The following is a 44617-nucleotide window of genomic DNA, read 5'->3' as shown; positions in this document are numbered from 1 at the left end:
TATCGCGGACTCGCTACCGCTGCGCTAACGTAATTAAGTTTTGTAATGGGGATTTAGCGCAAAGTCAGAGCGGAGGTTTCCTCCGCTCTGACGGCAGTTGTTCATGAGGGAAACCCCCAAGATCACACTGCCTTAACTTTGTAAGACAGACCCCAACACAAAACTTGCCGATTAGAGAACAGGGGACTTAAACCCACGGAACTTGTTAATATCGGTAGACTTAAATCAGAAAAGGGCTTTGTCAGAGAGCAAAGTCTATTTTATTGGCAATTCTACGCTTTTTTCCTAAAATCTCCAATTAAAATAAATGCCCAAAAAATATTGAGTCATTATACAGCTATCAAGCCATTTTATTTATAGTATAAGTTTAATAAATCTTTCTTAATTACTTGATTTTAAAATCTTTTTTCTTTCAAAAACTAATTTTTCCAATATCACATTTTGACCAAAATATTTATCTAAATTTTTGATGCAATTCATCATTAAAATCTTTGCTTCTCTTTGCAAATATTTATCAGAGTAAGCTATGAACCAGCTAGAAAAGGCTGATGTTCAAAATTCTTAAATAAACTCATCCCCAACTGGACAGATTGTACTGCCAAAAATCTGCTAAAGCACTGCTGGCAAGGTTTTTACATCTAAAATACCGAGTCTATGATCTCGACTTGGCATCAGATCTAGAATGCGCTGACCATAGCACAGTCGAGCAATATCCTTACCATTGGAAATAAATTTTAAACATATTCAAAAAAACTGAATTTTTAATCCCATATTTCTGTATCATTAAGTGATGAAAGTTAACATACTTTCATAAAAATATTTGAATTATAACTTCTTGTAAATCTGACAGAGTAGGTTTATGCCATTTACCATTGATTCGGCTCGCGGTATTTTCCCCAACACATTAGCTGCTGATGTTGTACCAGCTACAATTGCCAGATTTAATCAACTCAATGCTGAAGACCAATTAGCATTGATATGGTTTGCTTATTTGGAAATGGGGAAACAAATCACAGTAGCTGCTCCAGGGGCGGCTAGTATGCAATTTGCCGAAGGAACCTTGAATCAAATTCGGCAGATGAATTTCCAAGAGCAATCGCAAGTTATGTGTGACTTGGCAAACCGGGCTGATACACCGATTTGCCGAACCTATGCTACCTGGTCTGTAAACATCAAACTAGGTTTTTGGTTTCAGCTTGGACAATGGATGGAAGAGGGGCTTGTAGCTCCAATTCCAGAGGGCTATCAACTGTCTGCTAATGCTTCATCTGTACTACAGGCAATTAGAAATATTGATGCAGGTCAGCAAATCACCGTATTACGCAACGCTGTGGTAGCGATGGGGTATGATCCCAGTAAATTGGGTGAATACACTCCAATATCTGAACCTGTTGTTCCCCCACAAGATATAGCAAAGCGGACTCAAGTCAAAATTGAAGGCGTTGACAATCCTACAGTGTTGAGCTATATCAACAACCTAAATGCCAATGACTTTGATGCGCTAATTAATTTATTCGCTCCAGACGGTGCATTGCAACCTCCTTTTCAAAAACCGATTGTTGGTAAAGACGCCATTTTGCGGTTTTTCAAAGAAGAATGTCAAAACCTCAAGTTAATACCAGAACGCGGTGTTTCTGAATCTGTAGAGGATGGATATACTCAAATAAAAGTTACTGGTAAAGTGCAAACTCCTTGGTTTGGTGCTGCTGTGGGGATGAACATTGCTTGGAGATTTTTACTTAATGCCGAAAATAAAATTTTCTTTGTGGCAATTGATTTACTAGCTTCTCCTAAAGAATTATTAAACCTAGTTCGTTAGAGAGACGCTGGTGTTAATCCAATGTAAGTAATTAGCTATAGATAAAAGCGCTCCATATACACAGAGCGCTTTTTCTTGGCAAAATTAAAGCAAAATCCGGTAAAATATAAAACTACGTCGATTTTAGGTTTGATAATGCAAGTCAGTGATACTGAGTGGTCAAGCAAAGAAAAAAAGATAGCTCAGGAAGCTTTTAATAAAGCTTATAAGCGAGAAGTTGATGCTTTGATCAAGGTTATTCGTCACCAAGCAAGCGAAATTGTAGAACTTGAAGATATGTGGCGTCTCCATGATTTTTTGAGCGCCAGAAGGCATGAGCTAGATGGCAAGTACGATTATAGATATTCCGCTCTCATCTTTGTCTTTTCCAAGTTAGTTAAAGATGGATGGTTGCATCTGGATGAGCTGGAAGGTCTAGATAAAGATAAGCTTGCTAAAATATCAGTTCTTTTACGCATGTAAATCTTTTCATCACTTGCCAGTTAATAGTTGTGGGGGTCTGTTACTCCAGAACAAGAACACAGAATAGGGAGAATCAGAATAGATTTTTCTATTCTGTGTTATCTGATTCGATGATGAGAAACTATTAGCAAAACAACCGACGCTCTAAGTAATAAGATACTTGTGTATTACGAATGTAATCGGTAGCTTTGGTGTGGGCAAATTTAGAACTTTTCTTATTTGTGTCTTCAACTTCAGATGCTTCGGAAGTTAAAGAAACAAATTTTCTTTTGGATTTATCCCAGCGTTTCTGTACTAAGTGTATGTAGAACATAGCTTTTAGTCCTTTAGGAGGCTTTGTCTTTCACTTCACTACATAACATACTACAAAAATACTACAAAAAAAGTCAAAAAGTTGAGGGCAATTTTTGAAATTATCCAAAACTGCTACTCTACACAACTCTTATGAGCATTTTTCTCTAACTTTTTACAAGAATTCCCAAAACTCTTTCTCTGTGCGACAGACACTTTGCTCAACGGGGGAAATCCCTGCACGCAAGTGTCCTCCTCTGCGCCTCTGCGTGTTAGCGAAGCCCGGTAAAAAATGTTATTTCAAAAAAGCGATCGCACCTTTAAACACCAAAGTAGAGACATCGCACAGCAACATCTCTACACAGGTAACTTTTACGAGTTATGATTATTCACTCATCACAGAAGCACAAGCTTGTGCTTCCTGCCAAAGTTTGTGCAAAAAGAACTCAGTGCGATCGCTCATAGTCGTGACAAAAACACCCAGAGCATCCTCAGAACTATCAGATAGCCAAGAACCCCGCAGAGTCACCTCTACATACTCGCTATCGCAAGCACACAAAGCGATGATTTCACTTCGATCTTTTTTCACCTCAGTCCTCAGTGCCTCTATTCCTGGCAAATCAACAGGAAGCAAAAAGGAAGCGGTGCTGGGTTCCACACACAAACCTTGCCCAACTCGCAGTGCTAAAATCACTCGTGCTTGCACCCATTCCTCTAGGGATTGGGTGAGACACTCTAGATAAAAACTCCTTTCGGTGTAAGTTAGTTTCAGCATTCCTTATGCTCTCCTGTTATTCCAGGTTTGCTTGCAAATCTATCCAGAACTGTTCGGCGATCGCCTGCTTGATATTTGCCCAACACAGCGGCCAGTAATTTTGCGAAAACACCATCACAGATTGCTCTAACACTTGCATAGCGATCGCCACAATCACACCCTTCTTTTGTGCTTTTAACACAAAGCAATCAAACTCTGCTTGCTTGGGATGTAAGGCGCACTTAGCGATCGCGCAGTGTATCGAAGATATCGTCACAACTTCACTCCTTATAAAAAACCCCCGCCTCTTGTTTAGTAGAAGCGGGGGTTGGAAATTGACCATTATGTCTTCTGGTCTTATGTCGGTACAGTCTGCCTTAGCCTGTACCTCCCGCTTTCTGTGTTTATTTGTGGTTTTGCAATTAGCACACCAATATTGAGATATCTAAGATCATTATTACCCTCTGTGATTTGCCCATAATGTTGGCTACCATCGCCCATAAATAAATACTCCACTCCCATAGCGGCTGATTCCCAACTGAATCGGCAGTTGGCAGCACGCAAAGAAGTAGAGATGGGGTAAATGGATTTCACAGAAAATTTTTCACCTATTGAACATTCCTTTAAACATACTACACTTGTATTACTATCCTGTCTATACCTTTAAGGAGAAAAAGATGCATACAATCGCTCGCACCCCAACCACCGATATGGAAGTTACCAGCATCCGTTTAGAAAGAGAACTCAAAGATAAACTCAAAGAAATTGCTGGCAATCAGGGATATCAAGCTTTGATCCGAGATATTCTCTGGAATTATGTCCAGCAAAAATCCGGTGAGTGGAAGCCGCGATTTTCGCGAGCCGATATTCGAGCTAGTATAGCTGCTACAGCTCAGCAAGAAGAACGCTGTGTACTCACAGGCCAACTAATTCCAGCCCAACAACCAATGTTACTAGGACTAACGAGGAATGGGGATATGGTTCCTTTGAGTGTCGAAAGTTTGGCTGGATAACCTTATCTACAAGTGAATGCAGCTCAGTTATGCTCACAAGTAATTGAGTTGCATTCCCAATTTAGGGAGTAGGGAAGAAGCTTTTTGGAGAAATACTGATTTTTTTCAAAAAATAAAAGGAAAAAATTTTATAAAAACTTTATTAAACGTGCGTAAAACCCCGTCCCCTCGTCGGTGGGGCAGTTGACAGTTACTGCCATTAGCTCTAAGCAAAAATACTCTTGTTAATTCTTGGTTATGATAGGTTTCGTCAGATAGTTGAGGACATCAACCGAGCGTAAACCCAGATAATAAAAGACTTTTCAGCCTGTTAACCCCTATACTTGACACTTATGTGAGTGTTAAGTGTGAAGTACCTACACTTCCCTTCGGGTAAGTGTAGGCTTCCTCGATCCACTCCCTTATCAACCTTTAGGTTGATATTGGTCGGAGGTTAACTCGTCATCGCTCAACAATTCATCTCAACACCTCCCTACCGGCTAGGTGTGAGCCTTCTTGTTGAAAAAGGTAAAACTTTGTCTTAATCATATTTAACTCAAAGTAGAGGATTCAGAGAAAATCTAAAAAAATATTACAATTTTTCTGAAAAAATACAGTATTAACACGGTAAAAATCTATGGTGATTATGCTTCAAATCCAGAGAAATTACGGTTTATGTATACTTTATAGACAGGATACTCTAGGTCAAAGTTAGTAAATAACCTCAATATCAACAAGCTATAAACAAACTAGCTTAACAGTTTTACGATATTTTAGGTAGTTTATTACCTATGTAGAAATTTGTTTAATATACTAAAAACTTAGTCATCTGGCATGGAAAGGGGCTATAACAGGTGAGAGAAAGTATTCATATAAGATTTGCAAACCATCAAGGTGCCTTGATAGAACTGAAGATGAGTAAAATGCCACAAGGTTGGGTACGAAAACAATGTGGTCAACAGCCAAGGGCGTACTAGGAATGAAAAAGCCTTTATCGTCGTCGCTGCCGCAGTACCCAGATGATTTAGACCGAATACAACCTTACCAATTCAAGCTGATGCAGCATCAGGAAGAATCTGCCCAACAGTTGGTACACAAGATTAATCAAATCATTGCCAATAGCTCAGCAACGGCATTGATGCTGCAAGAGATTGCTCAATTGCTAGGCATTGCTTTCCAAGTAGATTGTTGTTGCTTAGTTCCAGCAGTGCCTGAGACTGGAGAAGAAGCAACTAGTGCTAGTTGGTGTGCCCAAGAGTATCTGGGGTTGCCACACCCAGATGAAATCTCGCTATCCATGCATTCGCCAGTTGTGCAATGTGCTGCTGAACCATTAACTATTGAGGATATTTCAACTATCCAGAATAGTTTGGTAGTTGGTTGTCAATATTTGCCATTAACAATCAAAGCAGTTTTGGCAATTCCTACCCGATTTGCAGGCAAAAATAATGGTGTGATTAATTTGATCAAATTCCAACCTTATGATTGGAGTGAGTCAGAAAAGCAACGCCTCCAAGCAATAGAGTCGGCTTGCGCGATCGCTTTTTCTCAAATCACACAAGCGCAGTTGATCACTGAACAACAGCAGCATTTGCAAAAGAGCGATCAGCATCAAAACTTGATCAGGCAATTAACTATACTGAGTCTTTCTAACTTGGAGTTAAATCAAATGCTCCAGTTAGTCATCGCTTCCACTGCCGAATCTCTACAGGCAGATCGCGGTTTACTCATACTCCTAAAATATACAGATCCACTGTTCAGGACTCGACCTAGAAAACAAATCCCGAAAGCCAAAGCTACTTTGACTGGTGAATGGAATAAAGCCACACTCACCCCCCGTGCCAATAGATTAGATACTTCAGAGGCTCAGTCTTTTCTAATTTCCGATTGTGGTTTATGCCAGCGTGCGTTTACAGAATCAGGAAGTCCTGTAATTATTGATGATTATACAGAACAAAATGATACCTGGATAGCAGCTCCACTTTTTATGTTAGAGGAACTGCCTGCTGTGCTTTTGATGCCACTAGAAAGCCAAGGCGTCATCTTAGGATTTTTGGTGTTGCAACAAGCGATCGCTCGCACTTGGCAACCAGCAGAATTAAATCTTGTAGAAATGGTTTGTGCCCAAGTGAGCAATGCCATCATTCAATCACAAACATTACGACAAGTACAGACCTTAGTAGACGAGCGAACAGCGAAGCTACAAAGCAGCTTAGAACTCCAAGCTAAACTGCACGAGCGAACACGGCAATATGTTGAGCAATTGCGAGAACTCAACCAACTCAAAGATGAATTCATGAGTAATATGAGCGATCGCCTACGCTATCCGCTCACCAACATGCTGCTGTCAATTCGTAATCTCCGCTTTCCGGAAATAACACCAGAGCGTCATGCTAGATATCTAGATATTTTAGAGCAAGAATGTACAAAGGAAATCAATTTAATTAACGACTTATTAACGCTGCAAAAATTAGAGTCACATCAACAAGCCCCACAATTTAAGACAATTGATTTAAATACCAAAATCCTAGATTTATCAGTAACTTTTGAGAAACAACTTGCCGAGAAAGGATTAAAAATTTCTGTAGATTTACCAAAAGAGCCATTACAACTACAAACCGAAGTAGAAAGCTTTGACCGGATATTACAAGAATTATTAACTAATGCTTGTAAATACTCAGAACATGATACTGTTGTTCACCTGCAAGCCGCTCATCAAGTTGCTAAACAAATTGATCAAGTTATCATTAAAGTGACGAACACAGGACGTGCCATCTCTGAAGAAGAAGCAACCTATATCTTTGACAAATTCCGTCGTGGTAAGGGACGCTGGACTCCAGGGACTGGCTTGGGACTTGCTTTGGTCAAGTCTCTGGTGCAGCATTTGAATGGGGCGATCGCTATTGAGAGTCTACAAATCTCCGATTCTAACGAGAGCGAAATTTGCTTCACCTTGACTCTGCCACAATTTTCTGACGAGAGCAAACCATATCCTGAAAGTGACTAAAAAACATCACACCACAGAGGATTTTGATTTCCAATCCCCTGATGATGAAACCAATCCAGGGGATTCCCCCACTGATTTAGTTTCTGCAACTACTCAAGTAGAAATCAAAATCGAGAAAATTGCAGACCGACAAAGACAAATCAGTGCCAAAATCCACATCCCCCAACCAGTAGAACGTATTTGGCAGGTTTTGACAGATTATGAATCCCTAGTTGACTTCATTCCTAACCTCGCTAAAAGTCGTTTACTGGCTCATCCCAACGGTGGTATTCGACTTGAGCAAATAGGCTCTCAGCGCTTGCTAAATATCAACTTTTGTGCGCGAGTAGTTCTAGATCTAGAAGAATGCTTTCCCAAAGCAATTAATTTCTGCATGGTCGAAGGAGATTTTAAAGGCTTTTCTGGCAGTTGGAACTTAGAGCCTTATTATCTGGGTGAGTGTATGGGAACTAACCTCTGCTACACAATTAAGGTTTGGCCTAAACTCACCATGCCAGTGGCAATCATCGAAAATCGCTTGAGTAAAGATTTGCAATCAAATTTGCTAGCTATTCATCAACGTGTAGAAGAGTTAGCTGGCAGAAGACTCTAATTTTAATCGCCCGATCACTCAATATTAAACTTATGTGATAGGGTTACTCTCAACAAACAAATGAAAAAAGATACTCACTTTTTCAGTACCCCCAGGGGAATTCGAATCCCCGTTACCTCCGTGAAAGGGAGGTGTCCTAGGCCTCTAGACGATGGGGGCGTCAGACTCAGACCTTTTATAAGGTAACGAATTTCATTGCTGATGTCAACAGTTGCCGCTAAAAAAAATTGGTAGTGGCTAAAAACCAAGCAAGGGCAGAGTCAGCATAATTCTTGATAAATGACAAAATAAGGAGTGCGATGTTGTACCCTGTAGATTTGATATGTGCAATTTTTTGCAAGAGATTTTGAAATCTATTGCTCAAAATCTAAAACATGGAAGCATCTTTTGAAATTACCCTACAGATGGCGATCGCTGTTTTAGCCGGCATTAGTGCCCAAGTGCTAGCAGCGTACCTCCGTTTACCCAGCATTGTCATATTATTACTTTTGGGCATTTTGCTTGGCTCGGATGGTGTAGGGCTATTGCACCCCCATTTGCTTGGCATTGGACTGGAAGTTATTGTTGCCTTAGCAACGGCAATCATTTTGTTTGAAGGCGGACTCAACTTAGATTTACGAGAATTAGGCAGGGTCTCAGTGAGCCTGCAATTGCTCGTCACTCTGGGAACATTAATCACACTGCTGGGTGGTAGCATGGCAGCTCACTGGCTAGGTGAATTTCCCTGGAATATAGCTTTTCTCTATGCCTCTATAGTTGTGGTGACAGGCCCTACTGTCGTTGGCCCTCTCTTGAAGCAAATCAACGTTGATAGGCAAGTGGCAACGCTTTTAGAAGGGGAAGGAGTGTTAATTGACCCAGTAGGAGCGATTCTCGCCTTCGTTGTTCTCGATACGATTTTGAACGGTGATGCTGATCCTATCAATGCGATTATCGGTTTACTCATGCGCTTGGGTATTGGAGGGGCTATTGGTGCTGCTGGCGGTTACTTAATGAGCTTGATTTTTAAACGCGCTAATTTTCTCTCATTCGAGTTGAAAAACTTATTGGTGTTAGCAATACTGTGGAGTCTGTTTACTCTCGCGCAAATGATCCGCAGCGAATCGGGAGTGATGACAACAGTAATTGCAGGAGCGGTATTTGCCAATTCGTCAGTTCCAGAGGAGCGCTTATTGCGGAGTTTTAAGGGTCAGTTGACAATCCTTAGTGTGTCGGTATTATTTATTCTCTTGGCAGCTGACTTGTCTATTGCTAGTGTGTTGGCTTTGGGATGGGGTAGTTTATTCACCGTTTTGGTACTCATGTTTGTTGTTCGCCCCATAAACATTTTGTGTTGTACCTGGAACAGTGACCTCAATTGGCGACAAAAACTATTTTTAAGCTGGGTAGCTCCCAGAGGAATTGTTTCTGCTTCGGTTGCTTCTTTATTTGCGATTTTACTGACACAACGCGGGATCAACGGTGGTGATGCGATTAAAGCTTTAGTCTTTCTGACAATTATCATGACGGTTGTTTGCCAAGGATTAACAGCTGGCTGGGTAGCAAAGTGTTTGCAAATTACCTCTAAAGAAGCTACAGGGGTGGTAATTGCTGGTTGTAATCCCTTGAGTCTTTTGATTGCCCGATTCTTTCAAGAACGGGGGGAAAATGTCGTCATGATCGATACTGACCCAGATTGTCTTGCTCAAGCTGAGGCCCAAAATCTCCGAGTTATCGCCAGCAGTGCGTTAGATGCTGAGGTTTTAGAAGAGGCTGGACTGGCTTCTATGGGCACTTTTTTGGCTATGACTAACAATGGTGAGGTAAATTTTGTTTTAGCTCAACGCGCGGCTGAAGAGTTTAATCCTCCGCGCGTACTGGCAGTTTTTCCTCGTGATCCGCAAGCGAATACCTCAGTCAGTAAGAAAGTTAATCAAGCTTTTATCCCAGACTTAGCCATTAAGACATGGAATGAATATTTGAATGATGGACGAGTTAAGTTAGGGACAACCACGCTCAATGAGTCGGAATTTTCTACTCAATACGATCGCATTCAAGAAAAGATTCGCACTGGAATATTAATACCACTGCTAGTAGAACGGGAAGACCGTCTACAAGTAATACCAGTAAATCAAGAGTGGGAAGTTGGCGATCGCATTATCTATCTTTTACACGATCCCAGACCAAATCTTTTAAAACGTTTGTCTGGTGCTACCCAATCAACTCCCCTTGCTTTAGAGAAGTTACCAGAAGTTGAAGAAATTCCCCTAGCTAAATTACCTGAGCTTTCTACTAGTGAAATTCCTGGAGGGTGAGGGGGATGTGGTTCGACTTCGCTCACCAACCGGGGGATGAGGGAGACGCGGGGACGCGGAGAATAATGAATGACAATTTCCCATTCCCAACAGAGATGACGCGGAGAGAGGGAGACGCGGTGACGCGGAGAAACTTTCATGTACATTCCCCGCCTCCCTCCGTCCCCGTGTCCCCGTGTCCTCTTAATTCCCCATTCCCTATTCCCTACTCCCTACTCCCCATTTCAATGACTAATCACCTCTTGATACATCTCTTTTTCTTGCCACAGTAAAGCTAATAGATGCACTACAGCAAGAATGATGGCGGCAACGGCAATAATATAGTTGTGTATGGAGTAAAGATGTTGGATGGTGACGCTGCTAATTGCTCCACCGCCGATGAGAATATCACGTAGTTGACCACCAATCAAAGGAATGGCTTCGATGTTTCCTAGCTCAATGCTAAAACGCCAGTATCCTTCTTGATCCCACCCTAAGATCATCGCTGTCCAATTTAGAGCGATCGCACTCAAGGTAAACAAAATTCCACTAATCCAGGCAGTTAGCCAACTTTTACGATATTGCCGACCTAAGAACATGACAACAATTTGTACTAAGGCGATCGCAATCACTGCATTACCAGCAACATCATGCGCTCTCAGAAATAACCAACCATAAGGCACTTGTGTACTAATCATTTTTAATGACTCATAAGCACCGCCAGCTGTTGGTTCGTAATAAAAAGACAACAAAACTCCCGTAGATACATAAATCAAACACAGAGTCAGAATCACGACTGATAATGTCGTCGCCAATCGTCGTAAAATCCTATCAAAACGGGTATTTTCCATGACTTACCCCTCTTGTTATTAAACGAGTGTGTATTTTTATTACGATCTTAACTAATAAAAATTAAGATATTTTGTATTTATTTGTATTTATCTAAAATATTTCAAACTTTTAAATCAGAGAAGTACAGAGGCAGGGGAGCAGAGGGAAGGTTGTATATAGATCCTCCCAGTCCCCATTCCCCATTCCCCATTCCCCATTCCCCATTCCCCATTCCCCATTCCCCAGCCCCCAGTCCCCAATCCCCAGTCCCCATTCCCCAATCCCCAATCCCCAGTCCCCATTCCCCAGTCCCCAGTCCCCAATCCCCAATCCCCAGTCCCCAGTCCCCAATCCCCAATCCCCAGTCCCCAATCCCCAGTCCCCAATCCCCATTCTCAAACCAAATATTTGACCCAAATTTCCAATGATTCCGGTGAACCGTACCAAATCCCAGGGTTTCTGGGAGAATGCCTAACACCTTCAATGACAAGATTTTCTGCACCTTCTAGATGGGCGGCTTCAATAGGTGTGATGCCATCTCCCCATGTATTACCTTTGCCGCAGGTCAATTGGTAGCTACTATATGCTAACCAGCTACCACGCTGCCTTGCTCCAAAGATAGTTTTGCCAGCTACACAGACATAGCGAACTTTTGGATAAAAAGCTCCAGGATAATTATTGGTGACAAAATCTAAATTCCACCGCGTCCAACGCTCTTGGCTAATGTGGGGTGTACCTAAAGTGATGAGAGTCGCAACTTGAGGATGAGCCTGCCACAACAGAGATGACTTGACCTCATTACGGGACGAATAAGGCTTTTCTCCTATGTAGATACGGGATATCCAACCACCAGCAGAATGACCAATTAAGTTAATTTGAGTAGCATCATATTGCTGCAATATCTGCTTTACCGTGCGGTCAAGTTGCCAAAGAATCGGTGTAACTGGTCTGCCTCCAAGGGTAGGTAGCCAATCACGGCGTCGCAGCGGCACTGTGACTGTGGGAAAACCTAAGTTTTGTAAAGATTGTTCTAGCTGACGATAAGCGATCGCACTTTCTAAATATCCCGGTAAAATAACTGTTGGTAATGGCATTTGAGATTTTGAATCCGGATCAAAAAATTCCGAGGTAACTTTTGGAATACTTTGCTTATGTCCTCACAGGTTAACAATGAAAAAATGTAAAAAAAACAAATACCTGTACTGGCGTTTCTGACTCAAATTTAGGTTAAATTGGAAAAATTAGAAACAGTTTTCAAGGGTGCTGATGTGGTAATATCATCAGAAGTAGTTTAAATCAAGATCGAGTGTTAGATCTATTACACCAGCCTAGCTAACAGGAAAGTTGTGGAGTAATAGGCGACTTAAGTACATACTTAAAACTTGAGTAATTGCCCAAACTCCTCGTGACTAAGCACTCTGTTTTAATTACGCAACTCATAAAAGCGAAACTCAAAATTAAAAATTTATCCGGCATCTTGTTAGCAAGCGCAACTTCAAGTGTAAAACCACGTCATTAAGAAAACTAATCCAAAAAAGTAGGAAATAACTCTTTCTGAGGAAAGATGCACTTATTACCAGATAGTGCAATATATTCTGAACAAAGATACAATCGCTATTCAACTGCAACCGAGCCGAGTGAACGATAACAGCTATGTCTTACGCCTCCCTGCTAAAAAATATACCAGAAATCTTAAGCCAGCCAACTGGGATAGCAGCTATAGCATCTCTTGGCATCCACGGTGCTATTGCGTTGATTGTGCCACTGATGCCTGTAGACTCTAGTAAACCAAAAGACGCAGCATCAACTAAAGCAGTCGGACTTTTAGAATTAACCCCATCCGACCAAAGCCGTTTGCCACAAACTCCCAGCGCGCCTCAGGTTAGCTTCCAACAGCAACTCCCCCTATCAGGACAACTTTCTCCTGGGACTTCTACTTCCCAAGCATTATTACCTCCATTGCCGCCAACCTCTGGTCAGACAGTACTACCTCCCCTACCCCAATCGTATGGTAACTATCGCATCTCTTCGTTACCGCCCAAGCAGTCTTTGCGGATAAATCCCAGAGGCAATTTAGGATTTGACAATTCTGGATTTAAGGCAAGTGGAAAATTCTCCGCAGCAGTGCCTCGTTTGAACGATAGTGACATCAAATACGATGAATCCAAGCCTCTGCCTGTAAATAAATTACCAGATTTGCAGTCTCAGGGAATTCCTGATGATATGCAAAATATTCAGTCTCCCACAATATCTGAAACTACACCTCCCACGACAAGCGCACAGGTTAATCCTACTCCCCAAGGTGTGCAACCAGGTAATGAGGTATCCAACAACCTTCCTCAGAATCAGGTGCCAGTAGCTCCTGTTGGACAACCGCCACAGTCCACGGATAATTTAACCTTAGCAGGGCAAAGCCTACCGCAATTGCAACCGGGAACTATCCCCAAAATACCTGAGTTACCGACAAAAATATCGCCAGTAGCGATCGCTCAGGTAAACTCTTACGAAGACTTAAGAAAAATAGTCCAGCAAGAGTATCCGAATGCGGAAGAAAAAGCCGTCATCCGCGACACAATCTCTACAGATAAACCCAATCTGGCAGGTACTGTCTTGGGTGTATTAGTGGTAGATACTGATGGTAAAGTCTTGGATATTAAGTTTCAAGACCAGTCAGTATCTCCAGAACAGCGACTCAAGGCCAGAGAATATTTCCTCAAGCAGGCTCCCAAGGGAGATAAGAAAATCAGTTCTTACCCATTTAGTCTCAGTTTCCAAAGTGGCAAGGCTAACACTACTGAAACTACTAGAGGGCAAAATCTTCCATTTCCAGCTAATCCTCAGCCTGTATTACCGACACCAGGGGTAACAAATAATCAGCCTGCACTTACTCCTAAACCATTGCCTGAACTGCAAATCAGAAACACTCCGCCTGCATCTTCACCAACAGTCACTCCCAAACCTCTATCTGAAAAGCTGCGAATTAGAAGCTCTGAACCTGTACCTTCAACAACAGTCACACCTCAACCTTTAACTGAATTGCAAATTAGAAGCAATCAGCCGACGGTTACACCTGCAAAGCCATTATCTACGCCTACGGTTAATGAAAATCAGCCCAAGTTTTCTGCTGATTCTGACCAAAAATTAGTACAGCAGTTGCGCCAATTGAGAGAGAAAAGACAACAAAAATCGAATTGAAATCTGTTCTTTGTCTAGGTTTTAGGGTGTGTTACGCTGGCGCGATAACGCACCCTACTTGTCATTTGTAATTACAAAGGACTAATATCTTTTTACTTTTTACCAGCCTTGTTCGGCTTGTTGAGAAACGTAGGTAGCTACCTCTATAATTTCTTGTTCACTCAACTTATCTTTAAAAGCAGGCATAGCACCCTTACCATTCTGTACTTGATGGATAATTGCCTGAATGGAGTCGGTATTATAGTTTTTTAAGTACTGTGATAATGCTTCTTTTTTGAGGGTTTTGTGATTGATCAGGATATTACCACCACCTATATGGCAAGAGGCGCAGTTAGCATTAAAAATTTTTGCCCCGTTGGATATTTCAGCAGCTAAGGCTGGACGAATGAATGTTACTTTGAACAAAGCGATCGCTAATAGCAATATCAATAAAAATGTTCTCAAGAACTTCTCCTTGCAAACAGCCTCTAGCAACTGAAAAACCTTTCTTTTATGGCTAGAAGCCTTATAAGTCTAGTTAAATTTACAGTTGTCCCCCGTAGTACTCTACCTCATGATGCGCCAGTTTCGTAGAGTATAAGCGTAGTGAATTACTGATTTCGGCCAAGTTAAAAAACTAGTGGTGTGAGGGTTTAGGGGAGAGGGAATTGCTTTTTGAAGTAATTTACGGTAACGAGTATATTCCTTCCATAGTCATAAGCTGTTCCACATATAACTTGCATAATTAGGGCGGGCAAGATGCCCACCCCACAAGAGTTTTATTTAATTTGATTATGTAATTTAGATGTTTTTTAGCTTATGGCGTACAATTTGGTCTGGAATAGGACTCGTTACCAAGAAGACGCAAAGACGCGGGGAAGGGGAGACGCGGAGCGCGACCATTCTCAAGGTCGAACACTGGTCAAAAGCCCCCGAATGCGAGTCGTAGAGGCAAAAAATGTTTTCCTTGCTTGAATCCCCTAGCTTTAGTTATGGGGACTCTCCGCGTCCTCATCAACGTTGCTCTTTGCTAACCTTAGCTTATGAGCAAGGAAAATCATCTGGTCTTAGTTTTCTAGCCTTCAACAGTGATTTTACCAACCATGCCTGCACCACGGTGGGGTTCGCAATAGAAGGTGTAATCACCCGCAGGCGCGTCTGCTGGGAAGGTAGTTGTTTGCTTTTGACCAGGATTCATTAACAATTGCTTATGAGACAGAGATTTTGCTAAATCAGCGCTCTTAGCTGGGTTTTTGGCAGCATCAAACACAATATTATGAGGAGGAACTTTGTTGTTCACCCATTCAATTGTGTCGCCTGGTTTCACTGACACCTTGGCAGGTTCAAATACTAGTTGTCCTTTGTCATTACCCAGTTTTATTTGGTGTGTTTCAGCCGCAGCGCTGGGAGTAAATACAGCGAAGCTGCTAACAACTAAAAGGATCGTCAACACAGCTAAACTAAGGCGTCGCCAGCTTGCCGCAATCAATTTCATGGCTGTCTCCTAACAAACTTTTATTTTTCCTTTTTTATTTTAAATAAAATCAACACCAAATATGACAATATGTCGTAGATGCAATTTTTTTTTTAACTATTGGGGAAAATTAATAGGAAAAACTTGTGCATTCAGTAAAAATTACTCAATTGCGATCGCTAAAAACTTTATAAATTAACATAACGCATTTTTATTTTTTCTGACTTTTTATGCTTATCAAAATTTTTCTGTGCCCCAGCCAGGAGCCTTTTGTGCTGCTGTGAGGACGAAAGCGGCTAAACTTTCCACGATGGAAGTAGGAAATGGTATTGGTGACTGGGTGATAGGAATTTTCCCAATTCCCAGTCACCAATATCCAATTCCCAATTACGCCAGTTCGCTCAACGGAGGACGCCTCCGCACGCGACTGGCTCCCCAATGGTTCAGCACTCAGCCAGGGATTTAGTAATAGATTTTGCCGCCTCCCCACTTATCACCTAAAATCTTTGGTTGTAGAAGGATATGACCTGCGATCGTTTTTAAGTCATTCTCAGTGAGATTTCGCATTTCTGTGAAAATATCGGCACTCTTGGTGCTGGGATGTATTTCTGAAATCTCCTCTTCCCCATCATAGGTAGTAGGATTTTTCATGTAGTCTACCAATCCTTCGATGTTGTTACGGTTTGGTGTTGCTAGTGCTAACGCTTCTGGTTCGAGTCCCACATTCTGGTTTGTCTTGGTAACGCCACCAACATGACATTGAGCGCAAGCATATTGAAATAGGCGTTTGCCTTCTTTTACTTGTTTGAGGCTGAGGACGACGGTATCACCTTTATCATTTAATGGCACTGTTCTAGTAGCTTTGTCCAGTTCCAACGCAGTTGCGCCACCAACGAACAGTTGGAAAGTCAGCAAAGTAGTAGCCACAACAACGCTAATTAGTCTTCTAAACATGTTTCCCCTTAAAAATTTTGACGCTCAACACAGCTAAAAAACGATACTCAATCTCCAGCTAATTGTTAATGGCTATAGCCAAAGCCTGAGATAGCCTTTTCGGTGACTCTGGTATTAACCACCGAGTCAATGTTTCCTTTTGGATATATTCAGACAATATTTGCCAAATAATTGCCTTTGCATCCCTTAACACCAAACGGGTCTTTTGGTGTTGATTGGCAATTCCCAATTGGTCGTATACAGAAAACACTTTTTCTACAGGAATACTGTAGTTTGTTGTTATCTCTGCGATCGCTAGGTCTGCAAAACCCATAATGTTTGTTAACTGACAGATAGAGATTGAGTCGCTGTAATACCAATATCATGTTAAGAGTGCAATTTGTTGCCCAAATATGGAGTGGGGGATGAGGGGGATGAGGCTCTTATGGGTAGGTTTTTTAGATTTCGCGTTTTGGTTGACGCGCTTACGCGGGGACACGGGGACGCGGAGAAAGATTTCGGAACGAAAAAATAGGTTTTTTCAGACTGAATATGAAAAACCTACCCTTGAAAGGGGAGATGAGGGGGATGTGGTTCGACTTCGCTCACCAACCGGGGGGATGAAGGAGAATTTTCTCCGTGTCCCCTGCTCATTCCCCATTCCCAATAACCACTAACCCTTACCGCCGGTGAAGGTGACGTTTTGGATAAAGTAGCGATTGAAAAAGGCATAAATAGCTAAAGCTGGTAGAGTGAATACCATAGAAGCTGCCATAATATAATTCCAATAGCTGATGTATTGACCTTTGAAGGAGTTCAGCCCCAAGGGTAGGGTAAACATTTCTGGGTCGAATAGGATAACTAGCGGCAGTAAAAAATTATTCCAACTACCCATAAATACAAAAACAGCTTGTGCTGCTAGTGCTGGTTTTGCCAAAGGTAAGACAATATGCCGAAAAATCCCAAAGGTATTTAGACCATCTAGCTGAGCTGCTTCTTCTAATTCTTTGGGAAAATTTACAAAAAACTGCCGCATCATAAAAATGAAGGTGGCATTGACCATGCTGGGTACAATCATGCCCTGGTAGGAATTAAGCCAGCCGATCGCTTTTAAAATCAAAAATGTGGGAATTAGTGTGATTTGCGCTGGTACTGCTAACACTGCCAAGATGAGGAAGAACCAAAAGCGTTTACCCACAAAGCGCAGTCTCGCTAAGGCATAACCTGCCATAGAGTTAAGCAGCAAGTTTAATATGGTAACGCTGATGGCAATTATTAGACTGTTGAACAACCAGCGCCAAAATAGCGGTTCTTGGAGAAAGATTTGTTTATAGTTGTCAAAAGTAAAGTTTTGTGGTAGAAAATTAGGGTTGCCGCTGACAATTTCTGATAAGGGTTTGAAAGAAGCTGAAAGCGCCCAAAGAAAGGGGATCAGGGTGATGAGGGCGTAGATTGTCAGCACACAATACAGGAGGATTTTCAGCCAGAAAAAGCGAGAGATATTTTTCAAATTCTTTCGCCTCCAAACAGCCGTCGCTGAATTAAAGTCATAGCAATGATCACTGCTGCTAACAAAAAAGCGATCGCAGCGGCATATCCCATCTGCAAATTCCGAAATACAGCTTGGTAGATAAGTAGCACTACAGTCAGGGTAGCGTTGTTTGGCCCGCCAGTGCCACCAGAGAAGATGTAAGACTGGTCAAATAGTTGAAAAGTACCAATTACCCCCATTGCCACAACAAAGAACGTTACAGGCTGGAGTAGGGGAATTGTCACATAGATAAACTGCTGCCACCCATTGGCGCCATCAAGTTCAGCCGCTTCATACAATGATTGAGGAATATCCTGCAACGCTGCTAAATAAATCACCATAAAAAATGGGGCTGTTGACCATATGTTCATGATCATGATGCCTTTGAGGGCAACTGCTGGATCTCCCAACCAGTTATAGGTTGGTAATCCCACCGCAGCGAGAAAATCATTCAGCAACCCATCGGTGTTATAAATCCACATAAAAATGAGTGTCAGCACAGCCGAAGACGTGACAGTTGGCAAAAAGTAGAGGATACGCCACCAATTTTTACCGCGAATTCCAGAATTTAGAGTTACTGCCAAAATTAAAGCTAGGACAGTTTGAGTTGGCACAACAATTGCTACGTATTCTGCCGTATTTCTCAAAGCAATCCAAACCCGTTCATCTTCGGCTAGTCGCGTAAAATTACGAAAGCCAATAAACTCATATTGAATACCACCAAGTAGTTGTACTTTGTTAAGGGAAAGAACAACAGCGTAGAGAATGGGGAACACCACAAAAGTCCCTAAAACCAGAATAGTCGGCATCATAAATAGATATCCTGCGAGGCCTTCTGTGATGTTCCATTTGGGGTTTCTTCGTCGCCTGCTAATTTCCAACATTACTGAACCTCCTACTAATCCCGCGCTCAGGGAATTGGGAATTGGGAATTGAAAGAGGAATTTTTATGCTCTCGTTGTGTGATTTATTACGTTATAGTCAAGCTTAAAAATGGAAAGAACAGCAATCCCAAGAGTTAAAATTTGCTGTATTAGCAGCATAGAGGAAGCATGGACTGCGATTCGATGTGGTGCATCTGCCTTGGGTTTAGTTTCTTTTATGCCTAGCGGCCCTGGTGTCATTAATGAGGAATTAATTGCTCAAATTGCCGTTTGTGTACCACCACCAATAGCCACGTTTTTACTAACGTCTAGCCAAGATACTCGACAAATTATTCAACAACTCAAGTATTGTCGAACAAATACTGTGCAAATTTGCGATCGCCTAGAATCAGGAACATACCAACATATCCGCGATGCTTTGCCAGGAATCTCTATCGTCCAAGTTATCCACGTAACTACAGAAGCATCTATAGAGGAGGCCATGAAAGTGGCACCTGATGTGGATGCCATTTTGCTAGACTCCGGCAACCAATCGTTATTGGTAAAAGAACTAGGAGGAACAGGACGCTTACATAATTGGTATCTCAGCGCTAAAATCCGCGAATATGTGGAGGTGCCGATTTTCTTGGCAGGAGGATTAAAACCCGAAAATGTCGCTCTCGCCGTCAAGCAAGTAGCTCCTTTCGGACTAGATTTGTGTAGCGGAGTTCGCAGCAACGGCAAATTAGATGAGCAGAAGCTCAAGCAATTTTTTCAGCAATTAAGAAATTATAGTAACTAGGGAGTAGGAAGAGCAACTGCGGTTTCTATCTACAGTTGCTGTAGATTTCACCAAAACTATGATCGTGATGAATCTCAATTACTAAATCAACATCTGGAGATTCTACTAAAGGCTTGATGAATAATTCTGGATGCAGCGATCGCCAAAAATAATTGACAAACTGCTCTATCTCTGCATTGCTCATTCCTGATTTTCCAGCTGCAATCATCTGCTGTTCAGCCTGTTTACGCCACTCTAAAGAACAGCGGTAATCAATTGGACACAACACAATTAAGCTGTCTAATCGCTCCCATAGCGGTAGATACTCGTGAAGTCGGTAATTTATATCACGGGCAAATCTTCTATCTTCCTCTGTAATAATTGGTGGCGGTGCCATCTCAAATACGTGATCTGATATGGGTTTGACTCCTACAAACCAACCTTCAAACAACACAATATCTGCACTTGTAATCATTTCTGGAGTAGTGCGATCGCCAGCACCGCCATAAGCAGATTTATCAAAGCGAGGGACTAAAATCGGGCTGTGCAACTGACGGATCTGATCTAATAAATTTAAACCTAAGTCTATATCATGGGTTCCTGGTGGGCCGCGCCAAATCAAGCGGGGGTCTTGCTCTCTTAAAGCCAAGCGATCGCTATAAGTTTTATATAAGTCATCCAAAGACAAACTTAAGGTACGGTATCCCAATTCTTGCAGAATTAAAGTCAGAACCTGAGACATTGTGGTTTTACCTGTACCCTGTCCCCCCAAAATCCCTTGAATTAGTGGTCTTGCCAACTGTTGGCGGTGCGATGCTAATTTCATCGCCAACGGCAGCCACAAGTCCCACAACACCTGTTGCATTTTCTGGGGTTGCACCTGGAGCTTAGTTTGGCAAAATTGGCTAAAAGCTGGTAACACTGACTGAAGTAAATGCGATCGCGCTTGTATGACTTCATCGACATTTTTCCGTGTGATGCCAAAAGCTTTCGCGCGTAACTCATCTGCTAGCGCTGCTTTTGGTGCTTCCTTCCAATCCCCAATCTCCCCCATCTAAACCTCCGGGGTACTCCCGCCACATCGGTACTCCGATTGGCGGCGATGGGGGACAGGAGAGTAATTAATAGGGTTCGATGCCTTATTAATTACTAATCTTTGTTGAATATTCATAAGCTAAAACCTTTGAGCGATAAGCATTTCGGGGTATAATTAAAGAGATCGAGTCAGTAGTCTACTGTTGGAGTCGAAGACCGGAAAACAAAAGCCCAAACCAACAGACTGAACCTTAAAAACAAAGTGTAGGGGGTTCCAGAAAGGAGTGATACTTGTCATCCCCGTTTTCTGGGTAAAACACTTTACGGATAAAGGATTGAGCATTTAGTTAGCTACTTGTTCAAAACAACGGTAAGGACATATCGTTGCTGCCTGTGGAGGATACTGGAATACCAGTCCTAAGAAGCAGGAAACTCTATCCGCGAGGTTAGATGCTCCCGTTACACCGCTTGCGGTTAGCGCTATAGTTGTCACTTTTTCCTTCACGACCCCAGCTTAAAGGCTTCGAGAAACAAACTATAGATAAAACCAACTTTCAGAAGATTTAATGAGTCTACCCAGAGCGATCGCCTAGATAAAAAGCTCTGACTGTAAAATATTCTGCTAGTAATTTCTGTTAACAGTACTAAAAACGCAGCTACTACAATATCCAATTCAGCCCGTTGACCTGCTGTAGTCGAAACTGCGCTTCCCAGGAAAAAACCAAACAAAAAACTAATGATCAGCAATGATATCCGCCGCCAGGGATTTAAAAACCATTGCTCTAAGCGTGTGGCGATCGCATCCAATAGGTTGTTGAGACGGGTATTTTGCATAAGTGAGGGAATGGGGAATGGACAAGAGGACGCGGGGACGCAAACAAAATTTCTTCTTTATCTCCCCAGTCCCCTGCCTCTGTCCTCATCCCTAAAATGTCTCAAAGATATTGGTTTTGGCATAGGCTTGTTTGTTAATATTGTAAATATATTAGGTTCCCAGGGTTCATCTTGATTTGAGACCAATTAACCCTTACACCCTTACACCCGCTTCCGTTGCGGGCTTGGTCAGGTAGAGGGCATCGTTACCCCTTTGTGATTAAACATTGAGGGAACTGATACCTCAAAGTATTTTCTACTCACTATGATACTTATGATACTTTGCTGACTTAATTTCAGGAAAGTACACAGTGGGCTGTTTTATGTAATTGCCCTTAAAGATAGTAGGTTACTATCTGGTCAAACCTAAACAAAATTATTATTTCTAAAAAATATCAACATGAAATCTTCAGTGTATCGTAACATCAGTGTTACAGCTTTTTGCTTGGGACTGCTTGCACTAGTGGTAGGATGCTTAGAAATGAGCGTGTCCTTCGAGTCTACAAACCCAGATACCTCAAACACAGCCCCTGAAACTTCCCAGTTGGATGGGACTTCATCTATAGCTAGTTCACCGCAAAAAGCGATCTCAGCTAATTTAGCTACAACAACGACCTCAACTAAACAGCTAGAACACAGTAATAGAGAAAATACTCATTCTGCCTTGACGCATCCTCATAACTCGGTTGACAAAACCAAGGCTCAAGGGACTTTGCGAATGAGTAATCAAACAAATCAGCCTGTACGGCTAGCCTTGCTAGCACGACAGTCGTTAGCAAAAGGCTCTTCCTCTCAACAAGATAAATACGATATGCCAGCACATTGGGATTTTGCTCCCCAAGAAGGTAGTGAAAAGGGGCTGATTCTCTCCTTACCTCAAGGCAATTTAAATTTAGACAAAGGTGATATTTTAGTTGCTTTCGCCCAAGATGGTTCCCGGCGCTATTGGGGGCCATATGTTGTTGGGGAAACTTCATCGCCTAAATGGAATGCTCAAAATCAAGAATGGCAACTAGTGTTAAGTGGTGAATGATGAATGTTCATGAGTGCTGAGTATAATTGTTTAGCTATTTGCTCATAACTCATCACCGTTTTGATGAAAAGAACAAAACTTAAACAACTAACGACTACTAAATCAGTGAACAATTATCAAAGTTTGAGGTGTGGGATTTAAACCTGTGTCTCAAATGAGCCATTGATAAAAGCAAGGACTCAGCAAAACTTTGATAACTGATACTTCGACTTTGCTCAGTACAAGTAATTGATAACTGATTTTAAAGAGGATGAACTTGAGCGTTAAGGGCACTGTTGAGCAGTGGTTCAACAATCTAGAAAAGCGTCCAGCCCTTGCTGTGACTGTGGCAGTGCTATGGTTGATTTTGATTGGCTTTTTAGCTTTTGGGTGGAATTTGGGCAATATTGGCTTGATTGATGAAACAGAACCACTGTTTGCAGAAGCTTCTCGTCAGATGTTCATCACAGGCGATTGGATTACCCCATTTTTTAATGGACAGACTCGTTTCGATAAACCTGCTTTAATTTACTGGTGTCAATTGATCGCCTATGCAATGATCGGAGTCAATGAGTGGGCAGTGCGTTTACCATCTGCGATCGCGGCGATGGGTGTGATTAGTTTAGCTTTTTACACTGTACAGTGGTGTCTCGCAAAACAAGATGTACTAGAAGAAACTTCACGCTCGACTCGCCGCTACTTAACAGCTTTTATAGCCGCAGCGATAATGGCATTCAATCCCGAAATGATTATTTGGGGAAGAGTAGGTGTATCAGATATGCTACTTACTGGATGCACAGCCTCAGCTTTGTTGTGCTTCTTTTTAGGGTATGCGGGGACTGGGGACGCGGGGACGCGGGGACGCGGGGATGCGGGGACGCGGGGACGCGGGGATGCGGAGAATTACTTGAGTGTGTCATCTTCCCAACACCAATTCCCAACTCCCAATACTTCTTTTTTGCTCAGTACAAGTTCCCAATTCCCTAACAAATGGTATTTGGCTTGTTATGTGTTGATTGCGGCGGCAATTTTGACTAAGGGGCCAGTGGGTATTGTGTTGCCAGTGATAATTATGGCGGCGTTTTTACTGTACCTGGGAAAGGTGACAGAGGTGTTGCGAGAAATGCACATTCTCTTAGGTATTGCGATTATTTTAGCTTTAGCTCTGCCCTGGTATGTATTAGTTATTTGGCGTAATGGCTGGGATTACATTAACTCGTTTTTTGGTTATCACAACCTAGAACGCTTCACAGGTGTTGTTAATGCTCACTCAGCGCCTTGGTATTTTTACTTTTTAGTAGTGCTGTTAGGTTTTGCACCATACTCAGTTTACTTGCCAGTTGCGATCGCCAGATTAAAGTTTTGGCAGCGATCGTACTGGCTTGCTCAAGAACGTTCTGGGCAATTAGGTTTATTTGCCTGGTTCTGGTTTGCTGGCATATTTGGCTTTTTTAGCGTCGCTGTCACCAAACTCCCTAGCTATGTATTGCCCCTAATGCCAGCAGCAGCCATCCTCGTAGCCCTACTCTGGAGCGATCTTATCCAAGACACAAGGACACAAGGACACGGGGACACGGGGACGAGGGGACGCGGGGACGTAGGCAGTTTTATCTCCGCGTCCCCCTCACTCCTCTGGACTGGCTGGATAAATGTGATCTTTTTATCAATTCTGTCTGTAGTACTATTTCACGGAACTCAGTTGATAGGACGCGATCCAGCTGTTCCCAACTTCCGCCAGCTAATTCAACAGTCGGGTTTACCAGTAATTGGGGGTGTAATTTGGCTTGTTTGTGCTGTCTTGGTTGCGGGGTTGTTACTAAGTCGCCGTTGGCAAAATATTATCAATATTAATTTGCTAGGGTTTGTATTTTTTTTGATTCTGGTATTGACACCTGCATTGTTTTTAATGGATCGAGAACGTCAGTTACCCTTAAGAGAATTGTCCGCGATCGCATTGCAAGCAAGACAACCAAATGAAGAATTGGTGATGGTTGGCTTCAAAAAACCTAGTGTGACATTCTACAGTCAAACTCAGGTTAATTACTTAAGATTTTCCAAAGACACTGTAGAGTATATCAAAAATCAAGCGGTAAAAAGCTCAAAGTCGCCTTCGCTATTGCTTCTGGCTGAACAGAAAAGGTTTTTGCAAATGGATTTACAGCCAGATGAATACAAGAATTTAGGCACTAAAGGTGCTTACACCCTCACCAGAGTTTCTTTGAAGAAAACCAAAAAGCAGAAATTGGATATATCTTCTTATAAGGAAAATGCCGAAAACCCTTGACAAACAGCAACGTAGTTGCGTTTTTCGGACTTCAGGCGAGGGATGAAGGCGCTTAGGGGGCGTTTACTATTCTTCATGCTTAAGAGCATTGATCGTGTTGACCATCGACAGCTAAAGCTTGATTAATCTGGCTGAGTAGGTCTTCCATTGATATTGAACGTGGTAATATTTGAGTAGCGATCGCCTCAACAACAGTTTCTACTGATTCAGTTCCACTTTTTTTGTGCTTCTCATGAGACTGAGAATTTGCTTGTATGTGATTTAATCGCTGGTTAAGCACCACAATTGGTGGTAGTTTGAAAGGCACATCTTTCAACGTTTTGAGTGCTTTTAGCATCTCTTTATTGATAGTTGACTCTCCTAAACAAATTAACAGTAAGTCAACGCTTTGGTGGCGAATTTGTTGTAGCACTTCTGCCCAACAGCGACTCATAGCTGCCTTGAAACCTGCTGTTTGTAAATACTGAATTAAAGCTTGAAACCACTCAGATCCTCGTTCAGCAGTTTCACTACTGATTGAACAATTGTTTTCTATTTGCTCACTTTTAGTCTGCTTGCGTCTTCTTTGTGGTAAATCTCGTAGCGTTGTCAAATCTACCACCAAGATATTGGGGGGACAACAGACACCGGAGGCAATTTGCAATACCGATAATAAAGCATCTGTCTTCTCGGTTTGATTGCTATGATCTTTACCCAATGGTGCCAGGCAAGGAAACACAGATAATCCAGGTATTCCAGAGGCAATCAAAGTGGTATCAACATCGCAAGTGACCAATGGTAAGGCTGTCAAACGCGGGTGCTGAGTCAGTTGCTCTAGATAAATTTGGGCCGCAGAACTATCGACATCTAGCAAAATTACATCAAATTGCCATACTCGCGCTAAAAGCTCTGCTTGATCTAAGTCATCTACTTCAATGACTCGATGTTCTCGCAGTGAGAGGTGGGGGTTAATTACTTCCAATTCTGGATTTACTAACCTGAGAATTCTGAGTGGGGTCTGAGTGGTGCTTGCTTCACTACTCTCTAATCCAGGTAGCGATACTTCTGGCGCAGCGCATAATTTTTCTAGAAGTGGAGCCAAGGTCTGATGCTCGACTGGTAAGCTGATAAAACCATCAGATCGGTTAGCAAATGCTTGCTCTTTTTCGGCGGCCGTCGCCGTCACAATTACAGATATATGGCGGGTTGCGCTATCAGATTTGAGCAAGGTCAATACATCCCAACCTGAGAGCAGAGGTAGCAGTGGATTCAAAAATACAGCTATCGGTTGTAAACGTCTAGCTTTTTCTACTGCTTCTGTTCCCGATCGCGCAATGACTACACGATAACCTAAACCTTTGAGTTGCTCGGTTAAATCTTCAATATATCGGGCTACTGCCTCGACTACTAAGACTAAACGTTGCGAGGATGTAGGTTGGTGTTGTGCAGATGTATTGATGCACGGCGCTGGTAGGGAATTTTGCTCTTGTGTATTTGTGGCTTCTAGCTCACAGTAGCCTGTTTTTGGGGGACTGGGCGGTAGAAGCAGTGTAAATTGGCTGCCTTTGCCTTCACGAGATAGGAAGCTGACATCTCCACCGTGGAGACGAGCCAAGGCCCTGGTTAACACTAGACCCAAACCTGTACCTTCAAATTGGCGAGTCAGGGGATTTTCTAGTTGTTGGAATTTTTGAAAGATTAAATGTTGTTGATGTTCGGGAATACCAATTCCTGTGTCCCAGACAGTAAAGGCAACCCATCCTTCCCAGCGGCTCACCCTTAGCCCGATTTCACCAGATACCTCAGTAAACTTAAAAGCATTGGAAAGCAGGTGGACGAGCATCTGACGCAAGCGTAATTCATCCGCCACAATTTGGTCTAAACCGGATTCAATCGAGAGGGTGAATTGAGGAGCAGAGGCGCGTGGGGGTTGGGGCTGGGGGGTGTTGGCTTTGCTGCTTTGGCTTTGGATAGCTTTGGTTTCTGAAAGGGCGCGATCGCACACTGCCCGAATTGTCACTGGAGTCAAGGTCAATTCCATCTGTCCCGTCTCCATGCGAGTCAAATCCAAAATGTCATTGACTACGCTCATTAAATGACGCCCGCTTTGATGAATTAACCCTGCATAACGAGCTTGACGCTCGTTGAGTTCTCCTAACTGCCGATCTACGAGCAATCGCGATAATCCTAATACAGCGGTTAGGGGAGTTTTCAGTTCATGGCTAATACAAGCTAAAAACTCATCCTTTAACCGATTTAGTTGAATCAGATCAGCATTCTTAGCTGCTAACTCTTTGCATAACTGTTGCTGTTCAGTCACATCTGTGGCTAACACCAACCATAAGTCAACTCTAAGTTCTGAATCTGAAGCAACCGCTAAATTACTGGGTTCTGCTGACTTATAACTCCCTGGTGAATATGGCTGGAGTAACATCTGGGATTCAGAACTCATGAATCTGAATTCCGGACTATCCAAAGGAATTTTGGCAAACTGCCAGATTCGCTCTTGACCGTTTTGCACCTGCACAACGCAAGTGCAAGTACCTAGTTGATTATCCCAGAAGCATCGGCTAGCTGCTTCTGGGGATGCTGACTGCTCTTGCAGCTTGTTAATTGCTTCACTTGTGAGTGACAAACTATTGTCAGGGTGACGTTTGCTAGATGTTAGCTGCTCATCACTGCCACCATCGTTTTCTCTGCCATTGGGGTAAACTTTGAGCGCTTGTTGGCTAGCGTATTCGGAGTTTTTGGCGCGAATTGGAGTTAGTATTGTCTCTACTTGTTGCCTAACTCCTTCTGGATCTTTCAATACTCCTAGCTGTTGCCACCAAGCTGAATTGTGCGCTACGACTTCACCAGTACCTGTTTGTAGCATTAAAGGCCAAGGCAGTCTTTCAAGTAACTGTATTAGTGGTTTGTGTTCATTTTTTGTTCGCAGATGCGAGTGAGTAGTGATATCAGGCTCGTATTCTAAAAGCTTTCCAGGAAAAGACTTCCTAGAGGTGGCTCTGAGGGAGGATAGTGAGTTGATCGCCATCCGCTCCTGAGTCAAAATTTGTAATAGGCGTGAATTATCTACTAGCCCTAAAAATTTGCCATCAGAGTCAATCAACGCCCAATCTAAGTTTTGGTTTTTTGGGTTTTGTTGGTAACGCCACCACAAACTCAATTGTTCTAGGCGCTCGGTCGCTGGTATAGTCTGTATAGGCTCAATTAAAGTTTGAGCGAAGGTAGAGATTTGCTGTTGTAGATTTAAAAATTGCTCATCACCATCTGCTAATAGTTTTTGTATTAAACGGGCAGAATACAGCAACCCTACTGGGCATTGATGTAGATTCACCACGACCAAGCGATCGCACTGCTCTTTGGCAAAAATCTCTAGCACTACTGCCAGAGTACTTGTTTCTACGCAGCTAGGTACGGTTGCTATGAAGTCATAAAGCGGGTACTGTAGCATTGACATAAGGCTTTGGGGGTTATTCTTCCTGTAGAGATCTTTGGCATCACCATCTGTCAACTGCCGATGGTCTTCTTGCCAGCGATCGTAATCCTCCAGGAAGATGCATATAGATTTTGGTTATATCTTCAACACCATCAACAAACCATGGGCTTTGCCTTTGTGGATACTTGATTGTATCCGATTAATTCACGGTGATATTTTATTCGCCGTTCATCATTTTAGTGGCTAGCCTCACCGATGTCCTACTGGTATTGAAACTCTTCATCGATAGTGACAGCTAAAACAATTATGGCCCCAAAGATTCGCTTTAGAACCTTGAGGAATTATAATGATTTACAATGCGACAATCCTTTAAGTTCGTTTAAGTATCTTATCAAGGAGTAAAACGAGAAAATCTATATTGAGATAGATATACATATGTTAATCATAGGTTAACTAACGTAACCTTCAAGCCAAATACCTCATCAACGACCTACTAAGTATTACCACTCAGTCGCTGCATCCAGTTGTTGAGTAGACAGCAATATCAGTTGACATGACGCACTTTTTCAAGTGAACTTATAAGTTTACCAGCACTTCAGTCGCTCCTGAATGCGTTTGTTCTTAAGCCACCACAACCTCTTGATTAGAGCAATAATCGATGAGATATACAAACGATAAATGATATTACCTATATTGATTGTAGAATCTGATGTTAAAAAAATCTTAACCAATTTATTTGACCCTGCCAAGCAACAAAGTTTAATGCGCTGGCTGGATAAATTTATTGATACTTTTACTTGGCGATCGCCTTACTTGTCTTTGGATGCAGCTATGCCTGCTCAAGGCATATACTTACCGCAGCTGGCACAACTAAACTCGTACAAACAAATTCTAGACAAATATTGCTATGTATTGGCGTGTTACAAGCCAAAAAACCAAGAGCTTTTTCAGCAAATGAGTCTTGAAGATAAGCAACAATTGTTGCAGCAGATCAAATCAGATTACAGTCAAATTCTTATAAATTACTTTACCACAGACAAAAAGCTGAAAGAAAAAATTGATAAATTTATCAATGCCATATTTTATGCTAATATTCCTGTGCCCCAAATTATTGAAATTCACATGGAACTAATCGACGAATTTTCCAAACAGCTAAAACTAGAAGGAAGGAGTGATGAAACATTACTTGATTATCGTTTAACGCTGATAGATGTCTTAGCTAACTTGTGCGAAGTTTACAGATGTTCAATTTCTAAATAAATGGAATTTATCTGTGTTGAGATGATCACGAACTACCACTGTGACATTGCTGGCCTTGGGGCGATCGCGTCCTGTGTTTCTCTTGTTATGCCTAGCCTGTACCTATTATGAATAAAGCCAGAAAAACCTACGTCCTCAAGCTTTATGTAGCAGGGAACACGCCTAACTCAGTGCGGGCCTTAAAAATGCTCAAAAACATCTTAGAACAGGAGTTTCAGGGTGTTTACGCCTTAAAAGTGATCGATGTTCTCAAAAACCCACAACTAGCAGAAGAGGACAAAATATTAGCCACCCCAACTCTCTCTAAAATTTTACCTCCACCTGTTCGTAAAATCATTGGTGATCTTTCAGATAGGGAAAGAGTATTAATTGGATTAGACTTACTTTACGAAGAATTGACCGAAGAAGATTATTTTTCAGAGTAAACTATTTAATCATAAAAAATTCCAGACAAACTATTAGTATATAGAAAAACCGGGTTTCATACCCATTGATGATGAACCAATGAGTGAAAACGAGCAAACAGAGCTAAACAAAGCACCGTTAATTGGAGGTGTAGAAAAGATTCGCACGATGATAGAGGGTTTTGACGATATCAGTCATGGTGGTTTACCTGTTGGTAGAACTACCTTGGTTAGTGGAACCTCTGGAACAGGCAAAACTCTCTTATCTCTGCAATTTCTCTACAATGGTATTACCTATTTTGATGAAGCTGGGGTATTTGTTACTTTTGAAGAATCCCCTAGTGATATTATCAAAAATGCTTATATCTTTGGGTGGAGTTTGCAACGTCTCATCGATGAAGGCAAATTATTTATTCTTGATGCCTCCCCTGATCCTGAAGGTCAAGATATAGTTGGAAATTTTGATTTGTCTGCGCTCATTGAGCGTTTGCAATACGCCATCCGCAAATACAAAGCTAAACGAGTTTCAATTGACTCAATCACCGCAGTATTCCAGCAGTATGAAGCAATGGGAGTAGTGCGGCGCGAAATTTTTCGCCTGGTAGCACGGCTCAAACAACTCAGTGTCACTACCATCATCACCACCGAACGCAGCGAAGAATATGGCCCCGTTGCCTCCTTTGGAGTTGAGGAATTTGTTTCGGATAACGTGGTAATTGTTCGCAACGTTTTAGAAGGAGAACGCCGCCGCCGCACGGCGGAAATTCTCAAATTGCGTGGGACAACGCACATGAAAGGCGAGTATCCTTTCACAATTACCAATGAAGGCGTCAACATCTTCCCATTGGGAGCAATGCGCTTGACTCAACGTTCTTCTAATGTCCGGGTGTCTTCAGGAGTCAAAACCCTAGATGAGATGTGCGGTGGTGGTTTCTTCAAAGATTCAATTATTTTAGCCACGGGAGCTACCGGCACTGGTAAAACGCTGCTGGTGAGTAAGTTTCTCCAAGATGGCTGCATTCATGGTGAGAGGTCAATATTATTTGCTTATGAAGAATCCCGTGCCCAATTATCTCGTAATGCCTACTCTTGGGGAATCGATTTTGAAGAACTAGAACGTCAAGGTTTACTCAAAATAATTTGTACCTATCCTGAATCTACTGGTTTAGAAGATCACCTGCAAATCATTAAATCAGAGATTGCTGTTTTTAAACCAGCTCGGATAGCAATTGACTCCTTATCAGCATTAGCTAGAGGAGTTAGCAATAACGCATTTAGACAGTTTGTTATCGGTGTTACAGGTTATGCTAAGCAAGAAGAAATTACTGGTTTTTTTACTAACACAACCGACCAATTTATGGGGTCACATTCGATTACTGACTCTCATATTTCCACGATCACCGACACGATTTTGATGTTACAGTATGTAGAAATTCGTGGCGAAATGTCGCGGGCAATTAACGTTTTTAAAATGAGGGGTTCTTGGCATGATAAAGGTATCCGCGAGTACAATATCACCGCCGATGGCCCAGAAATTAAAGATTCTTTCCGTAACTACGAACGGATTGTTAGTGGTGCCCCGACCCGCGTTAGTATTGATGAAAAGGCGGAACTTTCTCGCATAGTAAGACGTTTTGAAGATAAACAGAGTTCCGATTCTTAAATTTGGTATCGTAGTATATCCCTTCCTAAATTTAGTATCGTGCTATATTCTGTGGTGAGTGAAAGTTTTCTGCCGCTAGATTGATATTTTTGTGTGAGGGGATGCGGTGAAAGGACAGCAATTATTCCATAGCTTCTTGCCTGGTGTGACAGCAGCGGTCGTAATAACCCAGCCTGCTTGGGCTGGTACTGTGAAAGTAGGTGGGGTACAGCTGGCGTCTTCTCCTAATGTTTTGACTTCTACCTACAGTCAAAACTTAGTTGCGGACATCACAAATACACAGCGTTCTCAAACTAGGGATGCTAGTGTTCCAACCCAATTACCCACTGCTGGTTTGACTCGGTTTCATATGCAGCCTTTAAGTTACAACAGTATCCCAGTGGTTATGACTGGCAGCACTGTTGTGCCATTAAGACAAGTATTAAAGAAAGATAAAGGTAAATTTTTCAGCTTGACATCTGCTGAGCATCCTACTTTTGGACTAGATGAGAATCGCTCGACAAAAAGTAATTTACAACTAAGGAATTTGGGCACTTCTCAAAAGAAGTTAGAGAGTGTAGTAATTTCTGACTCGGCTGCCAAACCCACTGCTGTTTCTTCTTCCAGGCAACCATTAGTCTCAAAGAAGAATTCTACAGCTACTGAGTTACGCACATTTTTGGGAACTTCAGCTACACCGACAGCAGCAAAGTTGTTGGTAGTGCAGAGGTGTTTGCAGGAGATGAACAAGAGCAACACAACTGTTGCAAGTTCTTTGCTGCTATCTTCAAGTACTTGTTCACAACAAAATGCGATTCGCAAACGCTTGGCTCAGAGTAATATCCCAACTGCGCCAGCAGATACGCCTCAGCAAACTCCCACGACACCGGGAACCGTCACCCCAGCGCCAACAGATACGCCTCAGCAGACTCCTACAACGCCGGGAACCGTCACCCCAGCGCCAACAGGTACCCAGCAAGTACCCGACAACCTCATCCAAAGTCCAAATCCCCTGCAATTTCCTACCAAGCCAGAGGAAGTAACAGTTCAGGGAAATCAACCCATTACTTTAGGGCAGGCTTTGGAGTTAGCACGGCGAAACAATCGCGATTTACAAGTATCGATATTGGAGCTAGAACGTAGTCGAGGCGCTCTGAGGGAGCAACAAGCTGCTTTGTTACCTACTTTGGGGATTAGTGCTGATATTAGTCGTAGTCAGTCTGCTAGTACCCAGCTGTCAATAGAACAACAAGAACAAGCCACTGGCATCTCACAGCCAGAGGAAGCTACTACAGCTTTTAATGGTCAAGCAGAACTTTCATATAATATCTACACCTCTGGAAGACGGCAAGCTCTGATTAGAGAGGCAGAGGAGAGAGTACGCGTCAGCGAATTATCTGTGGAGAATCAATCTGAGGAAATCCGTCTGAATGTTGCTACTGAATATTACGATTTACAACAAGCAGATGAACAAGTACGTATTGCTCAGTCAGCGGTGGAAAATGCCGAGGCTAGTTTGCGTGATGCCCAAGCGTTAGAGCGAGCTGGGGTTGGTACCCGATTCGATGTATTGCGATCGCAGGTAAACCTAGCCAATGCTCAACAAGACTTAACAAATGCGCGTTCCCAGCAAGCAATTGCTCGCCGACGCTTGGCTACCCGGTTGAGTTTGCCACAGTCGGTGAATATCAGTACCGCAGACCCTGTACAATTAGCTGGTCTTTGGAACCTCAGTTTAGAGCAAAGCATTGTCCAGGCTTATCAAAACCGTCCAGAACTACAACAGCAACTAGCGCAACGCAACATTAGCGAGCAGCAACGTAGACAAGCTCTGGGTGAGTTGGGGCCTCAAGTGAGTTTGATTGCTAGTTACAACCTGTTAGACCAGTTCGATGATACTATTAGCGTCACCGATGGTTATTCATTAGGAGTGAGGGCGACTCTCAATTTATATGATGGTGGAGCGGCAAAAGCAAGAGCAGCCCAAGCAAGAAGTAATATTGCGATCGCCGAAACACAATTTGCTGAGCAGCGCAATCAAATTCGCTTCCAGGTAGAAGACGCCTTTTCTACCCAGCAATCTAATTTGGAGAACGTACAAACCTCTAACGCAGCTCTCGAACAAGCTAGGGAAGCTTTGCGCTTAGCTCGTCTGCGTTTCCAAGCTGGTGTAGGTACTCAAACTGATGTGATTAACTCAGAAAACGACCTGACACGAGCCGAAGGTAATCGAGTGACAGCAATTCTGGATTATAACCGAGCGCTGGCTCGTTTACAAAGAGCTGTCACCGCGAGGGGTTTACGTTAAGAAGAAGGGAATAGGGAACAGGGAACAGGGAACAGTTTTTCCTATTTCCTGTTTACTATTTGGGACTAAGAGATCTCTCAATTGATGATTATGACAAATCCTTTTGTAGAGACGTTGCAATGCAACGTCTCTATAATTTATGACACGTCACATTCTTTTTTCAAATTGGGATAACATAACTGAATTAAGGCTAACTCCAAAGACAATAATAAGGGTTTGGGCAGGAGTGACTAAAGTAACATCGAAAGAAATTGCACAGTTTCGCTCTCAATTGGCTGATGATCCTGTAGCTATGGAAGCACTCGATTTAATTGAGGACTGTGAAGGAGATTTAGAAGATGCAGCGATGACACTAGCGATTAAAGCAGGACAAGAACCAGAGCGAGCAAATTCCGAGTGGTTAGATGCTTTGGCTAGAAAATGGCGGGCAGTTATTTGTGAGCAAGAATATCGGCAAGAGTTGTTAAATAGCTCACTTGTGGGGATGATGGAACATATAAAAACAATGCCAGCTTTTCCTAAGATTCTAGCTGCAACAGTTTTGATATATGTTCTCAAGCAAGGTGTAAACAATTTCTGTGAACCACTGGATTCGCTAAAATAGGAAACAGGTGACAGAGGATAGAAACAAAAGATTTTTATACTAATTTCAAAAAAGAATGTAGCAGATAGACAATTATAGAGACTAGCTTTTGCCACGTCTTTACTAAAGGATTTGTCACTGTCTCTTGCTCTGTTGTGCCAATTTAGACAAGTATTATTAGATTAATGAATTACCTTGTTGCCGTACTATCAGACCGTATCCAAGCCGAAGCTGCTTCCGTAGCTTTAGAAAAAGATGGTATCAAAAGTACTATTTTGGGTAAAGGTTACAAAACAGCTGACGAGTTCGGCTTAATTGATCCTCAAGAACAAGCCAAAAAGCAAGCGAAGTTGATGGCGATTTGGTTGATTCCATTCGGGTTTTTCGCTGGTTTTACCTTCAGCCTAATTACTGGTTTGAATACCTTTGCTTGGGCGGGAGAAATTGGCAATCACATCATTGGGGGATTGCTGGGTGCTGGGAGTGGTGCTATGGGTAGTGTATTTGTGGGCGGTGGAGTTGGCTTACTCGTAGGCGGTGGTGACGCTTTACCCTACCGTAACCGTTTAGATGCAGGCAAATATATTATTGTAGTCCAAGGTTCTGAAACTCTTACTCGGCAAGCAACCCGAACCTTACGTCAGTTTGAGCCAGAAAATATCCAGGGTTACGCTGATACAAAGAATTAGGGAATGGGGAATTGGGAATTTGTATTGAGTCTACAATTTATAACTTGTGATTTTTGAGAATGTTGCCAAGAGAAGAGCTTTTAAAGGGTGTTGAAAATAGAGATAGTCTAGCGCGTGTGATTGATCAGGCGGAGCAAGCAATCAAAACTTGGGAAGTTGTTTTGACAGATTTTCTCTCACCTCCAGAGTTAGCAGAAATACAACGAGTGTTTAGTCGTTTAACAGAGGTACAATTAGTATCTTGGGGTGGATATCCGCAAGCTGAACGTCAAAGAATTGCGATCGCCCGCTCTGAAATTCCGTTAGATCAGTCCCAAGTTGAGCTTGTGGCTTTAGAAATTGCCGGAAATTTTCTCTTTGATACCGCCACTCACCGCGACTTTTTAGGCGCAATGCTGGGAACAGGAATTGTCCGCGAAAAGACGGGAGATATTATTGTTTTAGGCGAACGAGGGGCGCAGGCAATTGTCACACCCGAGCTGGTAGAGTTTTTAGAGATGAGTCTTAAACAGGTGCGTTCTGTGCCTGTGAAAATCCAGCAGATTGAGATCAACGAGTTAAAGGTTAGGGAACCGAAAAAAAAGGAATTGACTACTGTAGAGGCTTCTTTAAGGTTGGATGCGATCGCATCTGCTGGTTTTAGTATGTCTCGTAATAAAATGGTTGATTTAATCGACTCTGGTGATGTTCGCGTCAATTGGAAGGAAATTACTCAAGCGAGTTCTCAAGTCAAATCAGGAGACTTAATCGCCATTCGCGGTAAAGGACGTTTAGAAGTGGGCGAAATTGCCGTAACTAAAAAAGACCGTTATCGCGTGCAATTAACTCGATATATGTAATTTTTTATGCACTAAATCTTATTAATAATTCTTCACGAGATAATTGTAAACACAAAGGCGTAAACTCCTCTGGAGATAACTGTAGTAAACTATCAACAACTCTCGACAGTTCTTCGTCCACAGAACCAAACCTGTATCTCAATAAATTTTCCATGACTAAACGTTGTCCCTGCTGTACTCCCTGCTGTACTCCCTGCTGTACTCCCTGCTGTACTCCTTCTTGCACAGCCTGCGCTCTGGCTTCTTGATAAGCTTGGGTTAAATTCATCATTAGCTCCTGATCGTCTTGAGTTAATTCGAGCTTGCTCATAACGCTGATTTGCCATCTGTAAACTATTTCTAGAACATTACGACGCACTAGGTTTTCTGGTGGTAAGGCAACTAATTCTTTAACTGCTTGCTGTTGAACATTTCCCCTACCCAGAAGCCTAAACCACAGTGTTTCTTCTGTGACAGGTAACTCGTTAATGGCGATGATCGCTGTTCGCAAACTTTTGGGTAGAAAATACACCCCTGATAGCCAGTTTGCTAACTTTAGTTTAGCGCCAAAACTTTCTAGTAATCCTGGGGAAGCTGACGGTGATAAAATCCACAACCGTGCTAGACTATCCTCCAGTAAAGTTGTATTTTCTCGCTTGGCTTGGCGTTGGCAATCTGCAATCACTGTTAACAGCTTCAATAGGCAATTGCGTACTTCTGTCTTGCTGGGTTGATTGCGAAATGGTTCGAGTAAAGCTGTATTCAGCACAGCTATTCTTCCTAGTAGTCCGAGACTTTGGGCTTGATTTAGAGATGTGGGTGCAGGTGAAAACAAAATATCAACTTGTCGAGCCTCATCAATCACTTCCTTATTGGCTTCTACTTTACCCAAGGGTGATAGTAGTTCTTCTAAAAATTGCTTGGCGAACTGATCGTGAGGTTTGCGGGTCATTTTTTCTGATTTTCTAATAAGTATAAAAATGTACTTAATATTTATCTATCAGAAAAGTGATCCCTGCGGCAGGCTGCGCCTACACCTTTTTGTTCTGGATTCCAAGAATTAGACTTTAAAACGTTTTGCCAACATATTTAAGAGAATTTTTCGAGGTACTAATCGAGCTAATGTGCTTCTAATTTGAGTAGGAATATCACTAATAAAAACAGTTGGTTGCCAATCCTCGAACGCTTTTAAAGATTTGCAAACTACTTCTTGGGCAGAATATACTTTTTCTGTGCTTCCTGCCAAGGCTGGAGGAAAATGAGCTTCTGTAAAAAAGTTAGTTTCTATAGGCCCTGGACAAGTAACTAAAACACGAACACCATATTGACGATTTTCTGCCCATAATGCTTCGCTAAAACTAACAATAAAAGCTTTACTAGCAGCATAAACAGAAAGGTATGGAATAGGTTGAAATGCAGTGATTGAAGATACGTTAATGATGCCGCCAGCATGACGTTGACGCATTAATGGTAAAAACTGATGAGTTAAATCTACCAAAGCTAGAATATTTAATTGTACAATTTTGAGTTGGCGTTCTCTATCTCGTTCAACAAAATCACCATAATCACCAAAACCAGCATTGTTGATTAATAAATCAATTGTCAATCCCTTGGTTTTAGTGGCATCAAAGACAGCAGTGGCTGCATGAGGTTCTGTAAGGTCTTTAATAATAACATCTACTTGAATGTTGTATTGTTCTTGAAGTTGTTGAGCTAGTTGATTGAGCTTTTCTTCGGAACGAGCAACCAAAACAAGATTTGTCTGACGTGCAGCTAGTTCTTGAGCAAAGGCTTTACCAATACCACTGGATGCACCGGTAATTAAAGCAGTTGGCATTATTTGATCAAAATTGATTCTATTTAACTTATAAATACTAGCGAGATTTGCTAATAATTTTTAACCATCCAGAGTTATATGCCAATAAGAGTATATGCATCTGATTGGCTCAGTGCATTGCAGGAAATAGGAAAAACTGTTCCCTATTCCCTAATTCGAGAAAATTAAGCAATCACATGCATGTACAATACCTAAACACGAAAAAGATAAAAATTGCAAAAGCTACACCTGCATAAAATACGCTGCTAATTCCACCCAAACCAAAGGCTATACCCATTAATAATGGGCCTAATGTTTGTCCTAAACCGAAAAATGTGCCGTTAATCGAGAGAATTGTTGCCAGATACTCTCTTGGTGCTAAATCTGCTAAAAGTGTTTGAATGCTAGGAAAACCGATACCAATTCCAATGCCAAAAATTGTATTAGGGATTAACAAAAACCAAAGACTTGGCATGAAAGGAACTATCAAAAGAGCTATGGCATACAAAACAAAAGATGCTCTAATTAAAGTTGTGGGTTTATATCTGACGGCCAATTTCCCTAATTGAGATGATGTGATGGTAATTGCCACAGAAACACTGGAAAGTAATATCCCAATAGTTGCAGATGGTGCTTTAAATGAATCGTTAATTAACTGTGGTAAGTAAGTTATAAAAGCTCCATAGAGTAGTATAAAGTTAGCACAACTTGCTGTAAAAAGACCAAATAATTGACGATTTCTGAGAACTTTGCCTGCGTTTTTTAAATATTCTCTGAGGTTGCGATCGCCTTGTGGTTCTGGATTTTTCAGCACAAATAATACTAACAATCCAATCGGAATTGCTAATAAGGATAAAGCAAAAGGATAGAACCAGCCAAATGTTGCTAATGCACCACCAATTGTGGGATAGGCTGCTGTGCCTACACTACTAATGCTGGCATTATAGCCCATTGCTTCAGTGCGTCTATCTTCTGTATATAAATCACCAATTAAAGTGATACTGAGAGAAAGTAAAGAAGCCGCACCAATTCCCTGCAACAATCTTAAAAACAGTAAAAGGTTAAAATCCCTAACAAAAGCACAAGCTGTACCAGCAATACCAAATAAAAATAGGGAAGGAACAACAATTTTCTTCCTTCCCCATCTATCAGCAGCGACACCAATAACAGGCCCTAAAATAACTGTTGGTAATGTAAATACTGTAATCAATAAACCCAGATTACTAGGACTAACAGTTAATGCTTTGGCTAATTTGGGAAAAGCTGGAGTTACACTCGATACGCCAATCACAGCAATCAATGAAACTGCACAAATAATTTGAAAATTCAGTTCTTGATAAACTGGTTTGCGGCGCTTTAATTGAATATTTTCCTCTGATGAACCCATAAAAGTTACCTGGATAGATCAGTTTACAAGAGCGCCTAATTATACCGATTTATGGGTGATAATAGCAATCTTGCAAAGCATAAGTTTTTTGTCAACTCTCATAGAGAAACCCGCTTTCTGAGTGGGGAATTGATTTGATGTTTCCAGATTTTGATTGATAATTGTGAACATTTGGTGATACAAGTCATGTTTTATACTACTCTTATGAAGTTAAGGATAATACAGACATACCACTTGCTTAAAAACAGGACAATATGACAGAGTTTTCGATTCTTAGTGGAATTGCAATAAAAACTGCTTTACCTGTAGTTGCAAAAAAAATCATTGAAAAAACTAAAAGTCGGTTAAATCCAACAGAGTTAGAACTGGCTATCAGAGAAGGGATAAATGCAGCTCAATCTGAAGATAATAAAAATACAAAAGGGCTTTTGTCTGCATTTGATGATAGGCAAATCGATAACTTTCTAGCTAAAGTATTTGAGTATTCAGCAGTTCAAAAAGAAATAGAGAAACCGCTAAAAGATGAAAAATTTCCAGATACACAGATTTTAAGTGAAGCATTTAAGCAAATAGCACAGAGGCAAGAAGTTAAACTAAATGAAGAATATCTTAACTCTTGGTTGAATACTTTTTGTAATACGTATTTTAAAGAAAGCCAAGCTTATCCAAGCTATCAAGCCACTAAAAAAAACTATTTACAACTAATAATCGTAAATTCAGAAAAAATACGTTTTGCTGGAATTGCTGAAACTAAAGTGACAGGAGGACAGGAAAAAGATATGTCCGAGTCCTTAGAAAGAATTTTTGTAATTCCAGATGTAAGAGAGGAGAATAATTTATTAAATTCTGAAGCTAATATTGCAGCAAATAAGCTATTAAATTACAGTGCTTTACAGAAAATGGTAATTTTAGGTGATCCTGGCTCTGGTAAAAGTACTTTAATGCAATATTTTGCTCTTAAAGTTGCTCAGCATAAGTTCTCAGAATTGGAATTACCAGAGCAGATAGATTTATTACCAATTTTAATTCAGATTCGTGATTTAGCAAAATGTCCAGATACTAATATTTTAGAATACTTGCAAAAGTCTATACATGAAAAATTCGCTTTAGATGTGCCGGAGGGATTTTTTGATTATTGGCTCAAACAAGGAAAAGCATTAATCTTACTTGATGGTTTAGATGAAATTGCTGATGAAGAGAAACGAATTAAAGTTGTACAACATCTTTATTCTTTTGTGAAAAATGAGCAGTATGCCCAAAACCGAGTAATTATTACATCTCGTCCTGCGGAATATAAGCGAGATTTCTTTCAAACAAAAGAGTTTCCTCACTATTTTATCCAGCCATTTGACGAGTCAAAAATTGATTTATTTATCGAGAAATGGTACAGCAGTCGTTTTCTAAACTCTCAAGACTCACAGCGCTGGCAAACTAGCTTACAAGATATATTAAACAAGCAAGAACGCATTAAATTATTGGTCGAAAATCCGCTACTATTAACACTTGTCTGTTTAATTCACCGATATGATGTGTATCGTTTACCACAAAGGCGTCACAACCTTTATGAATCAGCGGTAAAAACTTTACTCACAGGTTGGGAACAGATTCGATTTGAGGAAAAAGAAGCACCTATTAAAAAATTAAAATATATACAATCTGACGATTTGCAAAGATTGATGGAAAAACTGGCCTATTGGATTCATAGCCAAGAAAGTACAACAGAAGATAAAAATTACAGTACAATAGTCGATCGCAGTGAAATCATTGACCAATTAAGTCAAGACATTAAAAATCTCAAAGGTCTTGAACTTTACCAGGCTAAGCAAGCAGCAGAAAACTTCATTGATTATATTTCTGCTCGTTCTGGTTTACTGAATGAACAGGGACAAGGCTGTTATGCATTTGTACATAAAACATTTCAGGAATACCTCTGCGCTCAAGATATAGATTATTGTCGTCAAAATGAAGATAATTTTCAAATAGTGTTAGATCATATCAACAAATATATCTATAATCCTCACTGGCGAGAAGTATTATTACTGCTGATTGTGATTCAAAAACCCAACCAAATGGTTAAAGTGATTAACGCCATCCTTGATAAGGATAAAGATAACCAAGACTTGTATCATCATAACTTGTTATTTGCTGGTAGTTGTTTAGCTGAAGATCCTAAATATTTAAAGGCAGCAAATAATAATAAGGATAATGAGCTATTCTTACATATTTTGAACGAGTTGGTAAAGCTAGAAATCAATACTGATTTAGATGAAAAAATTCGCGCACAAGTATTTTTAATCTTCTGCGGTTTGAGTCAAACAGAGTTTGCAGAATCAGCACTTAGCATTTTGGAAGCAAATCAACAAAAGATAGATGAAGATAGAATACAAGAGTATCGAAATAAACTAGAAAAATTAAAAGTTTAATACTGCTACTGGACTGACGCAGCTAAAATAATGCATTAGTAGTGTGCGTTGCGCTTCGCGACAACGCACCATCAATCAAATCAAGATGGTGCTTTACTTCGTTAACGCACCCTACTGGCGTGTCAAGGCTAAAATGTTGCAATAAGCTTTCTTGTGGTGTGGACATCTTGTCATTGGTGTCAAGTTAACGTAGAACCGATGTCCCGCAAGGAATTGAAGTTCCTTGCTGATAGCAAAAGTCATCTGAAGATGACTGAATATCCCCCAAGATTTTGAGTCTACTTCAGTAGACTTGAGCTATTAGCCAAGAAATTTATTTCTTGGCGGGTGAGGAAGCCAACACCGAAGCTATTTCTAGCTTAAGTTGACACCAATGGCGAGACGCCCATCCTACAAGAGAAAAGCTAATACACTATTTTAGCTTTGTCGCGCCACTACAAAAACTAAAAAAATCAGATGATTCAAAATGCAGTCCACAATTAGGTGAGTAAAGGTAGCATGAGTACAGAAATATTTCAAGCTACTAAGCAAGAATACTGTAGGCAACTAGCAAAGTTGTTTGATGATATTAAGTTTGCTGGAATTGCAGTGGCTAGTCAAGAGGTGGATAAATCTGCAAAATCTAGTCAAATTTTTGTTATGCCTGATGTAGTGGAGGAAGTAAAAACTAGTTATAAACAAATAGATTCTAGACTTTCTGCAAAGAAGGAAATAAAAGCTAGCCTGGGATTACCTTATGGTATTGGAAGCATGGGAATCGATATTGATTTATCTGAAGCTGATGATTTATCAAGCAAGCGTCAGGAAAAATTAATTTATGAGCAAAGTCAACTACTGCAACTGGAAAACCAGACTGGAAAGAAGTTTTCTGCACAACAGCTTTTAAAAGAAAACTACTCTCAGAAATTAGTTTTATTAGGCGCACCAGGTTCGGGTAAAACTACTTTAATGAGTTACTTTGCTGTCATGCTTGCTCAACAACAGCCAGAAAAACTTGAACTGAAAGCAGACACAAATCTACTACCAATTTTGGTTAAAGTTCGTGATTTAGCAAGACAAGAAAATAAAAGTATCCTAGAATATCTGAATCAGTTTGTCCAACGTAATTTACTTGTAAAGCAGCTACCACCTAGTTTTTTTGAGTATTGGTTGGAAAAAGGACAAGCTTTAATTTTATTGGATGGTTTAGATGAAGTTGCAGATTTAGGCAAGAGATATGAAGTTGTTAGCCAAATTGAAGAATTTTTAGGAAAATTTTCTCAAAATCGAGTAATTATTACCTCTCGTCCTGCTGGCTACAGACGCGACTTTTTTCATACAGAAGATTTTCCTCATTATCAACTCCAGCCATTTGATGATAATAAAATAGAAGAATTTATTAACCGTTGGTACGACAGTCGCATTGTAGATTTGCTAGAGGCACAACGCCGTAAAGATAGTCTGAGAAAGGCACTTACTGATAATAATCGGATTAAGTTGTTAGCAAAAAATCCGTTACTGTTAACGATTATTGCTTTAATTCATCGCTACGAAGCCATTTTGCCGAAAGAACGTCATAAGCTATATGAAAAAGCGGTAGAAACTTTATTAGGTTCTTGGGATTCAAATAAAGAAATCACCAATCATTTGGTATTTGATTATTTATTATTAGATGATTTGCGACGTCTGTTAGAAAGCTTGGCTTACTGGATTCATACTCAAGGAAATACAGGAGATCAAGAAGGTGGTACGCTAATTGATCGAGATGAGCTAATATCTCAATTAAGCAAACATATAAAAATTCTCAAACAAATTGGAACTGAGCAAGCTGATGAAGAAGCAAAACGCTTTATAAAGTTTATCAGAGAGCGCACAGGTTTGTTAAATGAACAAGGACAAGATTGTTACGCCTTTGTGCATAAAACTTTTCAAGAATATCTTTGCACTCAAGAAATTATCTACCAAAAAGATAATGAAGATGATTTTGGTATTGTTTTACAGCATATCAAAGATCATCTTCACGATCCTCATTGGCGAGAAGTGTTGCTGCTGCTAATTGCTCAACAAAAACCTAAACCAACAGCTAAAGCAATTCGGACTATTTTATATCAGCCTAGTGAATATGAGCAATGGCTGCACCGTAATTTATTTTTCGCTGGCAATTGCCTTGCTGAAAATCCCAAAGATTTGAAACTAGCAGATAGCAACCTAGCGGAAGAAGTTTTACAGGCTTTAGTCAAACTAGAAATAAGTGATTTACCACAAGTCAGTTATAGGATTAAGTTACAAGTCTTCCAAACTCTTTGCAGTTTAAATGAAACAGCCTTTGAAACTCCAGCTCTGCAATTATTAAAAGATAGAGAAAAACAAATAGATAAAGTACGATTTCAAGAATATCGTGCTGCATTGGGAGAGAAAGAAGCTGCAATTCCTGGCTTAATTCAACTTCTAGAAGACCCAGACTTTTCTGTGCGTTATAGTGCCGCAAATGCGCTGGGTAAAATCGGTTCACAAGAGGCAATTCCTGGCTTAATTCAACTTCTAGAACACCCAGACTTTTCTGTGCGTTCTCTTGCCGCAAATGTGCTGGGTAATATCGGTTCACAAGAGGCAATTCCTGGCTTAATTCAACTTCTAGAACACCCAGACTCTTCTGTGCGTTCTCGTGCCGCAGATGCGCTGGGTAAAATCGGTTCACAAGAGGCAATTCCTGGCTTAATTCAACTTCTAGAACACCCAAACTTCTCTGTGCGTTCTAGTGCCGCAGATGCGCTGGGTAATATCGGTTCACAAGAGGCAATTCCTGGCTTAATTCAACTTCTAGAACACCCAAACTTCTCTGTGCGTTCTAGTGCCGCAGATGCGCTGGGTAAAATCGGTTCACAAGAGGCAATTCCTGGCTTAAT

General features: G+C 41.3%; 39 protein-coding genes and 1 tRNA gene. 21 read left to right on the top strand and 19 right to left on the bottom strand.

Annotated features, from left to right (window positions below; translation table 11 throughout):
* Nucleotides 1-859 precede the first annotated feature (859 nt).
* Together AC5JMF_RS09070 and frp are read left to right on the top strand one after the other, a co-directional pair.
* Nucleotides 860-1819 (top strand): orange carotenoid-binding protein, encoded by a 960-nt coding sequence (locus tag AC5JMF_RS09070; protein ID WP_495795377.1) that lies wholly within the window; start codon nucleotides 860-862, stop codon nucleotides 1817-1819.
* Between the two features lie 135 nt (nucleotides 1820-1954).
* The gene (gene frp / locus AC5JMF_RS09065) at nucleotides 1955-2281 is read left to right on the top strand and encodes a fluorescence recovery protein (RefSeq protein ID WP_495795378.1); all 327 of its coding nucleotides are present in this window, start codon (nucleotides 1955-1957) and stop codon (nucleotides 2279-2281) included.
* A 124-nt stretch (nucleotides 2282-2405) separates the two neighbouring features.
* Here the strand turns inward: frp and AC5JMF_RS09060 are convergent, their stop codons facing one another.
* The 4 genes from AC5JMF_RS09060 to AC5JMF_RS09045 form a co-directional block, all read right to left on the bottom strand.
* Complete coding sequence (locus AC5JMF_RS09060) at nucleotides 2406-2594, bottom strand: hypothetical protein (protein ID WP_495795376.1); 189 nt, start codon at nucleotides 2592-2594, stop codon at nucleotides 2406-2408.
* 363 nt (nucleotides 2595-2957) lie between these two features.
* Complete coding sequence (locus AC5JMF_RS09055) at nucleotides 2958-3347, bottom strand: alr0857 family protein (protein WP_495795375.1); 390 nt, start codon at nucleotides 3345-3347, stop codon at nucleotides 2958-2960.
* 16 nt (nucleotides 3348-3363) lie between these two features.
* Complete coding sequence (locus AC5JMF_RS09050; protein ID WP_495795374.1) at nucleotides 3364-3603, bottom strand: hypothetical protein; 240 nt, start codon at nucleotides 3601-3603, stop codon at nucleotides 3364-3366.
* An 80-nt stretch (nucleotides 3604-3683) separates the two neighbouring features.
* The gene (locus AC5JMF_RS09045; RefSeq protein ID WP_495795373.1) at nucleotides 3684-3920 is read right to left on the bottom strand and encodes a hypothetical protein; all 237 of its coding nucleotides are present in this window, start codon (nucleotides 3918-3920) and stop codon (nucleotides 3684-3686) included.
* An 83-nt stretch (nucleotides 3921-4003) separates the two neighbouring features.
* Between AC5JMF_RS09045 and AC5JMF_RS09040 the strand changes: the two genes are divergently transcribed.
* From AC5JMF_RS09040 to AC5JMF_RS09030, 3 genes are all read left to right on the top strand, one after another.
* Nucleotides 4004-4339 carry a ribbon-helix-helix domain-containing protein gene (locus tag AC5JMF_RS09040; protein WP_495795372.1) on the top strand — a complete coding sequence of 112 codons (336 nt, stop codon included), beginning with the start codon at nucleotides 4004-4006 and terminating at the stop codon, nucleotides 4337-4339.
* Nucleotides 4340-5267: 928 nt separating this feature from the next.
* Complete coding sequence (locus AC5JMF_RS09035) at nucleotides 5268-7325, top strand: sensor histidine kinase (protein WP_495795371.1); 2058 nt, start codon at nucleotides 5268-5270, stop codon at nucleotides 7323-7325.
* Nucleotides 7318-7917 (top strand): SRPBCC family protein, encoded by a 600-nt coding sequence (locus tag AC5JMF_RS09030; protein WP_495795370.1) that lies wholly within the window; start codon nucleotides 7318-7320, stop codon nucleotides 7915-7917. Before AC5JMF_RS09035 ends, AC5JMF_RS09030 begins: the two co-directional genes overlap by 8 nt.
* 86 nt (nucleotides 7918-8003) lie before the next feature.
* On the opposite strand, the gene AC5JMF_RS09025 is transcribed toward AC5JMF_RS09030, so the two are convergent.
* A tRNA-Glu gene (locus AC5JMF_RS09025) sits at nucleotides 8004-8076 on the bottom strand.
* Between the two features lie 215 nt (nucleotides 8077-8291).
* Here AC5JMF_RS09025 and AC5JMF_RS09020 point away from each other — a divergent pair.
* The gene (locus AC5JMF_RS09020) at nucleotides 8292-10211 is read left to right on the top strand and encodes a cation:proton antiporter (RefSeq protein WP_495795369.1); all 1920 of its coding nucleotides are present in this window, start codon (nucleotides 8292-8294) and stop codon (nucleotides 10209-10211) included.
* A 224-nt stretch (nucleotides 10212-10435) separates the two neighbouring features.
* On the opposite strand, the gene AC5JMF_RS09015 is transcribed toward AC5JMF_RS09020, so the two are convergent.
* Together AC5JMF_RS09015 and AC5JMF_RS09010 are read right to left on the bottom strand one after the other, a co-directional pair.
* The gene (locus AC5JMF_RS09015) at nucleotides 10436-11041 is read right to left on the bottom strand and encodes a cytochrome b N-terminal domain-containing protein (RefSeq protein ID WP_495795368.1); all 606 of its coding nucleotides are present in this window, start codon (nucleotides 11039-11041) and stop codon (nucleotides 10436-10438) included.
* A gap of 375 nt (nucleotides 11042-11416) precedes the next feature.
* Nucleotides 11417-12115: an esterase/lipase family protein gene (locus tag AC5JMF_RS09010; RefSeq protein WP_495795367.1), complete on the bottom strand. Its 699-nt coding sequence runs from the start codon at nucleotides 12113-12115 to the stop codon at nucleotides 11417-11419.
* A gap of 559 nt (nucleotides 12116-12674) precedes the next feature.
* Between AC5JMF_RS09010 and AC5JMF_RS09005 the strand changes: the two genes are divergently transcribed.
* The gene (locus tag AC5JMF_RS09005; RefSeq protein ID WP_495795366.1) at nucleotides 12675-14216 is read left to right on the top strand and encodes a hypothetical protein; all 1542 of its coding nucleotides are present in this window, start codon (nucleotides 12675-12677) and stop codon (nucleotides 14214-14216) included.
* A 99-nt stretch (nucleotides 14217-14315) separates the two neighbouring features.
* On the opposite strand, the gene petJ is transcribed toward AC5JMF_RS09005, so the two are convergent.
* Nucleotides 14316-14660, bottom strand: a complete 345-nt coding sequence (gene petJ / locus AC5JMF_RS09000) for a cytochrome c6 PetJ (protein WP_495795365.1) — start codon at nucleotides 14658-14660, stop codon at nucleotides 14316-14318.
* 610 nt (nucleotides 14661-15270) lie between these two features.
* On the bottom strand, nucleotides 15271-15690 hold the full coding sequence (gene petE / locus AC5JMF_RS08995; protein WP_495795364.1) for a plastocyanin: 420 nt from the start codon (nucleotides 15688-15690) through the stop codon (nucleotides 15271-15273).
* Between the two features lie 229 nt (nucleotides 15691-15919).
* On the opposite strand from petE, the gene AC5JMF_RS08990 reads away from it, so the two are divergent.
* Nucleotides 15920-16135, top strand: a complete 216-nt coding sequence (locus AC5JMF_RS08990) for a hypothetical protein (RefSeq protein WP_495795363.1) — start codon at nucleotides 15920-15922, stop codon at nucleotides 16133-16135.
* Here AC5JMF_RS08990 and psbV read toward each other — a convergent pair.
* From psbV to AC5JMF_RS08970, 4 genes are all read right to left on the bottom strand, one after another.
* On the bottom strand, nucleotides 16132-16623 hold the full coding sequence (psbV, locus tag AC5JMF_RS08985) for a photosystem II cytochrome c-550 (RefSeq protein WP_495795362.1): 492 nt from the start codon (nucleotides 16621-16623) through the stop codon (nucleotides 16132-16134). The two genes, AC5JMF_RS08990 and psbV, sit on opposite strands and share 4 nt — an antisense overlap.
* Before the next feature lie 58 nt (nucleotides 16624-16681).
* A complete protein-coding gene (locus AC5JMF_RS08980) occupies nucleotides 16682-16936 on the bottom strand; it encodes a hypothetical protein (protein ID WP_495795361.1) in 255 nt (84 codons plus the stop codon).
* A gap of 339 nt (nucleotides 16937-17275) precedes the next feature.
* Nucleotides 17276-18112: a carbohydrate ABC transporter permease gene (locus AC5JMF_RS08975; protein WP_495795360.1), complete on the bottom strand. Its 837-nt coding sequence runs from the start codon at nucleotides 18110-18112 to the stop codon at nucleotides 17276-17278.
* Nucleotides 18109-19017: a carbohydrate ABC transporter permease gene (locus tag AC5JMF_RS08970; protein ID WP_495795359.1), complete on the bottom strand. Its 909-nt coding sequence runs from the start codon at nucleotides 19015-19017 to the stop codon at nucleotides 18109-18111. The genes AC5JMF_RS08975 and AC5JMF_RS08970 overlap by 4 nt, the downstream gene beginning before the upstream one ends.
* Nucleotides 19018-19126: 109 nt before the next feature.
* Between AC5JMF_RS08970 and AC5JMF_RS08965 the strand changes: the two genes are divergently transcribed.
* A complete protein-coding gene (locus tag AC5JMF_RS08965; RefSeq protein ID WP_495795358.1) occupies nucleotides 19127-19798 on the top strand; it encodes a phosphoribosylanthranilate isomerase in 672 nt (223 codons plus the stop codon).
* Between the two features lie 25 nt (nucleotides 19799-19823).
* Here AC5JMF_RS08965 and AC5JMF_RS08960 read toward each other — a convergent pair whose 3' ends face one another.
* Entirely contained in the window at nucleotides 19824-20831 is a 1008-nt protein-coding gene (locus AC5JMF_RS08960; RefSeq protein ID WP_495795357.1) for a glycerate kinase, read from the bottom strand.
* 482 nt (nucleotides 20832-21313) lie between these two features.
* Nucleotides 21314-21646 carry a DUF565 domain-containing protein gene (locus tag AC5JMF_RS08955; protein WP_495795356.1) on the bottom strand — a complete coding sequence of 111 codons (333 nt, stop codon included), beginning with the start codon at nucleotides 21644-21646 and terminating at the stop codon, nucleotides 21314-21316.
* 439 nt (nucleotides 21647-22085) lie between these two features.
* Between AC5JMF_RS08955 and AC5JMF_RS08950 the strand changes: the two genes are divergently transcribed.
* Entirely contained in the window at nucleotides 22086-22718 is a 633-nt protein-coding gene (locus tag AC5JMF_RS08950) for a hypothetical protein (RefSeq protein WP_495795355.1), read from the top strand.
* Nucleotides 22719-22968: 250 nt separating this feature from the next.
* Nucleotides 22969-24981: an ArnT family glycosyltransferase gene (locus AC5JMF_RS08945; RefSeq protein ID WP_495795354.1), complete on the top strand. Its 2013-nt coding sequence runs from the start codon at nucleotides 22969-22971 to the stop codon at nucleotides 24979-24981.
* A 79-nt stretch (nucleotides 24982-25060) separates the two neighbouring features.
* On the opposite strand, the gene AC5JMF_RS08940 is transcribed toward AC5JMF_RS08945, so the two are convergent.
* Nucleotides 25061-28423, bottom strand: a complete 3363-nt coding sequence (locus AC5JMF_RS08940; RefSeq protein WP_495795353.1) for an ATP-binding protein — start codon at nucleotides 28421-28423, stop codon at nucleotides 25061-25063.
* A 6-nt stretch (nucleotides 28424-28429) separates the two neighbouring features.
* On the opposite strand from AC5JMF_RS08940, the gene AC5JMF_RS08935 reads away from it, so the two are divergent.
* From AC5JMF_RS08935 to AC5JMF_RS08900, 8 genes are all read left to right on the top strand, one after another.
* A complete protein-coding gene (locus tag AC5JMF_RS08935; RefSeq protein WP_495795352.1) occupies nucleotides 28430-28591 on the top strand; it encodes a hypothetical protein in 162 nt (53 codons plus the stop codon).
* Nucleotides 28592-29080: 489 nt separating this feature from the next.
* A complete protein-coding gene (locus tag AC5JMF_RS08930) occupies nucleotides 29081-29662 on the top strand; it encodes a KaiA family protein (RefSeq protein ID WP_495795351.1) in 582 nt (193 codons plus the stop codon).
* A 107-nt stretch (nucleotides 29663-29769) separates the two neighbouring features.
* The gene (gene kaiB / locus AC5JMF_RS08925) at nucleotides 29770-30087 is read left to right on the top strand and encodes a circadian clock protein KaiB (RefSeq protein WP_495795350.1); all 318 of its coding nucleotides are present in this window, start codon (nucleotides 29770-29772) and stop codon (nucleotides 30085-30087) included.
* A gap of 79 nt (nucleotides 30088-30166) precedes the next feature.
* Nucleotides 30167-31729, top strand: a complete 1563-nt coding sequence (kaiC, locus tag AC5JMF_RS08920) for a circadian clock protein KaiC (RefSeq protein ID WP_495795349.1) — start codon at nucleotides 30167-30169, stop codon at nucleotides 31727-31729.
* Nucleotides 31730-31835: 106 nt separating this feature from the next.
* A complete protein-coding gene (locus AC5JMF_RS08915; RefSeq protein WP_495795348.1) occupies nucleotides 31836-34016 on the top strand; it encodes a TolC family protein in 2181 nt (726 codons plus the stop codon).
* Between the two features lie 226 nt (nucleotides 34017-34242).
* Entirely contained in the window at nucleotides 34243-34620 is a 378-nt protein-coding gene (locus AC5JMF_RS08910; RefSeq protein WP_495795347.1) for a hypothetical protein, read from the top strand.
* Between the two features lie 164 nt (nucleotides 34621-34784).
* On the top strand, nucleotides 34785-35288 hold the full coding sequence (locus AC5JMF_RS08905; RefSeq protein WP_495795346.1) for a hypothetical protein: 504 nt from the start codon (nucleotides 34785-34787) through the stop codon (nucleotides 35286-35288).
* A gap of 59 nt (nucleotides 35289-35347) precedes the next feature.
* The gene (locus tag AC5JMF_RS08900; RefSeq protein WP_495795345.1) at nucleotides 35348-36127 is read left to right on the top strand and encodes a photosystem II electron transport protein, Sll1252 family; all 780 of its coding nucleotides are present in this window, start codon (nucleotides 35348-35350) and stop codon (nucleotides 36125-36127) included.
* A 4-nt stretch (nucleotides 36128-36131) separates the two neighbouring features.
* Here AC5JMF_RS08900 and AC5JMF_RS08895 read toward each other — a convergent pair whose 3' ends face one another.
* From AC5JMF_RS08895 to AC5JMF_RS08885, 3 genes are all read right to left on the bottom strand, one after another.
* Entirely contained in the window at nucleotides 36132-37058 is a 927-nt protein-coding gene (locus AC5JMF_RS08895; protein WP_495795344.1) for a hypothetical protein, read from the bottom strand.
* A gap of 108 nt (nucleotides 37059-37166) precedes the next feature.
* The gene (locus tag AC5JMF_RS08890; protein WP_495795343.1) at nucleotides 37167-37943 is read right to left on the bottom strand and encodes an SDR family NAD(P)-dependent oxidoreductase; all 777 of its coding nucleotides are present in this window, start codon (nucleotides 37941-37943) and stop codon (nucleotides 37167-37169) included.
* Nucleotides 37944-38115: 172 nt separating this feature from the next.
* Nucleotides 38116-39309: an MFS transporter gene (locus tag AC5JMF_RS08885; RefSeq protein ID WP_495795342.1), complete on the bottom strand. Its 1194-nt coding sequence runs from the start codon at nucleotides 39307-39309 to the stop codon at nucleotides 38116-38118.
* Between the two features lie 254 nt (nucleotides 39310-39563).
* Between AC5JMF_RS08885 and AC5JMF_RS08880 the strand changes: the two genes are divergently transcribed.
* Together AC5JMF_RS08880 and AC5JMF_RS08875 are read left to right on the top strand one after the other, a co-directional pair.
* Nucleotides 39564-41732, top strand: coding sequence for an NACHT domain-containing protein (locus AC5JMF_RS08880; protein ID WP_495795341.1), 2169 nt, complete (start codon nucleotides 39564-39566; stop codon nucleotides 41730-41732).
* Between the two features lie 498 nt (nucleotides 41733-42230).
* Nucleotides 42231-44617, top strand: a 2387-nt coding sequence (locus AC5JMF_RS08875) for a HEAT repeat domain-containing protein (RefSeq protein ID WP_495795340.1), incomplete at its 3' end; no start/stop codon positions are given.

Source organism: Desmonostoc vinosum, assembly GCF_059505385.1.
This window is presented reverse-complemented; position numbering and strand designations above follow the sequence as displayed.

What these genes read in the sequence shown, in the direction of transcription:
- AC5JMF_RS09005 (WP_495795366.1), top strand. Translation starts at nt 12,675, where the DNA reads ATGTCTTACGCCTCCCTGCTAAAAAATATACCAGAAATCTTAAGCCAG.
- AC5JMF_RS08980 (WP_495795361.1), bottom strand. Translation starts at nt 16,936, where the DNA reads ATGGGTTTTGCAGACCTAGCGATCGCAGAGATAACAACAAACTACAGT.
- AC5JMF_RS08940 (WP_495795353.1), bottom strand. Translation starts at nt 28,423, where the DNA reads ATGTCAATGCTACAGTACCCGCTTTATGACTTCATAGCAACCGTACCT.
- kaiC (WP_495795349.1), top strand. Translation starts at nt 30,167, where the DNA reads ATGAGTGAAAACGAGCAAACAGAGCTAAACAAAGCACCGTTAATTGGA.
- petE (WP_495795364.1), bottom strand. Translation starts at nt 15,690, where the DNA reads ATGAAATTGATTGCGGCAAGCTGGCGACGCCTTAGTTTAGCTGTGTTG.
- AC5JMF_RS09020 (WP_495795369.1), top strand. Translation starts at nt 8,292, where the DNA reads ATGGAAGCATCTTTTGAAATTACCCTACAGATGGCGATCGCTGTTTTA.
- AC5JMF_RS09040 (WP_495795372.1), top strand. Translation starts at nt 4,004, where the DNA reads ATGCATACAATCGCTCGCACCCCAACCACCGATATGGAAGTTACCAGC.
- AC5JMF_RS08890 (WP_495795343.1), bottom strand. Translation starts at nt 37,943, where the DNA reads ATGCCAACTGCTTTAATTACCGGTGCATCCAGTGGTATTGGTAAAGCC.
- AC5JMF_RS09060 (WP_495795376.1), bottom strand. Translation starts at nt 2,594, where the DNA reads ATGTTCTACATACACTTAGTACAGAAACGCTGGGATAAATCCAAAAGA.
- AC5JMF_RS08970 (WP_495795359.1), bottom strand. Translation starts at nt 19,017, where the DNA reads ATGTTGGAAATTAGCAGGCGACGAAGAAACCCCAAATGGAACATCACA.
- AC5JMF_RS08900 (WP_495795345.1), top strand. Translation starts at nt 35,348, where the DNA reads ATGTTGCCAAGAGAAGAGCTTTTAAAGGGTGTTGAAAATAGAGATAGT.
- AC5JMF_RS08945 (WP_495795354.1), top strand. Translation starts at nt 22,969, where the DNA reads ATGAACTTGAGCGTTAAGGGCACTGTTGAGCAGTGGTTCAACAATCTA.
- AC5JMF_RS08905 (WP_495795346.1), top strand. Translation starts at nt 34,785, where the DNA reads ATGAATTACCTTGTTGCCGTACTATCAGACCGTATCCAAGCCGAAGCT.
- AC5JMF_RS08885 (WP_495795342.1), bottom strand. Translation starts at nt 39,309, where the DNA reads ATGGGTTCATCAGAGGAAAATATTCAATTAAAGCGCCGCAAACCAGTT.
- frp (WP_495795378.1), top strand. Translation starts at nt 1,955, where the DNA reads ATGCAAGTCAGTGATACTGAGTGGTCAAGCAAAGAAAAAAAGATAGCT.
- AC5JMF_RS08930 (WP_495795351.1), top strand. Translation starts at nt 29,081, where the DNA reads ATGATATTACCTATATTGATTGTAGAATCTGATGTTAAAAAAATCTTA.
- psbV (WP_495795362.1), bottom strand. Translation starts at nt 16,623, where the DNA reads ATGTTTAGAAGACTAATTAGCGTTGTTGTGGCTACTACTTTGCTGACT.
- AC5JMF_RS08880 (WP_495795341.1), top strand. Translation starts at nt 39,564, where the DNA reads ATGACAGAGTTTTCGATTCTTAGTGGAATTGCAATAAAAACTGCTTTA.
- AC5JMF_RS08955 (WP_495795356.1), bottom strand. Translation starts at nt 21,646, where the DNA reads ATGCAAAATACCCGTCTCAACAACCTATTGGATGCGATCGCCACACGC.
- AC5JMF_RS09015 (WP_495795368.1), bottom strand. Translation starts at nt 11,041, where the DNA reads ATGGAAAATACCCGTTTTGATAGGATTTTACGACGATTGGCGACGACA.
- AC5JMF_RS08950 (WP_495795355.1), top strand. Translation starts at nt 22,086, where the DNA reads ATGAAATCTTCAGTGTATCGTAACATCAGTGTTACAGCTTTTTGCTTG.
- AC5JMF_RS08895 (WP_495795344.1), bottom strand. Translation starts at nt 37,058, where the DNA reads ATGACCCGCAAACCTCACGATCAGTTCGCCAAGCAATTTTTAGAAGAA.
- AC5JMF_RS09035 (WP_495795371.1), top strand. Translation starts at nt 5,268, where the DNA reads ATGTGGTCAACAGCCAAGGGCGTACTAGGAATGAAAAAGCCTTTATCG.
- AC5JMF_RS09010 (WP_495795367.1), bottom strand. Translation starts at nt 12,115, where the DNA reads ATGCCATTACCAACAGTTATTTTACCGGGATATTTAGAAAGTGCGATC.
- AC5JMF_RS08965 (WP_495795358.1), top strand. Translation starts at nt 19,127, where the DNA reads ATGGAAAGAACAGCAATCCCAAGAGTTAAAATTTGCTGTATTAGCAGC.
- AC5JMF_RS08960 (WP_495795357.1), bottom strand. Translation starts at nt 20,831, where the DNA reads ATGGGGGAGATTGGGGATTGGAAGGAAGCACCAAAAGCAGCGCTAGCA.
- AC5JMF_RS09055 (WP_495795375.1), bottom strand. Translation starts at nt 3,347, where the DNA reads ATGCTGAAACTAACTTACACCGAAAGGAGTTTTTATCTAGAGTGTCTC.
- kaiB (WP_495795350.1), top strand. Translation starts at nt 29,770, where the DNA reads ATGAATAAAGCCAGAAAAACCTACGTCCTCAAGCTTTATGTAGCAGGG.
- AC5JMF_RS09070 (WP_495795377.1), top strand. Translation starts at nt 860, where the DNA reads ATGCCATTTACCATTGATTCGGCTCGCGGTATTTTCCCCAACACATTA.